We start from the raw sequence: 56,819 nt of genomic DNA, 5'->3' as shown, positions 1-56,819 counted from the left end.
GCCCGGGCCGCCGCCGGGCCGCTGGCAGGTCCCGTGCCAGCGGCCCGGCCACCTCCCGGCCTGGTCGTCGCGGTGACGCGGAGTGACGTGCGGCGGGTCAGGCGCCGACGATCTCGCGGAGCGCCTTCACGTGGTCGGCGTACGCGCTCGCGCCCTCGGGGGTGAGGGAGAGCCACAGCCTGCTGTGCGCGTCCCGTGCGGCGCGGTCCTGCCGGACGTAGCCGGCGTCCACGAGCTGCGTCAGGTGCTTGCTGAGGGCGGATTTGGAGAGCCCGAGATGATCCTGCAGGCGCTGGAACTCGACCCGGTGCGCGGCGCTGAGCATGGCGCAGATTCGCAACCGGTGCGGTGCGTGGATCTTCTCGTTGAACATCGGTGTCTCAGGCATCGCCGAATTCCCGCCGGTACGCCCGGCCGGTGCGTAGCACGATGCCCGCCGACACGGCGGCGCCGACGATCCAGACCCAGCGGGCGTCGGTGAGTGCCGACAGCGCCCAGGTCAGGGCGAAGCAACCGAAGACGGCGGCCAGGAACGGGGCGATGTCGCCCGGCTTGACCGCCGCCCAGGAGACCCCGTCCTGGTTGAGCCAGTACCGACAGCCGAGCACGATGGCCGCGATGCTCACGGCGAGGCTCGCCTTGCCCACGTGGGCGGGGGGCAGGAGATGCGCCAGGTGCAGGGCGGCCATGGCTGCCGACATCGCGACGAAGAACCATCGCGGGAACGGGGGGTAGCGGACCGCGTTCTCGTCGTCGGTGAGCTGTCGAAGCGTCTCCCGGGCCTGATCGGGGGTGGGTCTTGTTTCCATAGGGGAAACTGTAGGGCCCAGTTTCTATATCGGCAACTCGTCGTGTGGGTCCGATCGTGGTCCGTCGCCGCCCGCCGCCACCGTTGATGACGGGGTGAGGACCCGGCGGCGTGATCGGTCATGACCCGACGGCGACCGCGATGGCGGCGGCGAGGAAGACGACCTGGAGTGCGGTACGGACGCCGAGCGGGGTGACCGGGCGCCCGCCCAGGGTGAGTTTCCGGCGCGCGGCCGAGACGTTCGCCGGGAACATCGCCAGCATCAGTACGGCCAGTCCGGCAGCGGCCCAGCGGGCGGTGGCCGGCACCAGCAGGCCGGCCGCGCCCGCGAGTTCCAGCACGCCGGTCACCGTGACCAGCAGGTCCGGTCGGGGCAGTCGGGGCGGGACCATCTCGATCAGGTCGCGTCGCCGGCCGGTGAAGTGTGCGATCCCGGTCAGCACGAACATCACGGCCAGCCCGACCCGCAGGGCCGGCTGCCAGCCGTCGAGCGCGGAAACCCCGACCAGGCCGGCCAGTCGGGCGAGCGCGGTGCCCGCCACCAGGGCGATCAGCGGAGCCATCGGTACCTCCTCGAAGACCAATCTTGTCGCCGACAAGATTGGCTCGTGATGGCCCATCTTGTCAATGACAAGATAGGATCGGGTGATGACCGGCACCCGCGGCTACCACCACGGCGACCTGCCTCGCGCCCTGCTCGCCGCAGCGGAGGAGGCGATCAGGGAGTCGGGTCCGGCGGCGCTGAGCCTGCGGGACCTGGCCCGACGCGCCGGCGTCTCGCACGCCGCCCCGGCCCACCACTTCGGCGACCGGGCCGGCCTCTTCACCGCGCTCGCGGTGCAGGGCTTCGACCTGCTCGCCGAGGCGCTGGAATCGGCCGGCGGCGAACTGCTGGACCTCGGCGTGGCGTACGTCGACTTCGCCGTGCGGCACCGCGCCCACTTCGAGGTGATGTTCCACCCCGATCTCTACCGATCCGATGCCGCCGAGGTCCGGGCCGCCCGGGAGCGTGCCGGTGCCGCCCTGCATGCCGGGGTCACGGCACTGCCCGCCGCTGCGACGGATGCCGGCGACGGGCGGGGCGGCGTGCACGGGCCGCTCGGTGACGCCTTGGCTGCATGGTCGATCGTGCATGGCTTCGCCACGCTCTGGCTGGCCGACGCGCTACCCCCCGGTGTGGGGGACGACCCGCGAGAGGTTGCCCGGACGGTGATCGGGCGCCTCTTCGCCCCGGCGGCGGACCCCGGCTGACCGAACCCCGGCCGTCACCAGCCGGTCGTCACCAGCTCGTCGGCAGCGGCATCCCCTCGGTGTAACCGGCGGTGCTCTGCACGCCGACCAGCACCCGCTCGTGGAACTCGTCCAGGTTCCGTGCCCCGGCGTAGGTGAAGGCGCTACGTACGCCGGAGATGATCTCGTCGATCAGGTCCTCCACCCCGGGCCGCGTCGGGTCCAGGTACATCCGGGCCGACGAGATGCCCTCCTCGAAGATCGCCTTCCGGGCCCGGTCGTAGGGGCTGTCCTCGGCGGTCCGGGCGCTGACCGCGCGCGCCGAGGCCATCCCGAAGCTCTCCTTGTACCGCCGGCCGTCCTCGTCGGTGTAGAGGTCACCGGGCGACTCGTAGGTGCCGGCGAACCAGGAGCCCACCATCACGTTCGACGCACCGGCGGCCAGCGCCAGCGCCACGTCACGCGGATGCCGTACCCCGCCGTCGGCCCAGACGTGCCGGCCCAGCTCGCGGGCGGCCGCCGCGCAGTCCAGCACCGCCGAGAACTGCGGGCGACCCACCCCGGTCATCATCCGGGTGGTGCACATCGCGCCGGGTCCGACGCCCACCTTGACGATGTCCGCGCCGGCCGCGACCAGGTCGCGTACGCCGTCGGCGGTGACCACGTTGCCGGCCGCCACCGGTACGCCCGGGTCGAGACCCCGGACGGTCCGCAACGCGCTGATCATCCGCTCCTGGTGGCCGTGCGCGGTGTCCACGACCAGGGTGTCCACCCCGGCTTCCAGCAGCGCCGACGCCTTGCCTGCCACGTCGCCGTTGATGCCCACCGCCGCCGCGATGCGCAGCCGGTCGAGGGCGTCCACCGCAGGCCGGTAGAGCGTCGCCCGCAGTGCGCCCGGCCGGGTGAGCACCCCGACCAGCCGTCCCTCGCCGTCCACCACCGGGGCCAACCGCCGCCGCGCGGTGCTGAGCCGGTCGAAGCCGGTACGCGGATCCGCGTCCACCGGCACCGTGTGCAGGTCGGCCGACATCACGTCGCGCAACTGGGCGAACCGGTCCACGCCGACGGTGTCCGCCTCGGTCACCACCCCCATCGGGCGGCCCTCCTCGTCGACCACGATCACCGCGCCGTACGCCCGCTTGGGCAACAGGTGGATCGCGTCACCGACGGTGTCGGTCGGACCGAGCGCGATGGCCGTGTCGTGCATCAGGTGCCGTTGCTTGACCCAGGCGACGACCTCGGCCACCACCTCGATCGGGATGTCCTGGGGGATCACCGCGATGCCGCCGCGTCGGGCCACCGTCTCGGCCATCCGCCGGCCGGCGACCGCCGTCATGTTCGCCACCACCAGCGGGATCGTGGTACCCGTCCCGTCGCCGGTGGACAGGTCGACGTCCAGCCGCGAGCCCACCTCCGATCGGGCCGGGGCCATGAAGACGTCGTTGTAGGTCAGGTCGTACCCGGGAGTCGCGTCATTGAGGAACCGCACCCGGCCATCATTCCCTCAGCTCAGCAGCAGCGCGACCGCTACCACCACCATCACCAGCGCGATCACGCCGTCGAGCACCTGCCAGACCCGGGCCCGGGCGAGCATCGGCGCGAGTCGGTACGCCCCCGCGCCGAGCGCGCTGAACCAGACGACGCTGGCCACCGCCGCGCCGAGACCGAACAGCCAGCGGTGCGGCTGCTGCTGCGCGATGCCACCGAGCAGCAGCACGGTGTCCAGGTAGACGTGCGGGTTGAGATAGGTGAAGGCGAGGCAGGCCAGCAGCGTCGCGCCGAGCCGTGCCGGGGGCCGCTGGGCCGGTGTGAGCGCACTCGGACGCCACGCGCGGCGGGCGGCCAGGGCCGCGTACCCGAGCAGGAAGGCCGCCCCGCCCCAGCGGATCGCGGTGAGCAGGTCGGGTCGGGCCGCCACCACCGACCCCACTCCGGCGATGCCGACGCCGATCAGCAGGGCGTCGGAGATCGCGCAGGTCAGGACGACCGGCACCACGTGTTCCCGGCGGAGGCCCTGGCGGAGCACGAAGGCGTTCTGCGCGCCGATGGCGACGATGAGGGCGATGGACAGGGAGAAACCGGCGACGACAGAGGTGAGCACGGTGCCGACGCTAGGAGTGCGAGGGTGGATGAGTCCAGCTAAAGGTTCTTCATCTGGTTAAGCTCAGCTTCATGAGCGGTCTGGACTCCACCCAGCTCCGTACGCTCGCCGCAGTGGTCGCCGAGGGCAGCTTCGAGGCGGCGGCGCGGCTGCTGCACGTCACCCCCTCGGCGGTCAGCCAGCGCATCAAGGCCCTGGAGGAGACCGTCGGGCAGGTGCTCGTCCGGCGGCACCGCCCCTGCGACGCCACCGAGGCCGGGCGACCGCTGCTGCGCCTGGCCGGGCAGCTCGCCCTGCTCGAACGCGAGGCGCTGGCCGACGCCCGAGGACCGCTCGGCGGCGACCGGGCCCGTACCCGGGTCGCCATCGTGGTCAACGCCGACTCGCTCGCCACCTGGTTCCCCGCCGCCCTGGCCCGGCTGCCCGACCAGCCGGAACTCTCCTTCGACATCCGGCAGGACGACCAGGACCACACCGCCGTCCTGCTCCGCGACGGGGTGGTGACCGCCGCGGTGACCGCTCAACGCGAGGCGGTGCAGGGCTGCCGGGTACGCCGTCTCGGCGCGATGCGCTATCGGGCGCTGGCCGCGCCGTCGCTGGCCCGACGCCGGTTCGCCGACGGTCTCACCAGGGCTGCGGCCGCCGCCGCACCCGTGGTGGTCTTCGACCGCAAGGACCGGATCCAACACCGTTTCCTGCGTACGGTGACCGGGCACGCGCTCGACCCACCGGTGCACTACGTGCCGTCGGTCCCGGCGTTCAACGAGTCGATCCGGCTCGGCCTCGGCTGGGGACTGGTCGCGGAACAGATCGCCGACGCCGACGTGGCCGCCGGGCGATGCGTGGACATCGCGCCCGGCCGGGTGCTGGACACCCCGCTCTACTGGCAGCACTGGCGACTCGACTCACCGGTGCTGACCGCGCTGACCTCCGCCGTCTGCACCGTCGCCGCCGAATCCCTGCACTGAGATGTAAGGAGGGGACCCCTGCTATACACGAGGCGTTAGTAGGGGACCCCTCCTTACACGCGGCAGTACCTCAGGCGATGGTGCAGACGGCGGCACCGGCGGTGATCACCGCGCCGACCTCGGCGGCGAGGCCGCTGACCGTGCCCGCCTTGTGCGCGTGCAACGGCTGCTCCATCTTCATCGCCTCCAGCACCACGACCAGGTCGCCCTCGGCCACGGTGTCGCCGTCGGCGACCGCGATCTTGACGATGGTGCCCTGCATCGGTGAGGTGAGCGCGTCCCCGCCCGCCGCCGCGCCGGCCGTGGCACCGCCGCCCCGACGGGTGGGCTTCTTCGCGGCCGGTGCGGCACCCGCCGCACCCGCGCCCAGCCCGGCGGGAAGGCTGACCTCCAGCCGCTTGCCACCCACCTCGACCACGATCGTCTCGCGCTCCGTCGGGGCGGCCGGGCCGTCGGCCACCGCGGTGAACGGCGGGACCGTGTTGTCGAACTCGGTCTCGATCCAACGGGTGTGCACCGCGAACGGCTCGGCGGTGAACGCCGGGTCGCGGACCACCAGGCGGTGGAACGGCAGCGCGGTGGCCATCCCCTCGATGACCATCTCGTCCAGGGCCCGCCGGGCCCGCTCCAGCGCCTCGGTGCGAGTCTCGCCGGTGATGATGACCTTGGCGAGCAGGCTGTCGAAGTTGCCGCCGATCACGTCGCCGGCCGAGATACCGGTGTCCACCCGTACGCCGGGACCGGTCGGCAGACGCAGGGCGGTCACCGTGCCGGGGGCGGGCAGGAAGCCCCGGCCCGGGTCCTCGCCGTTGATCCGGAACTCGATGGAGTGCCCGCGCGGCGTCGGGTCCTCGGTGAGCCGCAGCTTCTCCCCGTCGGCGATGCGGAACTGCTCGCGGACCAGGTCGATGCCGGCGGTCTCCTCGGTCACCGGATGCTCCACCTGCAGCCGGGTGTTGACCTCCAGGAAGGAAATGGTGCCGTCGTTGCCGACCAGGTACTCCACCGTCCCGGCACCGTGGTAACCGGCCTCCCGGCAGATCGCCTTCGCGCTCTGGTGGATCTGCGTCCGCTGCTCGGCGGTGAGGAAGGGCGCCGGTGCCTCCTCGACCAACTTCTGGTGCCGGCGCTGCAACGAGCAGTCCCGGGTGCCGGCGACGATCACGTTGCCGTGCTGGTCGGCCAGGACCTGCGCCTCCACGTGGCGCGGCTGGTCGAGGTAGCGCTCGACGAAGCACTCGCCCCGACCGAAGGCCGCGACCGCCTCGCGGGTGGCCGACTCGAACAGGTGCGGGATCTCCTCCATGGTGCGGGCGACCTTCAGGCCGCGCCCGCCGCCACCGAAGGCGGCCTTGATGGCCACCGGCAGGCCGTGGTCCACGGCGAAGGCCATCACCTCGTCCGGGCTGCCCACCGGGTCCGGGGTGCCGGGCACCAGGGGAGCGCCGGCCCGCTGGGCGATGTGCCGGGCGGTCACCTTGTCACCGAGGTCGCGGATCGCCTGTGGGGTGGGACCGATCCAGGTCAGGCCCGCGTCGATGACCGCCTGGGCGAAATCGGCGTTCTCGGAGAGGAAGCCGTACCCGGGGTGCACCGCGTCGACACCGGAACGGGCAGCGACGTCGATCAGTTTGTCGATACGGAGGTAAGTATTCGCAGCGGTGTCGCCGTCCAGGGCGTACGCTTCGTCGGCGAGCGTGGCGTGCAGGGCATCCCGGTCGGAGTCCGCGTACACCGCGACACTGCCCAGGCCGGCGTCCTGGCAGGCGCGGATGACCCGGACGGCGATCTCGCCCCGGTTGGCGATGAGTACCTTGCGCACCTTGGTGGCTCCTCCCGGCGGGTTACTGACCGGGAGTTTATAGCTCACCGTGGTGCCCCGAACGATCGCTCAGTGTGGGATGACGCACTGTCTGGCCAGGTCGTAGGCGGCGTGGTGTCGTACCCATGTGGTGGAGTGCCGTGACGATGGTGGCCGGAGTCCGGCCATGAGCGGGGAGTGGAAATGATCGAGACCAGAGGGCTGCGGAAGTCGTTCCGCAGCCGGGCCGGTCGGGAGACGAAGACCGTCGAGGCGGTACGCGGCGTCGACCTGGACGTCCCGGCCGGCGAGATCTTCGGGTTCCTAGGCCCGAACGGCGCCGGCAAGACCACCACGTTGCGGATGCTCGCGACGCTGATCGAGCCGGACGGCGGCCAGGCCACCATCGCCGGTGCCGATCTGCTCAAGAACCCGGGCGAGGTCCGCCGCCGGATCGGCTACGTCGCCCAGGGCGGCAGCACCTGGGACGAGTCGACCGCGCGTGAGGAACTGGTGCTCCAGGCCCGGATGTACGGCATCGGCAAGGCCGAGGCCCAGCGTCGGGCGGTACGCGCGCTGGAGGCGTTCCAGCTCACCGAGTTCGCCGACCGCAAGTGCAAGACGTACTCGGGCGGCCAGCGGCGGCGGGTCGAGATCGCGCTCGGCATCATCCACGAGCCGAAGATCGTCTTCCTGGACGAGCCCACCACCGGTCTCGACCCGCAGAGCCGGGCGCACATGTGGGACGAGATCCGCCGGTTGCGGACCGACGGGATGACCGTCTTCATCACCACCCACTACCTCGACGAGGCCGACGCGCTCTGCGACCGCATCGCGATCATGGATCACGGCGAGGTGGTCGCCGAGGGTACGCCGACCGCCCTCAAGCGGGAGATCTCCGGCGACATCGTCCTGGTCGGCCTCGACATCGTCGCCACCGGCGAGGCGGAGAAGCTGCTCGACGGCGAGGAGTACGTGAACCGGCTGGAGAGCCTGGAAGAGGGCGGCCTGCGCCTCTTCGTCGACGACGGCGCGACCGCCATCCCGCGGATCCTGCGCCGGGTCGACGGTGCCGGTCTCGACCTCAAGTCGATCGAGCTGCACCGCCCGAGCCTCGACGACGTCTTCCTCACCAAGACCGGCCGCTCGCTGCGCGAGTCCTGAACCGACCAGGAGAAAGTCCCATGAAGCTCGCCCGCGACACCTGGCTGATCTTCCAGCGGCAGTTCCACCTGCTGCTGCGCAACCCCGTGTGGGTTTTCGTCGGCGTCTTCCAGCCGGTGATGTATCTGCTCCTGTTCGCCCCGCTGCTCAAGCCCGCGCTGAACGCACCGACCCAGGCCGAGGCGTACAAGATCTTCGTACCCGGCCTGCTGGTGCTGCTGGCCATCTTCGGCGGCCTGTTCCAGGGCTTCGGCCTGATCGCCGAGCTGCGCGCCGGAGTGATCGAACGCTCCCGGGTCACCCCGGTCAGCCGGCTCGCCCTGCTGCTCGGTCGCTCGCTGCGCGACGTGGTGTCGCTGATGGTCCAGGCGGTCATCATCACCCTGCTGGCGCTCCTGTTCGACCTACGGGTCTTCATCGGCGACCTGCTGCTGGCATACCTGATGCTCGCCCTGATCGCGCTGATGACCTCGGCGGTCAGCTACGGCGTCGCGCTCAAGGTCAAGAGCGAGGACGCGCTGGCCCCGCTGATGAACACCGTCGCCCAGCCGGTGCTGCTGCTCTCCGGCATCCTGCTCCCGCTCGCCTTCGCGCCCGGCTGGTTGCAGGGCGTCGCCAAGTGGAACCCGTTCTCCTGGGCGGTGGACGGCACCCGCGCCCTGTTCAACGGCGACATCGGCAACGACCGGGTCTGGCAGGGGCTGACCATCATCGCGATCCTCGCCGCCGCCGGCGTCTACTGGGCGGCCCGCCAGTTCGCCCGCAGCGTCCGCTAACCGCTTCAGCGCCGAGCCCGGTGAAAGGAAGGGCCCCTTATTAACGCCTACGGTAGAGCAGGGGACCCTTGTTAACGCCCCGCATCCGGGACCCGGCCGACGCCGTCGAGCACCGGGCGCCGGCACCGGTCTGAGCAGCCTGACGACAGAGGCGGCGACCGGTGCCGGCGAGGCGGTCAGTGCACGTGGGCGAGGGTCAGTCCGTCGGCGATCGGCAACATCACCGCATCCACCCGCACATCGGCGAGGACGTCGTCGTTGAACGCCGCGATCGCCCGGTCGGCCTCGCTCTCCGGCGCCACCACCCGCCCGTGCCGCAGCACGTTGTCGACGGCGATCACGCCACCCGGCCGCATCCGGGGAACCAACTCGTCCCAGTACAGCGGATAGCTTGTCTTGTCGGCGTCGATGAAGGCGAAGTCCAGGTACCGCTCGTGCGGCAGCTCGCGCAGCGTCTCCCCGGCCGGGCCGATGCGTAGCTCGATCCGGTCGTCCACAGCGGCCCGCGCCCAGTACCGGCGCGCGATGCCGGTGTACTCCTCGGAGATGTCGAAGCAGGTCAGCCGCCCGCCGTCGGCCAGGCCCCGGGCGATCGCCAGCGAGGACAGGCCGGTGAAGGTGCCCACCTCCACCGCGTTGCGAACTCCGAGCAGCCGGGTCAGGAACGTCAGGAAGGCGGCCTGCTCCGGTGCCACCTGCATGGAGGCGTGCTCCGGCAGGACGGCGAGCGTCTCCTCGGCCAGGTCACGGACGATCTCGTCCGGCGGCGCGCCGTGCGCGACGAGGTACGCGTGCAGCTCGTCGGTGAGCGGAATCGACTTGAGCGTCATGCCCGGACGCTAGCCGAGCGGCTCGATGCTCTGGTTGCCCGGCGCGACTTTTGTCCACATATCAGTGATCCGCAGGTCCAAGTCGGCGAGCAGCCGCCGCAGCAACGGCATGGACAACCCGACGACCGTCCCCGGATCGCCCTCGATCCGCTCCACGAACGCCCCGCCCAACCCGTCGATCGTGAACGCGCCGGCCACCGCGAGCGGCTCGCCGGTGGCCACATACGTGGCGATCTCCTGGTCACTGATGGCGGCGAAGTGCACCACCGTCGAGGCCACCGCCTCGGCCCGACGCCCGCCCACGATGTCGATGAGACAGTGGCCGCTGTGCAGCACACCGCTGCGCCCCCGCATCCGCTCCCACCGCCGGGTAGCGTCGGCGGCGTCATCCGGCTTGCCGAAGATCTCACCGTCGAACGCGAGCACCGAGTCGCAGCCCAGCACCAGCGTCCGCTGGCCGTCGCCGGGCCGCAGGCGGGTCAGCACCGCCTCCGCCTTGAGCCGGGCCAACTCCAGGCAGAGATCCTCCGCCCGATCGGTCACCACCACACTCTCGTCGACACCACTGACCAGCACGTCCGGCTCGATGCCGGCGGCCTGCAGGGTCTTACGGCGGGCAGGGCTGGCCGAAGCGAGCACGAGGCGGAGCGGAAGCGCATCAGACACGCGCACGACGGTACCGGCAACCGCCCGCCGAGACCGCTCAGCGGCTGACGCGTGGCGGCGGGTCGTCCGAACGTCGTCGCCGCCGGGCCCACCACACCCCACCGGCACCGGCCGCGATCAGCACCGCCAGCGTCACCAGACCTCGCACCGCCGCACCGTCCTCATCGGCCTTCGGACTTGCGGCCCGCGTCGTTCCCGGCGAGGGCGTGGCCGACCCGCCAGGCCCGAAACCCCTCGGCGGTACGTCTGCCGTCAGTGCCGCAACCAGATCGATCACGCCATAGCCGTACTGGTCGTCCCGCCCGGGAGGCCCCTTGTCGATCGCGGTCGCCGTCAATCGATGCGCCACCTCGTCCGCCGGCAGATACGGATACTTGGCCCGAATCAACGCCGCCGCCCCGGCAACGATTGCAGTAGCGTTAGAAGTGCCCGTTCCCTTACGATATTTCTCATTTATGCTTGTGCTGTAGATATCGACGGCGGGAGCTACCAGATCCACAGCTCTTCCGTGCGCGGACGTGGAGGTGATTTCTCCCTTGCGGTCTACACCCCCCACCGCGATGACTCCGTCTGCAGCTGCCGGATATGGGATCGTAAAGTCCTGAGGGCGATCACCTGCGGCCGCAACTACGATTACGTCCGCCGCCTGTGCCGCTTCGAGGGCACGCATTAGTTCGGGGCTCGATCCTCCGCCTGCAGAAATGCTGATAACATCCGCACCTGCTGTGATGGCATATTCGATAGCCGAAGCGAGTCGATCAACTTCGCTTGCTAGCCGTCCATCAAAGCAGCGAACCGGAAGGATCTTCGATCTTGGTGCAACTCCTAGTGCCCCTGCTCCGGCAGATTGCCCATGAGCGGCGACAATCCCTGCCATTCCTGTCCCATGTCCTGTTTTATCCTTCTGGCCGGTGCTCGGCCTCTCTGTGGTGAGGTCCGCTCCGGGGAGGAGATTCGATCGTAGGTCGGGGTGCGAACTCACGCCGGTGTCTAGGATTGCCACTACGACGCCATCCCCCTGGCTGCTCTGGTGCGCTTCGGTGACTTTCAGGTAGGGGATGTGCCACTGGTCGTGGCGTACTCGCTCGACATCTTGAGAAGGGCGTTGAGGGTGCGCCTGCGTGGTTAGTCCGGACGTTAGTGCGCCTGCCAGTAGCATGAGGATCGACGTTCTAAGAACTTGTCTCACCTGGGTAAGCCGATTGCTGGCCCGGGGTCGATTGGGCCGTCCTCGTCCGGTGGACGGACTACGGGATCAATGCCCTGCTCCACTTTCCACGGATTATCCCGGTCCCATCGCTGCGGATCCTCGGGCTGATAGCTCCGAGGTCGTGCTGAGCCCACGGGGTTCGAGAAGCCGAAGGAAGAGAAGCCTCCGTTTGGTGGTTGACCCGCGCTGATTCCCTTTCCTCGGCCTGGCCGGGAGCCTGCTCCGCCCGTCGGGGATGTGCCCGCTGCCCCGCCGCCGATTACCCCGCCCACGGGATTGACTCGACTTACAGGTGATCCGCTCGATCCTGGCTGGTTAAGCCCTACACCGGCTGGCCCGCCGATAATCCCGCCCGGTGGCATGGCTCGTGGAGGGCCTGGTGGATTGCCGCTTGTGGTGCTGCCCCTGTTTCCGGGTCGACCATCTGGACGAGGAGGCGCATGGCCCGGCTGCGGATTTTTAGGTTCCGTCGCTGGGCGCGTGGGGTGCGGAAGCCCTGTCACGGTCGGTGAAGCTGTTGGTGCTGCAGGCACATTCGGGTGTGCGGAGGGTGTTGAGTTCGGTGGAACCTGTTGGCCTAGGCCGCTGAGCACGGGGCCAATGGTCGGCGTCGTGGATCTCGACAAAGGCTTATGTGAGGCGGTCGACCGGTTGATCGTCATGCCAGGGTGGGACACCGGGACGATCGGTGGAATGACGGGGGTCAGGCTGTCAGCGTAGGCGTCCATAGGTGCGCCATCCCGGACATTCGGTTTAGGGGCGGGAGGTTGGCGGAGCGTTACTTGGGCCTGTTGGAGGTCGCTGCTCAGGCCGTACATGATGCCGCGCGCCTTGACGTTCAACTGCTCCAGGTCGGCGTCGGTCACCGGCGGTTGACTGTTCCGGCTACCGGCTACTGCCTTGGGGTCGGCGGCGGTCTCTTCCCATCCGCGCTTCTGTCGGAGCTTGTCCGCGTACTCGTCGTGGATCTTCTTGAGTTCGGTGCGGGTGCTGCTGAGGGCCTGGGTGGCGGCGGCGAGTGCGCTCTGGTTGGCGCTGGCCGCGTCGTGCGTGCGTTGCACCTGCGCGATCAGGTCGTCCAGTTCGGCGAGGTAGGCCCGGGCGGCCTCGTTGGTGTCGGGCGGCCATGCCTGGGCGAGGCGTCTGCGGTACGTCCGGAGGCGGTGCAGGTGCTGGTCGGCCAGCTCGGAGATCTTGCGCCAACCGGCGACGTGCCGCCAGTGGCTGTCGGGATCGTGATCCTGGAGGCAGGCCCACATGTCGGCCACGCTCATCAGGTACCAGTCGGTGAGGCCGCCGCTGCGGCCGACTCCCGGTTCCCTCACGGCAGCATCACCGACCCGTCGTTGTCGGGGCCGGTCGGATTGGTCAGCGACGGTGAGGGTGTGGGCTGGGCGGGTACGTCTCCCGGCCGCCCGAGCGCCTGCTGGACGTCGGCGACGCGGGCTGCGGAGAAGGCGTCGGTGTCGGCGTACCGGTCGGCCACCTGTCTGGCGGCGTGCGCCAGGTGTCCGGTGCTGTGGCCGAGGCCCCAGACGGCGTTCGTCGTGGCCTGCTGTGTCTCCCAGTGTGCCCGCATGAACTGCACCAGCTCGATGAAGGCGTCCGCCGGATTCGGCACCCGGGCGAGCATGTCGTCCGCGATGCGCGGCAGGTGTGGCGCGTAGTTGCCGTCCACCTCGGCACGGAGCATGTCGGCGAATTCCCGCATCTGGCGGATGTCCGCCTCGACGCCACGGTGACCGCGTGACCAGGACGCTTGTCGATCATCCTCAGGGATCATCGGCCCTCCAAACTGTAACGGCCCGGTTCCCCTCAGTGAGGCTAATCCTTGGACGCCTCCCCGGCAGCCCCGGTCACCATCAGCAGCCGCGCCGATCCGTGTCAGCGGGGCAGACCGGAGGCGCGCCAGGCACCACTGCCCGGCAGCAGTGCGGCACCCACCGGTCGGCCGCTGCGGGCCCAGGCCGAGACCGGGGCGGCAGCGGGCGTGGGCACCGGGCGGGAGCGTACGACCATCGCGCCCACCAGCGCGGCAAGTTCCTCGGCGGTCGGCACGCCGCGGACGACCCGGAACAGCGGCTCCTCGACAGACATGGGCCCCAGCGTACGCGCTTGTGAGCTCGACCTCCGGCACACAGTGGCGTGCCGACGGTGTGAGCGTCAGAGCTGCCGGGTACCGTCTCAGCGATGTCTGAGCCTTCCCCCCAACTCGTCGCCGACCGGTACCGGCTCCTCTCGCCGCTCGGTCAGGGCGGCATGGGCCGGGTATGGAAGGCGCGCGACGAGGTGCTGCACCGCGACGTGGCCATCAAGGAGTTGGTCCCGCCGCCGGGCCTGACCAACGACGAGCGCCGCGAGATGCGCGAACGCTCGCTGCGGGAGGCGCGGGCCATCGCCCGCCTCAACAACATCAACGTGGTACGCATCTTCGACGTGCTCCGCACCGACGGTGACCCGTGGATCGTGATGGAGTACGTCGCGTCCCGCTCGTTGCAGGACACCCTCGCCGAGGACGGGCCGGTGCCGGCGGCCCAGGCGGTGCAGATCGGGCTGGGCGTGCTCAACGCCCTGAAGGCGGCGCACAAGGCCGGCATCATGCACCGCGACGTCAAGCCCGGCAACGTGCTGCTCGGCACCGACGGTCGGGTGGTGCTGACCGACTTCGGCCTGGCCACGATCCCCGGCGACCCGAACGTCACGCGCACCGGCATGGTGCTCGGCTCTCCGGCGTACATCTCTCCCGAGCGCGCCCGGGACGGCACCACCGGCCCGGAGGCGGACCTGTGGTCGCTGGGTGCCACGCTCTACGCCGCCGTGGAGGGCAAGTCCCCGTTCGCGCGCCCGTCGGCGATCAGCACCCTGGCCGCGCTCGCCACCGAACCGGTGCCGCCGGCCCGTAACGCCGGACCGCTCAAGCAGGTGCTCGCCGGGCTGCTCCGCAAGGACCCCGAGGAGCGGATCACCGCCGAGTCGGCCGAGCGGATGCTGCGGCGGGCCAGCGGTAAGCGGAGTCGGGGCATCTCACTGCTCGACGGCGTACGCCGGCCGGGGCCGAACGGGCCGCGTGAACCGCGTCAGCCGCTGGTGCCCGCGCCTCGCCCGTCGGGGGAGCGGCCGACGCCGCCGGTCACCCCACCCGTGCCCCGTACGCCACCGGCCGTGGGTCCGCTCGCGGCGGGCGCTGCCGCAGCCGGCGCGGCCACCTCCGGTCCGTCGGGCTCCGGTGCGACGGCCGGAAAGCCGCCGGTCTCCGACGCCGCGCCGACGGCGAAGGTCGCGGCCCCCACCGGCGCGGACGCCGACCTGACCGCGAAGGTCGATGCTGGTCAGGACGCGGACCCGACGACGAAGGTGGACGCGGCGTCGATCGCTGCCGGGGCCGCCGGTGCGGAGTCGAAGTCGCGTACGGACGCAGCGTCGTCCGCGTCGGACACCGACCCGGCTGCCGGGTCCGACACGTCCGCCACGGACACCGCGACTGGCGACGACGACTCGACCGGCCAGGTCGACGAGGGCACCGCCCCGGCCGGTACGCCGACGACGCCGGACGGCTCCGACGCGACGGTGCTGTCCGCCACGAACAGCGGGGCAACCGCTGCCTCGGCCGACGTCACCAAGGTCGACGGTCCCGCCGTGGAGGCGAACGCGCAGGCCGACGCGAGCGCGACGACCGACCGGTCCGACTCGGGCGAGCCGACCCGGCGGGTCGACCCACCGGCTCCCGCGAAGGCCGCCACCCCCGTCGCGTCGGCCTCGACCTCGCTGATGCCGTCGGCGCCGGTGAGCCCGGCGGCACCGGCTCGCGGCTCCGTCTTCAAGGCCGGCCAACTGCGATCCGAGCGCACCCGTCGTGCCGTGCTGGTCGGCGCGCTGGTCGCGCTGCTGCTCGTCGGCCTGGTGGTGGCGGTTCCGCTGCTCACCAGCGGTGACGACGACGGGAACACCCCGCAGGACGCGGCGGGCACGTCCGAGTCGTCCGCGCCGCCGACCTCGGAGCCGGCCGCGCCACCACCGACCTCTGCCGCACCGCCCAGCGCCTCCCCGTCGGCGTCCCCGTCGCCCACCCCGTCCGAGAGCGCTGCGGGCGGCCTGCCCGAGGGCTGGACGTTGCAGAACGACCCGGTGGGCTTCAAGGTCGCGGTGCCGAACGGTTGGCGGCGCAGTTCCGGCTCCACCTGGGTCAAGTACCGCGACCCGAACGGCGTCAGCGAGCTGACCATCGACCGCACCTCGTCGCCGCAGCGGGACGCGGCGGCCACCTGGCGGGGGCTCGAATCGGGCCGGAAGAACGTCCGTGGCGTGCAGAACTACCGGTACATCAGGATCAACACGATCGACTGCAAGTGGCGGACCTGCGCCGACTGGGACTGGTACCAGACCCGCAACGGGGTCGAGCTGCGGGTACGCAACCGGGGCTTCGTCACCGCCAGCAACCGGGGCTTCGCCCTGCGCTGGGAGGTGCCGAACAGCGAGTGGGACGCGCAGTTGCCGAACTTCGAGACGGCGTTCCGCGAGTTCGTGCCGGACCGCCAGGACTGAGGGCGGCCGACAGCAGGGCGGTCGGGACGAGGCATGACCGTCCGTCGTTCGGGGTACCTGATCTCGAAGGACGGAAGGAGGCCCGAGATGGGTTACCGACCAAAGGATGCCCGAACCCGACTGACACTGTGGACGAGCGCGGTGGTGGGTGTCGGCGTGCTGCTGTTCGTCACCTTCGGAATCGCACTGCTGGCCACGTTGCTGAGCGTCGTGACGCTCGCCGGGGCCGCGTACGTGGGATGGGCCGTCACCCGTCGGGGCACGGTGGCCCGGCACGGCGGTGTCGGCGTACCCGTGGCACTCGCCGCGCGACGGCGGGCCTGAACCGGCGGTAGTCGCGCGACGGCGGCGGGCCGACGTCCCGACACTCGGTGGACGTCGACCCGCCGTCGTGACGTGTCTCAGGCGGTGTTGTTGGCCAGGGCGATCAGCCGGTTACGGTCGCCGTTCCAGTAGTTGCGGTCGACCGCGCCGCTGATGCCGGCGACGCTGCCCGAGTCGGTGTACTGCCAGAAGCTCCACACCGGTGCGCCGGCCGGCAGCGCGCCGACCGAGGAGGACCAACGGGCGACCCAGACCGGGTGGTTGGCCCACGGACCGGTCCAACTGCCGGTGCACTGGTTCCAAAAGCTGGTGGTGGTGTAGATGACCGCGTACCGGCCGGTGCGCGAGCGATAGGTGTTCAGGAAGTCCTGCACCCAGTTGCGCATGCCGGTGGTGCTCAGGCCGTAGCAGTAGCCGCCGCTGTACGGGTTCGCCTCCAGGTCCAACGCGGCGGGAAGCGTACGGCTGTCGGCCGACCACGCGCCGCCGTTGGAGGCCAGGTAGTTCGCCTGAACGGCGCCGGAGGAGATGTTCGGCCGGGCGAAGTGGTACGCACCCCGGATCACCCCGGCGTTGTACGCGTTGACGTAGTTCGTGTTGAAGTTCGGGTCCTTGTAGCTCGTACCCTCGGTGGCCTTGATGAAGGCGAACTGGATGCCCGCGTTGCGGACGCTCGTCCAGTTGATGGTGCCCTGGTAGCGCGAGACGTCGATGCCGGGCACGGTGGCCGCCGCAGCGGGGGTCGCGGTGGCGACGAGCCCGGCGGCAGCGGTCGCGAGCACGGTGAGCGCGGCGGCGGTCAGCCGGCGCAGCGTTGGTCTGGTCCGACCCATGGCGTCCTCCTGAGACGACTGTCGATAGACAGACATCTTTGAAGGTGAATGCCCGCCAGGGCAAGAGATACTAAGAAAACTTTCAATGCGGGGCGGCTCGACCACGGACGGGCACCCCGGCCGGCACCGGAACGAGACAGCCCGCCCTAGGGCCGCCCCGGCCTGCGGGCGTAGGCTGCCGCCCCATGGTGTCGATCGAGGGCATGACCGCGTTCTGGGACCGTCTGCTCGGCGCGCAGCCCGACCCGCCCCCGCTGCTGGTGCTGCTGACCGGCCTGGTCGCGCTGGTGGTGGTCTCCACCCGGCTGCCCTGGCGGATCGCCCGCAACGCGATCACGATCGCGCACGAGGGCGGTCACGCGCTGGCCGCCGTACTCACCGGACGCAAGCTGCATGGCATCCGGCTGCACTCGGACACCTCGGGCCTCACGCTCTCGGCCGGGCGTCCCACCGGACCGGGCATGGTGCTCACCCTGCTCGCCGGATACCTCGCCCCGCCGCTGGTCGGCCTGGGCGGGGCGTGGCTGCTCGCCGGAAACCGGATCACGCTGCTGCTCTGGCTCGCGGTGGTCCTGCTACTGGCGATGCTGATCATGATCCGCAACGTGTACGGGGCGCTGACGCTGGTGGTCACCTGTGGTGCGGTGCTCGCGATCTCCTGGTACGCCAGCCCGCAGGTGCAGGCCGCCTTCGCCTGGACCGGCGTGTGGTTCCTGCTGCTCGGCGGCGTACGCCCGGTGGTGGAGTTGCAGCGGCTGCGGACCCGGCGCGGGATGCCGGCCTCCGACGCCGACCAGTTGGCGGGCATCACGCCGCTGCCGCCGTTCTTCTGGGTCGTCCTCTTCGGCATCGTCAACGTCGTCGTGCTGGTGGTGGGCGGCCGGATGCTGGCCGGGCCGCTGCTCACCGATGCCGGCATCGTCCCCTGGTGAGCTGCGGATGTTAGGAGGGGTCCCCTGCTATGCACGAGGCGTTAGCAGGGGACCCCTCCTTACACGTCACCCCTACAGGGGGATGTTGCCGTGTTTCTTGGGCGGGAGCGTCTCGCGCTTGGTGCGCAGCACCCGCAGGGCGCGGACGATCTGGACCCGCGTCTCGTGCGGCGGGATCACCGCGTCGACGTACCCGCGCTCGGCCGCCACGTACGGATTGGCCAGGGTGTCCTCGTACTCGGCGATCTTCTCGGCCCGGACCGCGGCCGGGTCCTCGGCGGCGGCCAACTCCTGCCGGTAGAGGATGTTCACCGCGCCCTGGGCGCCCATCACCGCGATCTGCGCGGTCGGCCAGGCGAAGTTGAGGTCCGCCCCCAGGTGCTTGGAACCCATCACGTCGTACGCCCCGCCGTACGCCTTGCGGGTGATCACGGTTACCTTCGGCACGGTGGCCTCGGCGTACGCGTAGATGAGCTTGGCGCCCCGACGGATGATGCCGTCCCACTCCTGGCCGGTGCCGGGCAGGAACCCGGGTACGTCCACGAAGGTCAGCACCGGGATGTTGAAGGCGTCGCAGGTACGCACGAACCGGGCCGCCTTCTCACTGGCCGCGATGTCCAGCGTGCCGGCGAAGTGCATCGGCTGGTTGGCGACCACACCCACCGGACGTCCCTCGACCCGACCGAAGCCGACCACCATGTTCTGCGCGTAGAGCGGCTGGACCTCCAGGAACTCCCCGTCGTCGAGGACGTGTTCGAGCACCCGGTGCATGTCGTACGGCTGGTTGGCCGAGTCCGGGACGAGGGTGTCCAGCTCCCGGTCGGCTTCGGTGACGGTCAGCTCCGCCGGGGCGTCGAAGACCGGCGGCTCGTCCAGGTTGTTGGCGGGCAGGTGGGACAGCAGCGCCTTGACGTAGTCGACCGCGTCGGACTCGTCGGAGGCGAGGTAGTGCGCGTTCCCGCTGCGGGTGTTGTGGGTGCGGGCCCCGCCGAGGTCCTCCATGCCCACGTCCTCGCCGGTGACCGTCTTGATCACGTCTGGGCCGGTGATGAACATGTGCGAGGTCTGGTCGACCATCACGGTGAAGTCGGTGACCGCCGGGGAGTAGACCGCACCGCCGGCGCACGGGCCCATGATGAGCGAGATCTGCGGGATGACGCCGCTGGCGCGTACGTTGCGGAAGAAGATCTCGCCGTAGAGGCCGAGCGACACCACACCCTCCTGGATGCGGGCGCCGCCGGAGTCGTTGATGCCGACGACCGGGCAGCCGATCTTCATGGCCAGGTCCATCACCTTGACGATCTTCTGCCCGAAGACCTCGCCGAGGGAGCCGCCGAAGACCGTGAAGTCCTGGGCGAAGACACAGATCTGCCGGCCGTCGACGGTGCCGTAGCCGGTGATCACGCCGTCGCCGTACGGGCGGGAGCGGTCCAGGCCGAAGTTGGTGGACCGGTGCCGGGCGAACTCGTCCAGCTCGACGAAGGAGCCCTCGTCGAGCAGCATCTCGATCCGCTCCCGGGCGGTCTTCTTGCCCCGGGCGTGCTGCTTCTCGACCGCGCGGGCCGACCCGGCGTTCACCGCCTCGTCGACCCGTCGTGCCAGGTCCGCCAGCTTGCCCGCGGTGCTGTGGATGTTGGTCCCGGTCTCGGTAGTCACCCTGGGAATATAACGATGGTTCAGGTCGCCGCCGCTGTGCAGTTCGCCTCATCCGTGGGCCGTAGGCTGGCCGGATGCCGGATTCGCCGTACACCGACCTCGATCGTCCGCCGCTGTCGGCGGCCCGGCTGCGCCGGGCGCTGGTCGCGCCGTACGGCCCGTGGACGCGGCTGGAACTGAAGGTCGAGACCGGTTCCACGAACGCCGACGTCGCCGAGGCGGCCCGGACGGGGGAGCCGGAGGGTCTCGTCGTCGTCGCCGAGCGGCAGAGCGCCGGGCGGGGGCGGCGCGGGCGCGCCTGGCAGTCACCGCCGCGCGCCGGCATCGCGACCAGCGTGCTGCTGCGGCCCGGCCAGGCCGTGCCGGACCGCGCCTGGTCGCCGGCGCCACCGGCCGGGTACGGCTGGCTGCCGCTGCTGGCCGGTGTCGCGCTGGTCGAGGCGGTGACCCTGTTGGCGGAACTCGACGCCACCCTCAAGTGGCCCAACGACCTGCTGCTCGGGGACGCCAAGTGCGCCGGGATCCTCGCCGAGGCGGTGCCCGGCCCCGGTCTCGACGATCCGCCCGCGATCGTGCTCGGTGTCGGGCTGAACGTCACGCTGCGCGCCGACGAACTGCCGGAGCATCCGACCGGGCTGCCGGCCACCTCGCTGCAACTGGCCGGTGCGGCGGCCACCGACCGGGACCCGCTGCTGCGGGCCCTGCTGCGCTCGGTCGCCGACTGGTACGCCCGCTGGCGGGCCGCCGACGGGGACGCGGTCGCCTGCGGCCTGCAAGACGCGTACCTGGCGGTCTGCGGCACCGTGGGCCGCGAGGTGCGGGCCTTCCTGCCCGACGGCACGGAACTCACCGGCACCGCCACCGGGGTCGACCTCGACGGTCGGCTTCTGGTCACCACCGCCACCGGGGAACGCGCCCTGGCCGCCGCCGACGTCCTCCACCTGCGCTGATTCCGGCCGAGCCGGATCGACGGCGGGGTGCGCCGCCGAGGTCGGCCGCGTGGCGGATGTGAGCCGGTGGCACCGGGGGGTTACGGTCTGCGCGTCCGTTCTGCGAGGAGGTTTCCGTGGCGTTCCCCGAGGACGTGCTCACCGAAGACGAGCACGTCGTGTTGCACCTGCATCCGCACTGGAAGACGATGGTCCGTCCGGTGGTGGTGCTGGTGCTCGCCATCGCCGCGGTGGCGGCCGGTGTGCTGTTCCTGCCCGCCGGTGGGGGCGGCTCGATCACGCTCGCCGTGATCGGTGGCCTGGCGCTGCTGGCCGTCCTGGTGCTGACCGTCTGGCCCTGGATCGGTTGGCGCACCACGCACTTCCTGTTCACCAACGAGCGGGTGGTGCTGCAGCACGGTGTCTTCTCCCGCGAGCGGCGGGACATTCCGCTCAGCCGGGTCAACGACCACTCGATGAACCAGCAGTTCGTCGGGCGGCTGCTCGGCTACGGCACGCTCACCATCGAGTCGGCCGGCGAACGCGGACAGTCCGTGCTTCCGGACGTGCCGAAGGTGGACCGGGTGCAGACGAAGCTCTACGAGCTGGTCGAGGCGTTCCACGACAAGCACTCGCTGGGCGACGGCGAACTGCGCGAGATCCTCGCCGAGCGGGACAACAAGGGCGGCGGCCTCTGAGGCCGGCTCACCCGCCCCCTGGACATGCGAAACGCCCGTCGGCGAGTGCCGGCGGGCGTTTTCGTGGCCCGGCTCAGCGACGCCGGAACCGGCGTGGTGCGGGAGCCGGTTGGAGCTGGGCGGCCAACTCGTCCTCCAACTCCCTGTCCAGCGCCGCCAGCTCGGCCTCCCGGGCCATCGGCGTCGGCCGGGGCTGCACCGCCAGAGGCGGTGCGGGTGGCGGAGTGGCCGGTGGTTCCTCCTCCTCCAGCTCCGTCATGGCCTCGGCGAGTTCGGCCACCGGGTCCATCTCGGCCATCGTGTCCCACTCGTCGCGCGGCAGCCCGGACCACGTCTGGGTGGGCTCGACCGCCGGCGCGGGCTGGAAGACGAAGGTGCGGTACGACCAGAAGCGGAACAGCGTCGCCAGCACCACACCGACCGTCTTGGCCACGTTCAGCGCCAGCAGGCCGGTGACGCCCAGCCCGTACTTGGCGGCGGCCAGCACACCCAGCTCGATCAGCAGGCCCACGCCGTTGAAGAGGAAGAACAGGGCGTACTCGCGCTGCATGGCCGATTTCGGCCGATCGCGATACGTCCAGTGTCGATTCATCAGGTATGACGTGATCGTGGCCACCAGGGTGGCGACGACCGTCGCCTTCAACTGTCCATCGACGAAGACGGTGAGTGCGAGCGCGTTGAACACGGCGTAATTGATGACCGTGTTGACGCCGCCGACCAGGCCGAATTTGAGCGCCTCGTGGATGAACTTCTGCCAACGCTCAGGCAGCAGACGGACGAGAGGCATGGGCAACACCTTAGGGCAGTGGGCTGGGTACGGCGGGCTCGGACGGATCGACTGACCTTGACGGGCCAGCATGCTCTGACGGGACCGGTGGGCGGCAGGTCACGCGTCCCGGTCCGGGTTCGCTTCCGTACCGGTCGGGGTTCCCGCTTCGACGAAGACGAACCGTCGGTACGACCAGAAACGGAACAGCGTCCCGAGCCCGGTGCCGACGACGAAGCTGGCGATGTTGTCGGCCAGGCGGGTCTGGAAGATCTCCGGCCAGATGCTGCCCAGCCCGTACCTGCTGATGGCCAGGCACCCCACCGCGATGCCCAGGCCCACCGCGTTGAAGAAGAAGAACAGCGCGTACTCGCGGGCCGGGTTGGAGCGCTTGCGGTGCCGCCAGGTCCAGAACCGGTTGCCCAGGAAGGCGAAGGTCGCCGCGACGACAGTGGCGATGGTCTTGGCGGTGACCTGCTCGACGCTCTGCGGGCCGATCAGGTAGTTGAACAGGGCGAAGTCCATGACGAAGGCGATGCCGCCCACGGTCGCGAACTTGCTCATCTCCCGTACGAGGTGACCGAACCGGTCGACCAGGGAGTGGACCAGACCCGTACGGGTCTGCGGGGAGCCGGGCTCCCCGGTCATTGTGGCGGCCACCGTGCGAGCGTACCGGTTGCCGGGGTCGCGATCGGGGAGCGACGGCCATCGGGGCCCACCGGGGTGACGGTGCAGACAGGCACGAACGGAGCGTAACCGGGCGGCTGCGATTCGGTGTTGTTTTCCTCTTCCGCTCACGAAGTCGAAAAGTGACCTGTGACTCTTTGGCGAGGCACCGCTGACCTCAGGTCGGCCGCAGGATTTGCGTGAAACTGCGCGTGAAAGCGGGTAAAGGCTCGTGATGCCGCAGCGTGGCCGCACCTTGTGCAGTTCTTCACAACCAGTCCCACTGACTGGGGCTGTACATCGGTTTACGCTGAGCCCAATCCCATGTTTCCACGAAGGCGACGCATCGCGGCGCCGAGACTCGTGCACTCCATAGACCGGTCAGCGTCGACCACAAGGAGATGTGTCATGGTTGCTCCGGCCACCGTCAGGGGAATCGATCAGGCCCCGACGTCCCACCCCAAACTTCTCGCCTGGGTCCGTGAGGTCGCTGAACTGACCACCCCTGAGCAGGTCGTCTGGGTGGACGGCTCCGATCAGGAATGGCGTCGCCTCACCGACGAACTCGTCGATGCGGGCACGCTCATCCGGTTGAACCCCGAGAAGAAGCCCAACTCGTTCTACGCCCGCACCGACCCGACGGATGTCGCACGGGTCGAGGAGCGCACCTTCATCTGCTCCGTGGACGAAGCGGATGCCGGGCCCACCAACAACTGGATGGCCCCCGCCGAGATGAAGCGGACCATGACCCCCCTCTACCGCGGTTCGATGCGCGGACGGACGATGTACGTCATCCCGTTCGTCATGGGCCCGGTCGAGGCCGAGAAGCCCATGTTCGGTGTCGAGATCACCGACAGCCCGTACGTGGTCGCGTCCATGCGGATCATGACCCGGATGGGCGCCAAGATCCTGGAGGCGATGGGCGACGACGCGGACTTCGTCCGCGCGCTGCACTCGATCGGCGCGCCGCTCGCCCCGGGCCAGCAGGACGTCGCCTGGCCGTGCAACGAGACCAAGTACATCTCGCACTTCCCGGAGAGCCGGGAAATCTGGTCCTACGGCTCCGGGTACGGCGGCAACTCGCTGCTCGGCAAGAAGTGCTACTCGCTGCGGATCGCCAGCGTGATGGGGCGGGACGAGGGCTGGCTCGCCGAGCACATGCTGATCCTCAAGATCACCTCGCCGGAGGGTCGGGTCTACCACATCGCCGGCGCGTTTCCGTCCGCCTGCGGCAAGACCAACCTGGCCATGCTGGAGCCGACCATCCCGGGTTGGAAGGTCGAGACGATCGGCGACGACATCGCCTGGATGCGCTTCGGCCCGGACGGCCGGCTCTACGCGGTCAACCCGGAGTACGGGCTGTTCGGCGTCGCGCCCGGCACCGACTGGAAGACCAACGCCAACGCGATGCGGACGCTGGAGCAGGGCAACTCGGTCTTCACCAACGTCGCCCTGACCGACGACGGCGACATCTGGTGGGAGGGCCTCGGCGAGCCGCCGGCGCACCTGATCGACTGGAAGGGCAACGACTGGACGCCGGAGAGCGAGAACCTCTCCTCGCACGCGAACAGCCGGTTCTGCACCCCGATCACCCAGTGCCCGATCCTCGCCGACGACTACTTCGACCCGAATGGCGTCCCGATCGACGCGATCCTGTTCGGTGGGCGGCGGCGGGACACCGTCCCGCTGGTGACCGAGGCGCGGGACTGGGTGCACGGCGTCTACATGGGGGCCACGCTCTCCTCGGAGACCACCGCCGCCGCCTCCGGCGCGGTCGGCGTGGTGCGGCGTGACCCGATGGCGATGCTGCCGTTCATCGGCTACCACGCCGGTGACTACTTCCGGCACTGGATCGAGATGGGCAAGGGCGCCGACGGCGACGAGTCGAAGCTGCCCCGCGTCTACTACGTCAACTGGTTCCGCAAGGACCCGGAGGGCAACTTCCTCTGGCCCGGCTTCGGCGAGAACTCGCGGGTCCTCAAGTGGGTCATCGAGCGGATCGAGGGTCGGGCCGAGGCCGTGGAGACCCCGATCGGCATGGTCCCGACGCCGGACGCGCTCGACGTCGACGGTCTGGACATGACGCCGGAGGACGTCCGGATCGCGCTGAAGGTGGACCCGGCGGAGTGGCGCGACGAGCTGCCGCTGGTCACCGAGTGGTTCGAGAAGTTCGGCGACAAGCTGCCCGGTGTTCTCTGGGCCGAGTTGGACGCCCTACGCGCCCGACTCGACGCGGAGCAGCCGCAGCGCGGGGTGTGATCGACGCCGGATCCGGGCATCATCGGATCCCATGAGGACGGCCGCCGAGACCGAGGTCCGGCGGCCGTCCGCCGTCCGGGCACTGACCGCACTGCTCGCCGTGACCGCCGCGGCCACCGTCGTGGTCGAGGTGCTCAACTGGTGGTACGCGCCGGAGCAGGGCTTCGGCCTGGCGGTGCGGACCGGTTGGGCGATGCTGCGCTCGTTCGGCTTCCTGCTGCTGATCGGCCACGTACGGCGGGGCCGGACGGTGGCCCGCCCGCTCGGCCTGATCCTGGCGATCACCACGGTCTTCGCGGTGGGTCGGTTGATCGTGCCCCGGCAGGGCGTGCCACCGCTGCCCGGCCTGCTCGGTTTCGCCCTGCTCACCGCGCTCTGCGCCACCGTGGTCTGGCTGCTGTACCGGTCCCCGGCGGTCGCCGGGCACCTGGTCCGGCACCGTTCTCGACTGGTGATCGACCGCTCCGGCATCTCCTGGCGCGAGACGCCGCCGCGCCGCCCCGAGGCGAACGCCTGGCTGCTGACCAGCCGGGTCGCCGCGTTCACCTACAGTCCGCTGATGCTGGTGCCCGCCCTGGTCGCCACCGCCGGGATCCTCGACGGCCAACTGTTGGCCGTGCCGGCGGTGCTGTTCTGGCTGGGCGCCGGCATCGCGACCAGCTATCTGGTGCTGTTCTGCACCGCCTTCCTGCTGCGCGGCAAACGCTGGGCGGGCACCCTGCTGGTGGTGGTCAGCGTCGCCGTACTCGCGGTCGATCTGCCGCTGTGCTGGTGGCTGCTCGGCGTCGACGGTCTGGTCCGGGACGGCGCCCCACTGGTCGCCGCCGCCGTCCTCGCCGTCTACGGAGTACGCCGGGCCGCCCGGGTCCCCGCCCCGACAACCCCGACCTGATCCCCGCCGTGTCCGCCCGGTCCGCCGTGTCCGTCGCGTCACCGGTGTCCGACCTGCTACCGGGTCGGACGTCTCGTCGGGTGTCCGTAGCGCGCCGGCGCGGCGGCCACGAGGGCGGCGCGGCGGACCCGGCGGTGGTGTGGTCGGCGCAGGTGGTGGGCGGGGTACGGCGCGGGCGAGGGATGGGTGCGGGGCGATGCGAACGGACTGCGGCGTGGTGTCGGCCACCGGCACTCCGATCCGGGTGGGGGCTCGCTACCCTGCATGGTGATGACTCTGCGGAAAATTCTCTACTCCGTCTACGAGCGGCGGCTGACCGCCAGGCTTGCGGGCCTTCAGGTGCCGCAGCACGTGGGCGTGATGTGCGACGGCAACCGTAGGTGGGCCCGGGAGATGGGGTTGGTGGACCCCAACGACGGGCACCGGATGGGTGCGGAGCGCATCAAGGAACTGCTGCGCTGGTGCGACGCCGCCGGTGTCGGGCACGTGACGCTCTGGCTGCTCTCCACCGACAACCTGTCGCGGCCGGCGGAGCAGCTCGACCCGCTGCTCCAGATCATCGAGGACCTGACCACCGAGCTGGCCGAGCAGGGTAACCCGTGGCGGCTGCGGATGGTCGGCGCGCTGGACGTGCTGCCCGCGCAGCACGCCGCCGCGCTCAAGGCCGCCGAGGAGCGCACCCGGGACCGCAGCGGCGGCGCCCAGGTCAACATCGCGGTCGGGTACGGCGGCCGGCGGGAGATCACCGACGCGGTGCGCTCGCTGCTGCTGGAGCACGCGGCGAACGGCGGCACGCTGGAGGATCTGGCCGGCTCGCTCGACGTCGACGACATCTCCGAGCACCTCTACACCCGAGGGCTGCCGGACCCGGATCTGATCATCCGGACCAGCGGCGAGCAGCGCATGTCGGGCTTCATGCTCTGGCAGTCGGCGCACTCGGAGTTCTATTTCTGCGAACTCAACTGGCCGGACTTCCGCCGCGTCGACTTCCTCCGCGCCCTGCGCTCGTACGCCACCCGCCAGCGCCGGTACGGCGTCTGACCGCCGTACCGGAGCACGCCTCAGGTGAGGTGGTGGGTGGCCTGGGTGAGGAAGTCGCCCAGCGCGGCGGGGGAGTCGATGGTGAGGTCGGCGGCCTCGGCGACCTCGTCACCGGTCTCCGGGTTGGCCACTGCGACGCAGACGCCCAGGAAGTCGGGGTCGTCGGCGGCGCGGGCCCGCAGCGCGGCGAAGGCCTTGATGTCGGAGACGTCGTCGCCGAAATACCAGGCGCCGCCGACGCCCTGCACCAGCTCGCCGATCACCATGCCCTTGTCCCGGTCGACCGGCGGTTTGATCTCCAGCACCATCCGCCCCACCTGCAACCGCAGGCCGAGGCGCTCGGCCTGGGCACGACCCCACTCCTGGACGGTGGCGGCCAACTGCGGGGCGGTACGCCAGTGCAGCGCCACGGAGAGCCGCTTGTACTCGACGAGGGCACCCGGCGGCAGCTCGGCCCGGGCCAGGTCGGCGAGTTCGGCCATGGTCGGCACCCAGGGCAGCGCGGCCGGCTCGGTGACAGTCTCGCCGCCCGAGTGGCTGTGCTCCAGGCCGTAGAGCCCATAGAGGTCGACGCCGGTCAGACCGCCGAAGTGCTCGCGCAGGAACTCCACCGGACGTGCGGAGACGATCGCGATCCGCCGTACGACCGGGGCGAGTGTCTCGATCGCGGCAAGCACCTTCGGCGCGGGTTGCACCTGCGTGGGGTCGTCGGCCACTGGCGCGAGTGTGCCGTCGAAGTCGAAGAAGAGGATGGTCTCGGCTGCCCGGTCGGCGGTCGTCTGCCAGGCCTGGTCGGCGTTCAACGGGGTCTTCGGCGTCTGGTTGCCCAGATTCAACGGTGGCACGCGCGTCAGCGTACCCCGGGTTCGGCCGGTCATTCCTGGCGTGGATCCGGCGCGGTCGCCGGGCGGGGTCAGCGTTCGGCGGCTCCCCGTCCCCGACGTACGAAGGGCACGACGGCGGCTTCCTGGCCATGGCTGAGCAGGTAGCCCTCCACGAAACCGGAGTTCCGGTCGCCGGTGTGGGCCTCGATCTCCCGGAGCCGCTCCACCAGGAACTCGGTGAGCGCGGTGAGCCGGTCGTCGAGCCGGTCGTGCAGCTCGGCGAGGACGGCCAGGACGATCGCGGTGGCCGCGGTGGCGAGTGCGAAGAGGTTCACGAGCAGGGGAAGCTGCCCGCCGTTCAGGGCCAGGGTGACCGCGTTCCCGGTGACGCACAGCGTCAACGAGACCGCCGCGACCACGACCGTCATCCATTTCAGGGTCATGACAGACCCCCTTCTGTCCCGCAGGGCTGGGTTCGGCCTTGTCCCGTCCCCCCGCCGACGACGAGCCCAAGCAGTACGAATACGGACGCTAGCGCGCCCGTTCCGACCCCGTAGCGAAACGAATGAGGCTGACCTGCCGTTCTTTCGCCATCTGAGGAACTAGCTGGCGGCGTCGCCTCGTTTTCGGACAGCGGCCGGCAGAGTCGGGCGATATGCGAGATAACGAATGGTTTCTCTAATGTGGAACTTCTCCGCGTCGGAGACCTCCGGGTCGACCAGTCGGCGCAGGAGCGCCTCGACGTCCGGGTCCATCGGCGGTGGTGGCGGGGCGGACCGGCGCGACGCGGTGCGGTCCCAGCCGAGCGCCGCGAAGGCGGCGGCCGGGTCGAGCCCGAGCCCCTCGCAGAACGCCACCACCCGTTCCGCCTCCGGGTCGCTTGCCCAGTCGCCGCGGACCCAGCGGTTGATGGTCTGGCGCGAGACGCCGGTGCGCCGGGAGACCTCGGTGCCGCTCCACGCTCGGGTGGCCCGGGCCTCCTCGATGGCTCGTCGGACGAAGGTGGCAAAGGCGATCTTCCGCGCGTTGGCCGTCTCGGTCACCTGGTGACCGTACGGCGAATGGGCCCGGAGAGAAGTCCCGGGCACGCCTTTGTCACGCTTGCGTGACGCGGATACTGACCTGACAATTCGGGATGAAGCACTGTTCCTGAGGGGTGTCACCTGGGCAGGATAGATGTCCGTGGGTGTGGAGGCAAACGAACGAAAAGCTGATACTGTCACGCTCATGGGACAACCTACGGTGTGTCACGTGAATGAGACGATAGGTGCTCAGCTGCGTCACGCGCTCGGTGCAAGGGGGGAGTGGTGACCGAACTCGCGACCCGTGCCCAGGCATTCGGTCTGATCGCGGAGGGGGTCGCCGCCGGCCTGATCGCTCCGTGGCGGCTCTATCTCGCCCGGGGCTGTCGCTACCTGTCGCTGTCCGTCGGCGACCGGGCCGAGTGGAACGCCTGGCGTACCCACCTCGGCTGCCCGGAACTCAGCGTCCGGGTCTACGACGCCGGTGGGGAGATCCGCCGGTCCTCGGTGGCCGAGGTGGTGCTGGACGGCTGCCGGATCAGCGTCGAGCTGGTCGAGGAGATCGGCACCGACGATCTCGACCGGTTGCTGATCGCCGACCCCACCACCGTCGAACCGGAGGAGAAATGACGGGCGGGCGAGGGACCGGAGCCGCCGGATGAGCCCGTTCCTCGCGATCTTCCTCGTCCTGGTGCTGGCCGCCACCAGCTACGCCGCCGGCCGCCTGCACGGGCAGCTCAGCTATCGGATCGGCTACCGCTTCGGCTACCGGCAGGGGTACTTCGACGGTGACCGGGGAGCATGGAACCGGCGCCGCCGGGACGCGCAGGCGGCGATCGCCACCGCCCTTGCGGTCACCGCGCCCGCCAAGCGGGTGTCCGCCGGTGCGGTCCGACCCGGCACCACGTACACCGGATCGTCGTTCACGGAGCCGGCCGCCTCGGTCGTCGGGCGGCACCCGACCACCACCCTGGTCCGGCGAAGCGGCTGAGAACCGGTCGACGGCCCGGTCCGGCGCGCCGCGCTCGGACCACACCCGACCGGTGGTGGTGATCCACCGGCCGGGATGCGCGCAGGGGGCATGCATCCCGGCCGGTCCGCCACCCGAGCTGTGCCCACGGCACCAGCAGTTAACGAAAGGCCACTAGCCGGGACGGGTGCGGGCGGCTAGCGTCTAGGCATGGCGCGGGATTGTCCCGAGCCAGCCGGCCCGCCCGGCCTGCGACCTCGCACACGGGGCCCGCATCCGACCCCGTGTCAGTCGGGCACCGGAGGAGGCGGACCGCGGGTGGCCGGGTGCCCATCCGCCGGAGCAGGCCTGTGACGACTCGCCGTACTACCCCCGGTGCCGACCAGAGCCCGGCCTCGACTGCCACGACTCGCCGCACCACCCGTAGCCGCCGGACCGCGGCCGCCGGGTCGGCGGACACCAGGGAGCCCCGACCAGCGGGCCAATCCTTCGTCCTGGACACCTCTGTGCTCCTCAGCGACCCGGCGGCGTTCCACCGCTTCGCCGAGCACGAGGTGGTGTTGCCGCTGGTGGTGATCTCGGAGCTGGAGGGCAAACGACACCATCCCGAGCTGGGCTGGTTCGCTCGACAGTCACTGCGCATGCTGGACGAGTTGCGGGTACGCCACGGCCGGTTGGACCGGCCGGTGCCCGCCAACGACGTCGGCGGCACGCTGCGGGTGGAGCTGAACCACACCGACGACGGGGTGTTGCCGCCCGGATTCCGCAACGAGTCCAACGACGCCCGGATCCTCTCCGTCGCGTTGAACCTCGCCGCCGAGGGGCGTGAGGTGACGCTGGTCAGCAAGGACATGCCGTTGCGGGTCAAGGCCGCCTCGGTCGGGCTACGGGCCGACGAGTACCGGCACGGTCAGGCGAGCGACCCGACCTGGACCGGGATGGCGGAGCTGGACCTGGGCGAGGAGGACATCTCCCGGCTCTACGGCGGCGAGGCCATCGACGTGGACGACGCGGCCGGCCTGCCCTGCCACACCGGTCTGGTGCTGCACTCCGCCCGGGGTTCGGCGCTCGCCCGGGTGCTGCCGGACAAGACCGTACGGCTGGTGCGCGGCGACCGTGAGGCGTTCGGGGTGCACGGGCGCTCGGCGGAGCAGCGGATCGCCCTCGACCTGTTGCTCGACGAGTCGATCGGCATCGTCTCGCTCGGTGGCCGGGCCGGCACCGGCAAGTCCGCCCTGGCGCTCTGCGCGGGGCTGGAGGCGGTGATGGAGCGTCGCCGACACAAGAAGGTGGTCGTCTTCCGCCCGCTGTACGCCGTCGGCGGCCAGGAACTGGGCTACCTGCCCGGTTCGGAGTCGGAGAAGATGTCGCCCTGGGCGCAGGCGGTCTTCGACACGCTCGGCGCGGTGATCCACGAGAACGTCCTGGAGGAGGTCACCTCCCGAGGGCTGCTCGAGGTGCTGCCGTTGACCCATATCCGGGGCCGGAGCCTGCACGACGCGTTCGTCATCGTGGACGAGGCGCAGTCGTTGGAGCGGGGTGTCCTGTTGACCGTCCTGTCCCGGATCGGCCAGGGCTCGCGGGTGGTGCTGACCCACGACGTCGCGCAGCGGGACAACCTGCGCGTCGGCCGTCACGACGGCGTCACCGCCGTCATTGAGGCACTCAAGGGCCATCACCTGTTCGCGCACGTCACGCTCAGCCGTTCGGAGCGATCTCCGATCGCCGCGATGGTGACCGACCTACTGGAGGATGTCCCCCAATGACGCCCGTTTAGGGTGTTTTAAGGCTGTTATTTCCCGTGACCCATGTCACAATCGAGGCTGGCGGTTTCCCATCAGCCTCACCGTGCGCGATCGTGTCCAGCGGGCGCCCACGCACCAGACGCATCGTTGGTGATCGTTCGTCACCCCACGAGGGGGTCGACCGATTCGCCGGGAAGCGGACGGGGTGCGTCTTCGGCCACCGGCCTCACCGGTGGCGGGCGCTCGCGGCACGCCTCGGCCCGGAACGGCCGTGGTCATGCCGCGTCCCTGACCCCGACGAAGGGATCACCACGTGAGTCGGCCATGGAGCCGGTTCACCGCCCGCGCCACAGCCGTCGCGCTGCTGAGCATGGGCGTGGCCGGCGGTTTCTACCTCAGTGAGGACCGCCAGTCTCAGCGCCAGGGCCCAGGCGCGCAGGTAGCCGGGAGCGTCACCGAGATCGACGTCGAGTACCGGCAGGAGCCGCAGCAGGTCTCCCGCCAGGTACGCGCCGCTCGGGAGCAGGCCACCGAGACCAGGAAGCGGGCCCGTGCCGCCGCCGAGAAGGCCCGCAAGGCCGAAGAGGCGGCGCGCAAGAAGGCCGAGGAGGAGCGGAAGGCCCGAGAAGAGGCCGCCGCGGCGCGTGCCGCCCGGCCGTACGACGGCCCGATCCCCGCCTCCTGCGCGGAGTACGGCGGCAACCGCAAGATCGGTTGCGCCATGATGATCGACGCAGGCTTCAAGATCGACCAGTTCCCCTGCCTCGACAAGCTGTGGAACAAGGAGAGCGGCTGGAACCACAAGGCCCGCAACCCCTCCTCCGGCGCCTACGGCATCCCGCAGGCGTACCCGGGCAACAAGATGGCCTCGGTCGGCGCTGACTGGCAGACCAACCCGGCCACCCAGATCACCTGGGGGCTCGGCTACATCAAGGGTCGGTACAGCAACCCCTGCGGCGCGTGGGCGAAGTCGCAGAGTTCGGGCTACTACTGAGTCCCGCCTGAGCACGTCGACGGCGGCGGTACGCGGCACTCGCGTACCGCCGCCGTCGTCTCGGTGGTCGGCGAAAAGTGGCGGCTGTCCGCGATTGCTGATAGCTCTTGACGGGTGACCCTGCAGCCCGGAAGCGGCGACCCCCACCGGTTCGGCACCGATGCGTTCTACGCCTCCATCGGCCGAGCCTTCGTCGCCATGTGCGCGGTGGTGCCGGTCCTCTTCCTGATCGAGGGCCTCGACCAGTGGCTGGGCGCCGGCTTCGACGCCGCCGCCGGCATCATCCCGCAGCGCATCGACGGGCTGGACGGCGTCTTCTTCTCACCATTCCTGCACCACGGCTTCGATCACCTCTACAGCAACAGCATCCCGCTGATCCTGCTCGGCACCTTCGTACTGGCCGCGGGCGCCCGGCGGTTCCTCTGGTCGACCCTGGTGATCGTGCTGGTCAGTGGATTGGGTGTGTGGTTCACCGGCTCGCCCAACACGATCGTGGTCGGTGCCAGCGGCGTCATCTTCGGCTACCTCGGCATCCTGCTGACCCGGGGCATCTTCGAGCGGAGCTGGTGGAACTTCGCCGTCTTCCTGCTGGTCGGTCTGCTCTACGGCGGTCAGTTGGTCGGCGTCCTGCCCACCGACGAGCGGATCTCGTGGCAGGGGCACCTGTTCGGGCTGCTCGGAGGCATCGTGGCCGCGATCATCTTCCGACGCCGTCGGACCGACCTCGACGGGCCGTACCGCTCCGAGTCCCCGATGACGATGCCCTGACCTCGGTGTCCCCGCGCCGCCGGGCTCGGGCGGTGGCGCCGATCCGCCCACCGAGCGCGGCGATCACCACCGCGACCAGGGTGAGCGCCGCGCCGAGCACCGTGTTCGCGGTCGGGCGGGTGTCGGCGGACGGCAGCAGCACGTCCAGCAGCACCGCGCCGACGATCTGGCCGGCGACGGTGGCCAGGCCGAGCAGTAGCACGCCGGTGAAGCGGACCACCGCCGCAGCCACCGCGATGAAGGTAACCCCGATCGGCCCGCCCAGATAGAGCCACGGCTCGGCGGGGAGGCCACCGTCGGGTACGCCGCGCACGACGAGGCTGACCGCGAAGACGACCGACAGGGCCGCCGTGCCGACGACGAAGTTGACCAGCGTGGCCGTCACCGTGCTCCCGGTGGCCTCGCGGACCCGTCCGTTCACCGCCTGCTGCCAGGCCACCCCGAAGCCGGCCAGCAGCGGCAGCAGGGCCAGACCGAGAGCGGCCGGCTCGGCCAGCCGGTCCCCGACGGCCAGCAGCACCGCCGCCACGGTGAGTACCGCACCGGCGAGCCGGGGGAGCGTCACCGGCTGCGGCCCGCTCGGACCGACCCCGGCCCGGTCCACGGCCAGACTGCTGCCGGACTGGCCGGCCACCACCGCCACGGTGAACACGGCGACGCCGAGCGCACCGACTGTGGCGCCCTGGGTGAAGACGAGGAAGGCCCCGCAGACGCCGCCGAGGCACTGCCAGACCCGTAGCCTGCCGGTGCCGAGCGCGGCGCGCAGCGCGGCCAGGCCCCGGCGTCCGTTCGCGGTCGCGAACCCGAGGACCACCAGCACCACCAGCCCCACGCCGAACGAGACCAGCGCGGCAGCGATCCCGTCGTCGAGGCGTACGCCCAGCTCGCCGTTGATCCGCGACTGGACGGCGACGGCGACCCCGGCGACGGCACCCAGCGCCACGGCACCGGCCCGCCGACCGGCCGACACCGTCGGCCCGGTCGCCGTCGCGCCCTGACTCAATCCTGCTCGTCCAGCGGGCGACCGTCGAAGTCCACCGCCGAGTAGAGCGCCAGCTTCTCCAACTTGTGGAACGAGTCGATCACCCGGATCGTGCCGCTCTTGGACCGCATCACGATCGACTGCGTGTACGCCCCACCCGAGCGGTAGCGCACACCCTTCAGCAGGTCACCGGAGGTGACACCGGTCGCCACGAAGAAGCAGTTGTCCCCGGTGACCAGGTCGTCGGTGGTGAGCACCCGGTCCAGGTCGTGCCCGGCGGCGAGCGCCTTCTCCCGCTCGGCGTCGTCCCGTGGCCAGAGCTTGGCCTGCATCATCCCGCCCATGCACTTGAGCGCGCAGGCGGCGGTGATCCCCTCCGGGGTGCCGCCGATGCCCATCAGCACGTCGACGTCGGACTCGCCCCGGGCGGCGGCGATGACACCGGCGATGTCGCCGTCGGAGATGAACCGGATGCCCGCGCCGGTACGCCGGATCTCCTCCACCAGCCCGTCGTGCCGGGACCGGTCGAGCAGACAGACCGTCACCTCGTCCACCCCGGTGCCCTTGACCTTGGCGATGCGGCGCAGGTTGTCGGCGACCCCGGCGTTGATGTCGACCACGTCCGCGTACGCCGGGCCGACCGCGAGCTTCTCCATGTAGAACACGGCGCTCGGGTCGAACATCGCACCCCGTTCGGCGACCGCCAACACCGCGAGCGCGTTCGGCATGCCCTTGCTCATCAGCGTGGTGCCGTCGATCGGGTCGACCGCGACGTCCACCTCCGGGCCGGTGCCGTCGCCGACCTCCTCGCCGTTGAAGAGCATCGGGGCGTTGTCCTTCTCGCCCTCGCCGATCACCACGACACCCTTCATCGGGATCGAGTTGATCAGCTTGCGCATGGCGTCGACGGCGGCGCCGTCGCCGCCCTCCTTGTCGCCCCGACCGACCCAGCGACCGGCGGCCATCGCCGCGGCCTCGGTCACCCGGACCAGGTCGAGGGCGATGTTGCGGTCGAGGTTCTGTGGGGTACGCGTCCTGGCGGTCGTCATGAACGGCTCCTCCTCGCGGCGGTGCGGGGTTGACCGGGCCGGGTGCTGCCGGCTTCGTTCCTGATCCTCACACGATGGCGGACCCGCGACCGGGTCGGGGCGGTGATGGGCCGGATACCGCCGGTCGGGCGGCTGCGAGAATGGCCGGGTGGAACCCGCACAGCCTGCCGACCGCGTACCCGCAGACCAGCCGTCGACGGCCGAGCAGCCGACCGTCGACCGGGTCGCCGGACCGGACGTACCCGAGGAGCGGCCGGAGTCGGCGCGGACCGCCGGGGAACCCCCGGCGGCCGAGGCCGCCCCGGGACGCTCCGAGCGCAGACCCCGCGACATGGCCATCTCGCTGCTGGTGCTGCTGGTCCCGATCGCCCTGCTGATCGCCTTCTCCCGGGGCTTCCTCGGCGGGGACGAGCCGAGCACGGTCGACCCGACGCCCACCTTCGAGCAGGCGCGCTCGGCCGCCGTCTTCCCGGTGACCCAGCCGGCCGGGCTGCCCGACGGCTGGAAGACGGTCCGCGCGACCTACCGGACCACCGAGGAGGGGGCGACCCTGCGGGTGGGCTATCTCACTCCCGAGGGTCGGGGTCTGCAACTCGTGCAGAGCAACGTGCCGCCGGAGCGGCTGCTGCCCACCGAGCTGACCGAGGAGGGCCGGCCGCAGGGACAGGCCGACCTCGGCTCCGGCACCTGGCAGCGGTACACCGGGCGGGGCAACGAGCAGGCGTTGGTGCTGCTGGAACCGGAGCGGACCGTGATCGTGGTCGGTGACGCCCGGGACAACGAACTGCGGGAGATGGCCACCGCCGTCGATTGAGCGGGCTTCGTGGTGATTGCGAGTGGCGTCGGCAGGGAACAGGAAAGGGGAGCCACCGGCGCGGGAAGCGTCGGGTGACCCGCTGGGAGACACCGATGACCATTCGCAGACTGAGCGCCGGTCTCATGGCCGCCGCCTTGCTCACGCCTGGAGTCGCCGCCTGCACCACCTCCGGTGACACCGCACCCGCCACCGGTGCCGCCACACCGTCCGCCACCGGCTCCGGCGCGCCCGCCGCCGACTCCGAGGCCAAGCAGGCGCTGCTGGACTCGACCAAGGAGATCAGCAACGGCAACTTCCGGTTCACCATGTCCGGCGTCGGCTCGATCGCCGAGGGACAGGTGCACCAGCCGAGCCAGAGCGCCGAGATCCGGGTACGCCTCGGCGAGCCGACCGACGACCTGGCGATCAGCCTCGACCTGATCCACGCCAAGCCGGACAGCTGGGTCAAGGTGGACCTGAAGGGCGCCGCCGCGACCAGCGTGCCCGGCCTCGACCGGCTGAACCTCGGCAAGTTCCAGCACCTCGACCAGAGCCGGATCCAGGGTGACCGCAACCTCGGCTTCGACTTCGACAAGGTCGACCCGGCCGGGAGCGCCGCGCTCACCCAGGCGGTCACCGAGGTACAGCGCACCGGTGACGGCAACTTCTCCGGCACCATCGACGTCTCCAAGGCCGCCGAGGCCGGCTCGCTGGACCAGGGCGTGGTCACCGCGCTCGGCCCGGAGGCCAACGCGGTGCCCTTCACCGCCACCACCGACGCGCAGGGCCGCCTCACCGAACTGGTGCTGCGGATGCCGCCGACGGGGGCAGCCGCCGGCCAGGAGATCAAGATGACGTACAGCGACTACGGCAACGCGACCGCCGCGCAGAAGCCCCCGGCCGACCAGGTCGTCGAGGCGCCGCCGGAGTTGTACAACCTGTTCAGGTAAGCGGTCTCTTCATCACCGACGACACGACGCGGCGGGAGCCTTCCGGCTCCCGCCGCGTCGTGTCCGGGATACTTCCAGGCGTCAGGTCGTCGACTCCTGGCGGGCGGCGTCGATCCGGGCCCGTGCGCCGTCGAGTCGACGCTGGCAGATCACCGCCAACGCCTCGCCGCGCTCCCACAGGGCCAGCGACTCCTCCAACGACGTCCCGCCGGCCTCCAGCCGCTCCACCACCGACGCCAGCTCGGCGCGAGCCTGTTCGTAGCTGAGCCGCTCGTCCGACCCGTCGGTCTTCTCGTCAGTCATGCTTGCCTCTCCACAGGGCCGACACGGTCAGGGGTTCACGGTGGCCGACAGTTCGCCGTCGGCGACGCGTACGCGCAGCGGGTCACCGGGCGTCACCTCGGCGGCGGCGCGCACCACGTGGCCGTCGGCGCGCTGCACGATGGCGTACCCCCGGTCCAGGGTGGCGGCCGGTGAGAGGGCGCGCAGCCGGGCCAGGGTGTGCCGCAGGTCGTCCTCGGCGGCGGCGATGCGGTGGTCCAGGCAGCGCGTGGCCCGCTGCCGCAGGGCGGCCAGGTCACCGGCCCGCTGCTCCACCATCACCTGCGGGCGGGCCAGCGCCGGCCGGGAGCGCAGGGCCTCGATCCGGTGCGACTCGCGGTCGACCAGGTGGTGCACCGCGCGCCGTAGCCGGTGCCGGGCCTGGCCGATCAGGCGTACCTCCTCGGCCAGGTCGGGCACCACCCGCTTGGCCGCGTCGGTGGGGGTCGACGCGCGGACGTCGGCCACGTAGTCGACCAGCGGCGCGTCCGTCTCGTGGCCGATCGCGCTGACCACCGGCGTACGGCAGGCGAACACCGCCCGGCACAGGGCCTCGTCGGAGAAGGGCAACAGGTCCTCGATGCCGCCACCGCCCCGGGCCAGGATGATCACGTCGATGCTCGGGTCACCGTCCAGCACCTTGAGCGCGTCGACGATCTGCGGCACGGCACCGGCACCCTGCACGGCCACGTTGACCGTCCGGAACTCCACCGCCGGCCAGCGGCGACGGGCGTTGGTCAGCACGTCCCGCTCGGCGGCGCTGGCCCGGCCGGTGATCAGCCCGATCCGCTGCGGCAGGAACGGCGGGCGGCGCTTGCGGGCCCGGTCGAACAGCCCCTCGGCGGCGAGCAGCTTCTTGAGCTTCTCCAGCCGCGCCAGCAGCTCGCCGAGACCGACCTGTCGGATCTCGTCGGCCCGCAGGCTCAGCGTGCCCCGGGCGGCGTAGAACTCCGGCTTGGCGTGCAGCACGACGCGGGCGCCCTCACGCAGCTCCGGCGCGCCGGTGTCCAGCACGTCGCGGTTGGTGGTGACGGTCAGGCTCAGGTCGGCCGACGGGTCACGCAGCGTGAGGAACACCGTGCTGGCGCCGGGTCGCCGGCTGATCTGCGCCACCTGCCCGTCCACCCAGACCCAGCCCAGGCGTGCCACCCAGGCGCCGATCTTCTGACTGACCACCCGCACCGGCCACGGCTCCTCCGCCGTGCTGGCCCCTGTGCCGGCAGCCGTCCCGCTCCCGGTCGCCGTCCCACCCGTACTCACCCGCCCACCCTAAGCCCACCCACCGACCGCCTCGCTGATCATGGCCGGGGCGGCGGCCGACGGGGTCGGGGGCGGGGCGCGCGCGGTGCCGGGTGCGCGGGCGGCACGTACGATGGGGGTGTGACTGAGGGCGAGAGGACTTCCGGGACCGGTAAGCGCGTGCTGCTCGCGAAGCCCCGTGGATACTGCGCGGGCGTCGACCGGGCGGTGCAGACCGTCGAGGAGGCGCTCAAGCTCTACGGTGCCCCGATCTACGTCCGCAAGGAGATCGTGCACAACAAGCACGTGGTGCGGACGCTGGAGGCACAGGGCGCGATCTTCGTCGAGGAGAACGAGGAGGTCCCCGAGGGGTCCACCGTCATCTTCTCGGCGCACGGCGTGGCGCCCGAGGTCTACGAGCAGGCGAAGGAGCGGTCGCTCAAGGCGATCGACGCGACCTGCCCGCTGGTGACCAAGGTGCACCACGAGGCCAAGCGGTTCGCCGCCGAGGACTACGACATCCTGCTCATCGGCCACGAGGGCCACGAGGAGGTCATCGGCACCTCCGGCGAGGCCCCCGACCACATCCAGTTGGTCGACGGCCCCGAGGACGCCGACCGGGTCACCGTGCGCGACCCGAGCAAGGTCGTCTGGCTGTCGCAGACCACGCTCTCGGTCGACGAGACCCTGGAGACCGTGGCCCGGCTCAAGAAGCGGCTGCCGCTGCTCCAGTCCCCGCCCAGCGACGACATCTGCTACGCCACCAGCAACCGGCAGCACGTGGTCAAGGAGATCGCGGCTGAGTGTGACGTGGTGCTCGTGGTCGGGTCGCGCAACTCCTCCAACTCCGTACGGCTGGTCGAGGTGGCCCTGGACGCCGGTGCCCGCGCCGGACACCTGGTCGACTTCGCCCACGAGATCGACGACGCCTGGCTGGCCGACGCCCGGACGGTGGGCCTCACCTCCGGCGCGAGCGTGCCGGAGGAACTGGTCCAGCAGGTGCTGACGCACCTCGCCGAGCGCGGCTTCGCCGACGTCGAGGAGGTGGTGACCGCCAACGAGCGCCTCACCTTCTCGCTCCCGCAGGAACTCAAGCGCGACATGAAGGCCGCCGCTGCGGCGGCCCAGAGTTGATCCGTCGGCCCGCGCCGATGGAACGGTTGACCTTCCGGACACGTCAGACCGGCATGAGGACCCTTCGGATCGCCGTCACCGCGCTGATCGTCTGCACGGCGCTCGTCGCCTGCGGTGGACAGGACGCCGGGGACGGCCCCGCCGCCCCGACCCCGACGGGAGCGTCACCCGTGACCGAGCTGCCGACCCCGGATCCGACCGGCCCCCCGCCCTCCGACCCGGTGGACCCGACGGCACCGGCCAGTCCGCCGCCGGCCGGCAAGACCCGGGGCGTGCCGACCTCGCCGCCGGTCACCGGTGAGATGACGCTCACCGGTCGGGTCGAGGCCGGCGTCGAGCCCGGCTGCCTGCTGCTCGACGGCTACCTGCTGCTGGGCGGGCCACGTGACGTGCTCACCTCCGGTGCCGCGGTGACGGTGACCGGCCGACCCAACCCGGGTCTGATGACGACGTGTCAGCAGGGCACCCCGTTCCAGGTCGCCAGCGCCAAACGCGCCTGACCTCACCCCTCTCGCGCTGCGGTACGCGCCCCCGGGCGCGCACCGCCCCCCATCGAGGGGCCACGGGGAAGATCGATTGCTGGCAGGATTCGGCGGTGCGTCCTCGATGGATACTTCTCGCCGGCACGGCCGTGCTCGTCGTACTCCACGTTCTCGGTCTGCTCACCGGAGTGCCGATCTTCCGGCCCGCCGAACTCGTGGCGTTGTCGGTGCTGGCGACGTACGCCCTGCTGGTGGGCGCGCCCGAGCCCCGCTGGGTGGTGCCGCTGGCGTTCGTCGCGCCAGTCGTCGACGCGTACCGCACGATGCCCGCCGACCCTTCCGACGGGCGGCAGTGGCAGGTGTTCCGCCCCGGACCACTGGACCTGGACATCGCCTTCGACACGGGCCTCCGCGCGACCTGGGCGTCGCTCGTCGTCGTCCTGGTGCTGACGCTGGTCGCGCTGCGCGGGCGCGAGCGTCCGGAGCGGCGGGTGGTGGCCGGTGCGGCGTTGGCCGCGGTGGTGGTGACCGGATACGTGATCGTGCTGGTGGTGCGGGTGCACCTTGCCGGGCGGGACACCGAGTCGCGGCGGACCGGGGACGACGTGTGGGCCGGCACGGAGATCAGCGCCGCGTCGGCCCCGTTCCTGCTCGCTCTGGCGGCGATCGGGTTGGCCGCGTTGCTTATCGGTCGTGGCAGGTCCAGCCCGGCCGGGCGGGCCGGTCGTCGGCTTGCCGTGGCCGGTGCCGTACTGCTGGTGCCGGCTGCCCTGCTGCACCTGGACGCGACCCTCGGCATGCTGCCGTTGCCCTATCCGTCTGGCGAGGGGATCTTCGTCACCGCCGGAATCACCGCCGGCCCGACGCTGGCGGCTCCGGTTCCGGCGCTCACCGCCGCCGTGGAGCTGACCGCCTACCTCCTGCTCTCGGCCGGTCTGACCACCCCCCACCCGCCCTCCTCCACCTAACCGCACCCCCCGACCTCACTGCCCGGCATCGTCTGTCGATCATGGAGTCGTGGCTGTGGCAAAGGGTGTGTATCGCATCGAAACCCTCGCCATAAGTTCATGATCGGCGGGCGAGCCCGGCGGTGGTGGAGAGGGCAGCGGAAAGGCGGAAGCCCGCCTCCGGATGGACCGGAGACGGGCTTCCTGATGGTGCGATGGTGGTGGTGTCAGTTCACCGCGCCGACGGAGACCGCGCCGCGGCCGACGATCGCGCCTTCGGTGGTCACCACGGCCAGCTCACCGTAGAGCGCCCGACCCGCGGACGGGGCGGACTGGGCGGTCACCGAGCCCGAGAGGCTGCCGGTGGCGCCGTTGGCCAGGGTGAGCGTGCCGCCCGACGCGGTCAGCGTGCCGAGCGACGGGGACGAGAACGAGTCCCGGTAGTCGTACTCGGTGCTGCCACCGGCGCCGTCCACCGCGTACGCGTCCACGACGACCCGGTAGGTGCCCGCGACCGGGTTGGTCAGGGTCACCGCCTCCTCCGAGTCGCCGTCGGCCTGCTGCCCGACCAGGGTGGTGCCCCGGTAGACGAACAGGTCCAGGTCGGCACTGGCGTTGGACGGGTTGCCGATGCGGGCGGTGAAGCTGGTGACGCCCGCCGGCACCTCGACGGTGAACTCCTGCTTGGCCAGCTCGGCGATGGTCGGCCGCTCGGTGTGCACGCTGGACAGCGGGCCACCCTGGCCGGTCACCGAGACCGGGCCGAAGGTGTTCTTCAGCGACCAGGTCACCGGGGTCGGGACACCGGCGGTGACCGCCGGCAGCTCGACCACGGCCGGCTCGACGGCGACGCCCTGCACCCGCGCCTGGAGCTGGTACGGGTTGTTCAGCGCCGGCGAGGTCCGCCGCGACTCCACCTCGATCTCCCAGACACCCGGCAGCGGGTTCTGGTAGTCACGCTCGAACGCGTTGCAGACGACCGTGCTGACGAAGTTGGTGTAGCAGGCCAGGCTGGAGGTGCTCTCCACCGGGACGCCGTACGGGTTGAAGGCGATGAAGCGGGTCTGCGACCCGGTGGCGATGCCGGAGAGGTTCACCTGCAACGCCCCGGCACCCGGCGGCACCGTCACGAAGTACGACGTGGTGCTGTTGCGCTCCACGGTGCCCCGCGCCGAGTAGGCGAAGGCGGGCTTGCTGACGTCGTTCGAGGCCACCACGACGGCGGAGAACTCGAAGTCGATCGTGTTGGTGCGCGGGTCGTCGACCGTGACGATCGTGCCGTGCGCCCCGGCGGTCTTCGGCTTCGCGGTGACCGTGATGGTGACGGTCTTGTTCAGCGGCAGCGAGACGTTCTTCGGCGCCGAGAAGGTGCCGTTGTTGCCGCGCAGGCCGATGTTGTGCTTCACGTTGCCGGTCGGGCCGCTGGTCCGGGTCAGCTTGACCTGGTACGACTTCGACTGGTTGACCTTGTGCCCGCCGTTGGCGGAATCACACCGGTTGTAGACGCCGGTGCCGCTGTTCGGCGTGGCGAGCTGGCCGGCGAGCACCGTGCAGACCGGAGCCTCGGCGGTGTAGTCGTTCGGCTCGCTGCTCTTGCGCAGCAGCTTCCAGGCGCCCGGCACGTCGAACATGCCGTAGCCCTGACCGAAGGTGGCGGTGTTCGCGATCGGCTTGGCCGAGCTGTAGATCGCCCGGCGCAGCGCGGCCGGGGTCACGCCCTGGTCGGTGGCCTTGGCCGCCGAGAGCAGCAGCGCGGCACCACCGGCGGCCTGCGGGGACGCCATCGACGTACCGTTGGACATGCCGTAGCCCGACGGGAGCGGGTAGCCGGCCTCGGCGACCGGGTTGCCGGCCTGCCAGACCGGGGTGGTGGAGATGGCCGAGCCCGGAGCGGCGATGTTCGGCTTGGCGCCACCGTCCTCACGCGGGCCGCGCGAGGAGAAGTTGAACAGCGCGTTCTTCTGCTTGACCACCGAGCCGTAGTTGGCCAGCCAGGTGTCCTTGCTGATGCTGGCCGCGACGCTGACCACGTTGGTGGAGGCGGACGGGTCACCGATGGTGTTCACACCCGGGCCGGAGTTGCCGGCGGAGATGAACATCTGCACACCGTAGGTGGTGATCAGGTTGTTGTAGAGGACGGCGCGGGCGTTGTTGCCGTCGTTGAGCGCCGGCAGGCCACCGATCGACATGTTGATGACGTCGACGCCCCGGTTGATCACCAGGTCGGCCATACCGGTGGTGAGCGCCGCGTACGTGCAGCCGCCGCCCCAGGAGCAGGCGCGCGAGGAGACGATCTTGGCGCCGGGGGCGGCGCCGTTGAACGCCTTGTTGCCCAGCATGCCGTACGCGGCGGTGATGCCGGCGACGTGCGTGCCGTGCGAGCCCTCGATGATGCCGATGTTGACGTAGTCGACCAGGCCGGGGCCGCCGAGCGGGGTGGTGTCGACGTTCTTGCGGTACTCGACCACGAACGACATCCGCTCGGTGATCGGAGTCGCCGGGTTGTCGGTGCCGAAGTGGTTGACGTCGAACTTCTCCTTGTACGGCCGCATCAGGGCCTCGTCGGTGAAGTCGCCGTCCTGGTCGGTGTCCACCCAGATGTTGTTGGTCACCGGGTCGAAGAGGATGCCGAACTGGTCGTTGGTGTCGCCGTCGCGGTTGACGTCACCGGCCGGCTCGCTGTTCGCGGTGATGTTCTCGCTGAACAGGTTGAACCGGTAGGTCCCGGCCGGCGCGGTCCAGGTGCGACCGGCGACGGTGAACGTCGGCCCGGTGACCTGCGTGATCATCGGCCGCCAGGTGGGGTCCTCGAACGGGTCGGTGGCGGTGACCCAGTCGACGATCTTGCGCTCGCCGGTCGTGGTCTTCTGCAGCGCCGGGTGGTCCAGGTCCACACCGGAGTCCATCACGCCGATGGTGACGCCGCGCCCGTCCCACTTGGGGTTCTGCTTGACGAACTTGGCCGCACCGATCTCGCCGGTCGGCATGTAGGGGTTGTCGGCGGGCGTCTTGGCGCCGGGGCCGCTGAGCGTGGTGCCCTGCTTCTCGGCCTTCTTGGCGCCCGGGACGACCTCCGGCTTCGGGTCGGGGAGCTGGATCTTCTCGTCCAGGTCGACCGCGGCGACGCCGGGCAGCGTGGCGGCCGTGACCGCCTTGCCGGTCGGCACCTTCGCCAGTACGTAGCCGATGGTGTCGTAGCGCTCGGTGACCGCAGCGCCGAGGTCCTTGAGGTCGTCCGCGACGTCCTTCGCCTTGCCCTTCTCGGTGGCGACGATCATCGTGACGGTGGGGGCTTTCTTGGCCTCTGCCTCGGAGAGCAGCTTGGCGTCGTGCTCGCCGAGCGCCTCGGCGGGGGTGGCCTGCGCGGCGTCGGGACCGGCAGGGGCGGCGCTCGCGGTGGCGGTACCGCCCACCACGGTCACGGCGCCCGCCGCCATGACCGAGGCGAAGAGCGCGGCGGAGGTACGCCGGCTCAGGATTCGGGGTTTACTCACGTTCTCTTTCCTCCAGAGAACAGGGCGCCCTCAGATGCAGGGCACGCGTGAGGCGAATCCTTCGTGGTGCCGACCATCGATGTCACTACCGGCAGGTACGTTGTGACCATCTCGTGATACGCGAGACGCGCAATGTCACATCGAAGGTGGTAAGGGTCTGATTAGTCCGGCCGAATTCGACCATCCGTTGTGGAAACGCCATCGACCAGTTCCGGCGCCTGCGGCTGGCGGGGCGCGATCTCGACCTGGTTCGGCACCGCCAGCTCCTGGTCGGAAACGCCCAGTTCGGCCAGCTTGCGCGCGCTGACCAGCACCCGCGCCTCAAGCGAACCCACCGCCCGGTTGTACGCGGTCACCGCGCCGCCCAGCGACGCGCCGAGCTTGCCGACGTGGTCGCCGAGCGTGGACAACCGTCCGTACAACTCCCGCGCCAGCGTGTGGACCGCCAGGGCGTTGCGGGCGAGCTGCTCCTGCCGCCACGACCAGGCCACCGTACGCAGCAGTGCGACCAGGGTGGCCGGCGTGGCCAACACGACGTTGCGGGTGAACGCGTGCTCCAGCAGCGTCGGATCACGCTGCAACGCCACGTCCAGGAACGGGTCGGCCGGTACGAAGAGGACCACGAACTCCGGGGTGGACTCGAAGGCCGCCCAGTACGACTTGGCGGCCAGCGCGTCCACGTGCCCCCGCAGGTGCTTGGCGTGCAGGTCGAGGTGGGTGTCCCGCCCCCGCTCGTCGCGCGCCTCCATCGCGGTCAGGTACGCGTCGAACGGCGCCTTCGCGTCCACCACCACACTCCGGCCCCCGTGCAGCCGGACCACCAGGTCGGGGCGGACCGTCTGCTGGTCGGTGGCGGCGGTGACCTGCTCGGAGAAGTCGCAGTGCTCCAACATCCCGGCGGCCTCCACGATTCGCCGCAACTGGTGCTCGCCCCACCGGCCGCGTACCTGGGGCGCGCGCAGTGCCGCCACCAACTGCTTGGTCTCGGTACGCAGCTCACCCGAGACAGTGCTCATCGAGCGCACCTGTTCGCGCAGCTCCGCGTACGCGTCGACGCGGTCCCGCTCCAACTCGGCCACCCGCTGCTCGTAGCGGCGCAACGTGTCGTGCAGCGGCGCCACCGCCCGGGCCACCGCCTCCTGGGACTGGGCCGTCGCCTCGTAGCTCAACGCCCGCATCGACTGCTCCAGCCGGCCCTCGCCCTCACGGGTGGCGCGCAGGGTGGCGTCCAGCCGGGCGATCTCGGTCGCCGCGCGGGCCCGCGCGGCGAACCAGCCCACCGCACCCCCGGCACCGAGACACACGACGACGACCGCCAGAGTCGAGAGCTCCATCCTGACGAGCTTGCCAAAGATGAGCGCTTCGCGCCTCGACCGGTGCCGCGTGCCGCGTCCGACCTCGTCAGGAGGTGGGTCGCTGGCGGATGGTGGGTACGTTGGAGTGGTGGAACTTCTGCTGGTCGTACTCCTCTTCGCGGGTCTCGTCGGCGCGTTCGTCTGGTGGCGGCGGGAACGCGCCGCGCGCGACGCCCGGAGCCTCGCCGATGTCCAAGCCGACGCCCGACGCTGGTACGAACGTCTCGGTGGGCAGGTGATGACGCTCAGTGGCGACGATCCGGCGGTCCGTCAGGCGCTGGCCGACGCCGCCGAGCGGTACCACGCGGCCGGTTCGCAGCTGGAGCAGGCCAGGAGCATCACGCAGTACCGGCTCGCCCGGGAGACCGCGGTGGAGGGGCTGACCTACATCCGGGCGGCCCGGACGGCGCTCGGCATCGACCCCGGGCCACCCCTGCCGGCGCTGGCCGCCGCGAGTGGCGCCGGTGAGCTGACCGTGCCGCGCCAGGTCCAGGTGCAGGGCCAGACGTTCAAGGCCGGTCCGCAGCCGGGCCGGGACACGCCGTACTACTACCCGGGCGGGCGGATGCAGGGGCGGCCGGTGCCGGCAGGCTGGTACTCCACCCCCTGGTGGAAGACGGCGCTGGGCGCCGGGGTCGGCGTTCTCGGCGGCATGCTGATCGCCGACGCGCTCTTCTCGCCCTCGTTCGGCGACCCCGGCTACGACGCCGGTGCGGCAGCGGGCCTGGACGACCGGGGCGGCGACTTCGGCGGCGACGGCGACCTGGGCGGCGGTGACTACGGCGGTGGCGACTTCGGCGGTGGCGACTTCGGTGGTGGTGATTTCGGTGGTGGTGATTTCGGAGGCGGCGACTTCTGACGTCGCGTTCTGACGTCCCGGCAGCGCCCGCAGATGTGTCCCGGCAGCGCCCGCAGATGTGTCGCGGCAGCGGCCGTAGATGTTAGGAAGGGTCCCCTCCTATACGCCAGGCGTTAGGAGGGGACCCTTCCTTCAGTGCTTCCCAAACCTCGCCGCGATCAGCCGGTGTTGCGCATGCCTGCGGCGATGCCGTTGACGGTGGTGAGCAGCGCGCGCTCCAGAGCCGTACCGTCGCTCGGGGCCCGTCGGCCGCCCGGTGCGGTGGCCACCGCCCGACCGGCGGCACCGGAGTCGCGGTACTGCCGCAGCAGCGCCACCTGGAGGTGGTGCAACGGTTCCAGGTAGGTGTCGCGGACCGCCAGGGTGCGTTGCAGCACGGGGGAGTTCTCCAGCAGGTCCGGCGAGTCGGTGACCGCCAGCACCTCCCGCCGGGTCAACTCGTACTCCTCCTCGATCGTGGCGAAGATCGGGTGCAGCTTCTTCGGCACGAGGGTCTCCACGTACCGACGGGCGATGCCGAGGTCGGTCTTGGTCAGCATCATCTCCACGTTCGACAGGAACGTGCGGAAGAAGTGCCAGTTGCGGTTCATCTCGGACAGCACGTCGGCCAGCCCGGCCTCGCGGGCGGCGGCCAGGCCGGACCCCACGCCGAACCAGCCGGGCACGATCTGCCGCGTCTGGGTCCAGCCGAACACCCACGGGATGGCCCGCAGCCCGCTGAGGCCGGCACCGGTGTTCGGGCGCTTCGCCGGTCGGGAGCCGATGTTCAACGCGCCGAGCAGTTCGGTCGGGGTGGACGCCCAGAAGTACTCCGGCAGGTCCGGGTTCTCCACCAGCGACCGGTACGACCGGAACGCCGACTCGGACACCACGTCCATCGCCGCGTCCCAGCGCTCCAGCATCTCGGCCGGCTGCCGGGGCGCGGTGTGCAGCAGGGTCGCCTGGAGCACCGCGGCCACGGTCAGCTCCAGGTTCTCCCGGGCCAGCGCGGGCAGCGTGTACTTGTCGGAGATGACCTCGCCCTGCTCGGTCACCTTGATCGCGCCGTCGAGCGTGCCGTACGGCTGGGCCAGGACCGCGTCGTGCGTCGGCCCGCCGCCGCGCCCCACCGTGCCACCCCGGCCGTGGAACAGCCGCAGGTGCACCCCGTGCCGGGCGGCCACGTCCCGCAGCGCCCGCTGCGCCCGGTGGATCGACCACTGGCTGGTGGTGATGCCGGCCTCCTTGTTGGAGTCGGAGTAGCCCAGCATCACCTCCTGCACGTCGCCCCGAGCGGCCACCAGCGCCCGGTACGCGGGCAGCGACAGCAACTCGTCGAGGAGCTCGCCGCCGGAGTTCAGCTCGGCCGGGGTCTCCAACAGCGGCACGAACCCGATCCGCGCCCGTCCGCTGTGCACGTCCACCAGACCGGCCTCGCGGGCGAGGACCACCGCGGCGAGTACGTCGTCCACGCCGAGCGTCATCGAGATGATGTACGACTCGATGACCTCGTTGCCGAACCGGTCCTGCGCCTCGCGGATGGCGCCGAACACATCGAACGTCTTGCGCGCCGAATCGGTCAACGGGGTGTCGGCGGCGGAGAGCGGCCGACGACCGGTCAACTCGTCGGCGAGCAGCTTGGTGCGCTCCAGCCGGGTCAGCGCCGGGTAGTCCTCGACCTCGCCGACCGCCCGATAGAGCTGGATCAGCACCTCGTGGTGCTTCTCGGCGTGCTCCCGGACGTCCATCGTCGCCAGGTGCAGGCCGAACGCGGAGACGGTACGGATGGTCGAGGCGAGCCGGCCCACGGCGGTGAGCTGCCCGGAGTTGCGGGCCAGCGAGGCGCGCAGCAGCTCCAGGTCGGCGATCAGCTCGGCGGAGCCCCGGTAGTCGCGACCCGGCACGTGCGGCGTGCCCTGGCGCAACCGGGCCCGCGTGTTGGCCAGCTTGGCGCGGACGCAACGGGCCTTTAGACGGTACGGCTCCTCGGCGTTGACCCGACGGAAGCGGGGTGCCACCTCGGGCAGCGCGTCCAGGTCGGCGGCGAGGCTGGCGGAGAGATCCAGCGACACGTTGCGCAGCCGGCGGGAGACGGAGACCTCGTTGATCAGCTCATCCATCGCCGCCTCGGTGGCGGTCAGCCCGTGCTCGTGCTGGATGGCCAGCACCTCACGGGTCACCGTCGGGGTGACGAAGGGGTTGCCGTCGCGGTCGCCGCCGATCCAGGTGCCGAAGGTCAGCGGTCGGGCGGTCGGCGAGGTCTCCACACCGAGGGTGCGCAGCGTCTCGGCGAGGTCGTCGAGCACCTGCGGGGCGGCCTCGGCGTACAGGTCGCGCAGGTAGTAGATGGCGTTGCGGGCCTCGTCGGTCGGGTCCGGCCGGTCCAGCCGCAGCTCGTCGGTCTGCCACATCAGGTCGAGCAGCTCGGCCAGCCGACGGTTGGCGGGACCCTCGTCACTGGCCCCGTAGAGGATCGCGTTGGCGGTCTCGGTGTCCAACTCGTCGGCGATGGCGCGCAGCTTGGACAGGATCGAGCGGCGGGCCGCCTCGGTCGGGTGGGCGGTGAAGACCGGGCGTACCGCCAGCCGACGGGCAACCGACGCGATCTCCTCGGCGGGTACCCCGCGCTCGGCGATCATCTTGGCCGCCTGGTCCAGCCAGCCGCCCTGCACGGCGCGGCGACGCCGCAGGTCCCGGGCCCGGTGCACCTGCTCGGTGATGTTGGCCAGGTGGAAGTAGGTGGAGAAGGCGCGGGCCAGTTTGGTGCCGGTGGTCACGTCGAGCCCGCCCAGCCGCCGGGCGGCGGCGGGGGCGTCGGTACGTACCTGGGCGCGGATCTCCTCGACGAGGTCGAGCAGGGGGCGGCCCTCCTGGCGGGCCAGGGTCTGCCCGAGCAGGGTGCCCAGCCGGCGGATGTCGGCGCGTAGGGCGGCGTCGGGCCCGTCGTGATCGTGCTGGTCGGTCACCGTGCGCTCCTTACGTGAGTACGAAGGACAGCGCTGTCCGACTTCCCCGATCGTATCCGCGCGCACCCGGTTGTAAGGAGGGGCCCCTTGTTATCGCCTTTTGTATAGGAGGGGTCCCCTCCTTTCACCCGGGCGCCGGGGTGAGGGACGTCCGCGCTGGTAGCGGCCCATGTATCGGGCAGATCCGGGGCTGAGCGTGCCCACCCGCGGTGATCAAGGCCACGCCGGTCGCGGGGCGGTACCGTCGGCCCATGCCGCCGTTGCGCTACCCACCGAAGCCCCGCCCGGGGGACCGGGTCGCGGTCGTCTCGCCCTCCGCCGGGCTGCCGGGCCTCTTCCCGCAGGTGTACGAGTTGGGCCTGCGCCGACTGCGCGAGGAGTACGGCCTGGAGCCGGTGGAGTACCCGACCACCCGCGTGATGGGTGCCGACCCGCGCGACCGGGCCCGCGACCTGACCGACGCCTTCGCCGACCCGACGATCACCGCCGTGCTGGCCACCATCGGCGGCGACGACCAGATCACCGTCACCCCGCACCTCGACGACGACGTGCTGCGTGCCAACCCGAAGCCCTACTTCGGCTACTCGGACAACACCAACCTCCTCAACCACCTGCACCGGTTGGGGATCGTGAGCTATCACGGCGGGTCGGTGCTGGTGCACCTCGGTCGCCCCGGCGCGCTGCACCCGATGACCGCCGACTCGCTGCGCGCGGCGTTGTTCGACTCCGACTGGTACGACCTGGCCCCGGCGTCGGAGTGGGGCGACGAGCCCGCCGACTGGAACGACCCGGACTGCCTGGTGGCGGCGCCGGTGATGTTCTCCGGTGCGGGCTGGCGCTGGCAGGGGCCGGCGACGGTGGTGACCGGCCGCACCTGGGGCGGCAACCTGGAGGTGCTGCAGTGGCTGCTCGCCGCCGACCGGGTCGCCCCGGTGGAGGCGTTGCGCGGGTCGGTCCTGCTGATCGAGACCTCGGAGGAGTTGCCGCCCGCCGTCGAGGTCTACCGCATGCTGCGCAGCCTCGGCGAGCGCGGCCTGCTTGCCGGTCTTCCCGCCGCGCTGGTCGGCCGCGCCAAGGCGTGGAACTTCGACCGCCGGCTCACCCCCGACGAGAAGGCCGGCTACGCCCGGGACCAGCGGGCCGCGGTGACCCGGGCGTTCGCCGAGTACGCCCCCGACGCGGTGCTGGTCTTCGACGTCGACTTCGGTCACACCGACCCGCAGTTGATCGTCCCGTACGGCGGGGAGGTCCGGGTCGACGCGGTCGACCGCCGCGTCTCGGTGCGCTATTGACGGTCCCTGCCCGGGGTGGCGGCCGAACCGCCACCCCGGGAGCGCTCAGGTGAGCTGGCAGCGACCGGCGCTGTAGTGGGCGACGGCCGCCAGGATCTCCGCCTCCGGCTTGTCCGCGAAGTTGAGGGTGGCGACCAGGCCGGAGCCGTACAGGACGTTCAGCGGTGCGCTGTCGAACGCCGTGTAGCCGCCGAGGTTCGGCATCGTCGCCGGGTTGTGCGGCTTGACCACCAGCATCTTCTCCAGGCTCCACCGGCGGCGGGAGATCTGCGCGACGGCCTCCCACGGCAACCAGATCGCCTGACCACGGGTGGGTCGGCTGCGGATCCAGAGCCCTTCGTGGCTCAGCGCGAGCACCGGCCCGCCGGAGCCGATCAGCCAGAGCTGGAGGCCGACCAGCAGGGCGACCAGAAGGATCAGACAGCCCAGCAGCCCCGCCATGCCGAGTCCGCCGGCGCGGCGCCCCTCCGTCTCCATGGAGCCGAGGACGAGGAAGCCGAGGCAGCAGATGATCGGGCCGAGAGCGGCCAGCAGGACGCCGCCGATGACCAGACCACGCTTGACCAGGTTGGGGCGTACGACGAAGGGCTGGTCGTCGGGGATCCGCTTGACCACGGGGGTCGGGTGCGGACCCGACGGCCAACCGCCGTAGGGCGGCTGACCGGGTTGTCCGCCGTGCGGCGGCTGCGCGGGTGGGCCGCCGTAGGGCGGTTGTCCGGGGGGCGGGTAGGTCACGGTTCTCCGGTCTCAGTCGATTTGGGCGTAGGCGCGGACGGGGAACGTACCCATCCCGGCGACCTTCGGCGGGGCGGCGGTGAATCGGAAGCCGTCGGGCGGGAGCTGGTCCAGCCCGGTCAGATGCTCCACGATCGGGACACCGGCGGCCAGCAGGGTGCTGTGCGCGGGACGCGTACCGCCCGCCGCCGGGCTCATGTCGTCGATGTTGATCGAGTCGATGCCGACCAGGGCGACACCGGCGTCGACGAGCCCCTGTGCGCCGTCACCGGTCAGATAGGGCGCCTCCGGTGCGGCGTACCGGTCGGTGCCGAAGTGCGCGTCCCAGCCGGTGTGCAGCAGTACGGCCTTCCCGGCGACGTCGTACGGCGCCAGCAGCAGGCGGTCCACCGCACGGGTGCCGGCGGGCAGGCGCACCACGAGCGCGGGCAGGTCGGCCAGGCGGTCCAGGCCGACGCCGGTGAGGTCGCTGCCGTCGGCGTACCGGTGCGCGGGGGTGTCCAGGTACGTCCCGGTGTTGGCGATCATGTCGATCCGCCCGACCTGGAACTCGGTGCCCGGTGCGTAGTTCCTCCGGGACTCCTCCCGGGTCAGCCACTCGGTGATGCGGGGCACCGGCCAGCCGGGCAGCGTGGTCATCCCGTCGGTGACGACGTGACTCAGCTCGACGAACCGGCGACCGGTGCTGGGGGCGGTGGCCGCGACGCCGCGCCCGCCCTTGTGCGGCTCCTCGACGATCGTCGTGGCGGTGATCCGTACCTCGGCCACCATCAGCAGCCCGAGGTGTCGGACGAACAGCGCCGCCAGGTCCTCGTCGGTGATGCTCCGGCCAGGGATGTCCAGCCGGAAGCCCTCGGTGCGCAGACCGCCGCCGTTGGCGAAGGTGACGTCCGCGTCGAACTGTGCGCGAAACTCCCCGTTCATGCCGGGCAGCCGACCACAGCGCTCGGCGGGCGTCAAGATCCTGCTGGCGGCCCCGACCGCACGCGCGGCTCGGCAGGTCGCAAGCAGGCCCGGAACGCGGACGTCGTGGACGGCGCTGGATCGTCCGACCGGAGAGATAGTGTCGACCGGTGGAACCCCCCGTCCGGACGGACGCGGGGTGATCGTCGTGTCCTCACCCGCGGAAGTGATCATGACTGCGCTCACCGGACTGTTCGCCGCCGCCCTGGCCGACCCGGGGCTGGCCCGTGTGCGTGACCTGGCGCGCTCCGGTGCGGCCCAGGTCGACGGCCTCGACCTGACCGCGCCACCGGCGCTGCGCCCGTTCGCGGTCGCCGCCGTCGCCGCGGACGCCACCGACCAGGGGCGGAACGCCGCCGTCGGCGGTGCCGGGCGGCCGGTGCTGGCGGTCACCGCCACCAGCCGCGAGGCAGAGGACCTGGTGGCGGCGCTGGGTGGCCTGCTGCCCGCCGAGCAGGTGGCGATCTTCCCGAGCTGGGAGACGCTGCCGCACGAGCGGCTCTCGCCGCGCTCCGACACGGTCGGCCGGCGGCTGGCCGTGCTGCGCCGGCTGGCCCACCCGGACTCGGCCGACGCGCACGGGCGCACCGGGCCGCTGCGGGTGGTCGTGGCGCCGGTCCGGTCGATGCTGCAACCGCAGCTCAAGGGGCTCGGCGACCTGGAGCCGGTGCGGTTGTCCGCCGGGGACGAGGCCGACCTGGAGCAGGTGGCACGCCGGTTGACCGACATGGCGTACGCGCGGGTCGACCTGGTCACCAAGCGGGGCGAGTTCGCCGTACGCGGCGGCATCCTGGACGTCTTCCCGCCCACCGACGAGCACCCGTCCCGGGTGGAGTTCTGGGGCGACGAGGTGGAGGAGATCCGCACCTTCGCCGTGGCCGACCAGCGCACCATCGACCAGGTGCCGCAACTCTGGGCACCGCCCTGCCGGGAACTGCTGCTCACCCCGGCCGTCCGGGAGCGGGCCGCCACGCTGGCCGGGCAGCATCCGGAGCTGGCCGAGATCCTGGACAAGCTGGCCGGCGGCGTACCGGTGGAGGGCATGGAGTCCCTCGCCCCGGCGCTGATCGGCGACGACTCGATGGAGTTGCTGCTGGACTGCATGCCCGAGGGCACGTACGTCCTGCTCTGCGACCCGGAGCGGATCCGCACCCGGGCGCACGACCTGGTGCGTACCTCGGAGGAGTTCCTCCAGGCGAGCTGGGCCGCCGCGGCCGTCGGCGGCCAGGCCCCGATCGACCTCGGCGCGGCCGCCTTCCGCACCCTGGCCGACGTCCGCGCGACCGCCGCCACGCTGCGTCGGCCCTGGTGGACGCTGTCCCCGTTCGGGTTGGCTGAGCCGGACGCCGCCCCGGAGCGGCAGCCGTGGGAGGATGCGCCGGAGGCGGTCGACGTCACCCCCGACGACGCCATCGCGGTCAGCCTGAGCGCCCAGCCCGCGCCGCTCTACCACGGCGAGACCGACCGGGTGGTGGCCGACCTGACGCGCTGGGCCGGTGAGGGCTGGTCGGTCGCGCTGGTCTTCGAGGGGCACGGCCCCGCCCACCGGGCCGTCGAGGTGCTCCGCGACGGAGGCCTGGGCGCCCGGATGACCGAGCAGGTCCCGGACGCGCCCGCGCCGGGCGAGGTGCTGGTCACCTGCGGCAGCCTCACCGGCGGCTTCGTCGACGAGGCGGCCCGGTTCGTGCTGCTCACCGGTAGTGACGTCACCGGTGGCCGGGGCGTCTCCACCCGGGACATGCGCAAGATGCCGAGCCGGCGGCGCAACACCATCGACCCGCTGGAGCTGCGGGCCGGCGACCACGTGGTGCACGAGCAGCACGGCATCGGCCGGTACGTGGAGCTGGTGCAGCGGACGGTCAACGGCGCGTCCCGGGAATACCTGGTCATCGAGTACGCCGCGAGCAAGCGCGGCCAGCCGGGAGACCGTCTCTTCGTCCCCACCGACCAGCTCGACCAGCTCAGCCGGTACGTCGGTGGCGAGCAGCCGACGCTGCACAAGATGGGCGGCTCGGACTGGCAGAAGTCCAAGGCACGGGCCCGCAAGGCGGTCCGGGAGATCGCCGCCCAGCTGATCCAGCTCTACGCCGCCCGCAAGGCGTCCAAGGGGCACACCTTCGGCCCGGACACCCCGTGGCAGCGGGAACTGGAGGACGCCTTTCCCTGGCAGGAGACGCCCGACCAGCTCGCCGCCATCGAGGAGGTCAAGCGGGACATGGAGCAGAGCGTCCCGATGGACCGGCTGATCTGCGGCGACGTCGGCTACGGCAAGACCGAGATCGCGGTACGCGCGGCGTTCAAGGCGGTCCAGGACGGCAAGCAGGTGGCCGTGCTGGTGCCCACCACCCTGCTGGTGCAGCAGCACTACAACACCTTCGCCGAGCGGATGAGCCAGTTCCCGATCACGATCCGGCAGCTCTCCCGGTTCCAGACGCCGAAGGAGGCCGAGCAGACCCTGGAGATGGTGGCCAACGGCACCGCCGACATCGTCATCGGCACCCACCGGCTGCTGGCGGCGGCCACCCGATTCAAGTCGCTCGGGCTGGTCATCGTCGACGAGGAGCAGCGCTTCGGCGTCGAGCACAAGGAGCACCTGAAGTCGATGCGGGCCGCCGTCGACGTGCTGAGCATGTCGGCGACCCCGATCCCGCGCACCCTGGAGATGGCGATCACCGGCATCCGGGAGATGTCCACCATCGCCACCCCGCCGGAGGAACGACACCCGGTGCTCACCGCCGTCGGGGCGCAGGACGACCGGCAGGTGGCCGCCGCCATCCACCGCGAGCTGCTGCGCGACGGACAGGTCTTCTACCTGCACAACCGGGTCGAGTCGATCGAGCGGGCGGCTCGCCGGCTGCGCGAGCTGGTGCCCGAGGCCCGGGTCGCGGTGGCGCACGGCCAGATGGGCGAGGACGCCCTGGAGAAGGTCATGGTCGGCTTCTGGGAGAAGGAGTTCGACGTCCTGGTCTGCACCACGATCGTGGAGTCCGGCATCGACATCCCGAACGCCAACACGCTGATCGTGGAGCGGGCCGACCTGCTCGGCCTGGCCCAGTTGCACCAGATCCGGGGCCGGGTGGGCCGGGGCCGGGAGCGGGCGTACGCGTACTTCCTCTATCCGCCGGAGAAGCCGCTCACCGAGCACGCGCACGAGCGGCTGGCCACCATCGCCCAGCACACCGAGTTGGGCGCCGGCATGTACGTGGCGATGAAGGACCTGGAGATCCGGGGTGCCGGCAACCTGCTCGGCGGCGAGCAGTCCGGCCACATCGAGGGCGTCGGGTTCGACCTCTACGTCCGGATGGTCGGCGAGGCGGTGCAGGCGTTCAAGGGCGAACGTCCCGAGGAGGAGACGGACGTCAAGATCGACCTTCCGGTGGACGCGCACCTGCCGCACGACTACGTCGGCGTGGAGCGGCTGCGCCTGGAGATGTACCGCAAGCTCGCCGAGGCGCGCGACTCCGAGCGGCTGCGCGAGGTGGCGGCCGAGATGACCGACCGCTACGGCGAGCCGCCCGCGCCGGTGCAGAACCTGATCGCGGTGGCGCGGTTCCGGCTGCTGGCCCGGCAGTACGGCCTCACCGACGTCAGCATGCAGGGCAAGCACCTGCGCTTCGGGCCGCTGCCGCTGCCCGACTCGAAGCAGATGCGACTCAAGCGCTACCACCCGGACTCGGTCTACAAGGCCGCGCTCGACCAGGTCAGCGTGCCCCGGCCGACGACCCGTCGGATCGGTGGCGAGCCGCTGCGCGACCAGGCGCTGCTGGAGTGGTGCGCGCAGTTGCTCTCCGACGTCCTCGGTGCCCCCGCGGTGGCCGTGGGTGCTGGTGGCACCGGTGGGTAGGGGGCATGAGAGAGTGA

At 71.0% G+C, this 56,819-nt stretch carries 51 protein-coding genes and 1 pseudogene; 25 read left to right on the top strand and 27 right to left on the bottom strand.

What is annotated here, in order from left to right; all coding sequences use genetic code 11:
• Positions 1-97 precede the first annotated feature (97 nt).
• From ACZ31C_RS00515 to ACZ31C_RS00505, 3 genes are all read right to left on the bottom strand, one after another.
• Positions 98-388 (bottom strand): transcriptional regulator, encoded by a 291-nt coding sequence (locus ACZ31C_RS00515; RefSeq protein WP_465793593.1) that lies wholly within the window; start codon positions 386-388, stop codon positions 98-100.
• Positions 381-809, bottom strand: coding sequence for a hypothetical protein (locus ACZ31C_RS00510; RefSeq protein ID WP_465793592.1), 429 nt, complete (start codon positions 807-809; stop codon positions 381-383). The genes ACZ31C_RS00515 and ACZ31C_RS00510 overlap by 8 nt, the downstream gene beginning before the upstream one ends.
• A gap of 118 nt (positions 810-927) precedes the next feature.
• Positions 928-1,371, bottom strand: a complete 444-nt coding sequence (locus tag ACZ31C_RS00505) for a DoxX family protein (RefSeq protein ID WP_465793591.1) — start codon at positions 1,369-1,371, stop codon at positions 928-930.
• A gap of 85 nt (positions 1,372-1,456) precedes the next feature.
• Between ACZ31C_RS00505 and ACZ31C_RS00500 the strand changes: the two genes are divergently transcribed.
• The gene (locus ACZ31C_RS00500) at positions 1,457-2,059 is read left to right on the top strand and encodes a TetR/AcrR family transcriptional regulator (protein ID WP_465793590.1); all 603 of its coding nucleotides are present in this window, start codon (positions 1,457-1,459) and stop codon (positions 2,057-2,059) included.
• Between the two features lie 28 nt (positions 2,060-2,087).
• Here the strand turns inward: ACZ31C_RS00500 and ACZ31C_RS00495 are convergent, their stop codons facing one another.
• Together ACZ31C_RS00495 and ACZ31C_RS00490 are read right to left on the bottom strand one after the other, a co-directional pair.
• Positions 2,088-3,527 (bottom strand): GuaB1 family IMP dehydrogenase-related protein, encoded by a 1,440-nt coding sequence (locus tag ACZ31C_RS00495; protein ID WP_465793589.1) that lies wholly within the window; start codon positions 3,525-3,527, stop codon positions 2,088-2,090.
• 15 nt (positions 3,528-3,542) lie between these two features.
• Positions 3,543-4,139, bottom strand: coding sequence for a LysE/ArgO family amino acid transporter (locus tag ACZ31C_RS00490; RefSeq protein WP_396740686.1), 597 nt, complete (start codon positions 4,137-4,139; stop codon positions 3,543-3,545).
• Between the two features lie 71 nt (positions 4,140-4,210).
• Here ACZ31C_RS00490 and ACZ31C_RS00485 point away from each other — a divergent pair, with 71 nt between their 5' ends.
• The gene (locus tag ACZ31C_RS00485) at positions 4,211-5,107 is read left to right on the top strand and encodes a LysR family transcriptional regulator ArgP (RefSeq protein WP_465793588.1); all 897 of its coding nucleotides are present in this window, start codon (positions 4,211-4,213) and stop codon (positions 5,105-5,107) included.
• 70 nt (positions 5,108-5,177) lie between these two features.
• On the opposite strand, the gene ACZ31C_RS00480 is transcribed toward ACZ31C_RS00485, so the two are convergent.
• A complete protein-coding gene (locus tag ACZ31C_RS00480) occupies positions 5,178-6,929 on the bottom strand; it encodes an acetyl/propionyl/methylcrotonyl-CoA carboxylase subunit alpha (RefSeq protein WP_465793587.1) in 1,752 nt (583 codons plus the stop codon).
• Between the two features lie 183 nt (positions 6,930-7,112).
• On the opposite strand from ACZ31C_RS00480, the gene ACZ31C_RS00475 reads away from it, so the two are divergent.
• Together ACZ31C_RS00475 and ACZ31C_RS00470 are read left to right on the top strand one after the other, a co-directional pair.
• Entirely contained in the window at positions 7,113-8,072 is a 960-nt protein-coding gene (locus ACZ31C_RS00475; protein ID WP_396740681.1) for an ATP-binding cassette domain-containing protein, read from the top strand.
• A gap of 20 nt (positions 8,073-8,092) precedes the next feature.
• On the top strand, positions 8,093-8,848 hold the full coding sequence (locus ACZ31C_RS00470; RefSeq protein ID WP_176092558.1) for an ABC transporter permease: 756 nt from the start codon (positions 8,093-8,095) through the stop codon (positions 8,846-8,848).
• A 176-nt stretch (positions 8,849-9,024) separates the two neighbouring features.
• On the opposite strand, the gene ACZ31C_RS00465 is transcribed toward ACZ31C_RS00470, so the two are convergent.
• The 5 genes from ACZ31C_RS00465 to ACZ31C_RS00445 form a co-directional block, all read right to left on the bottom strand.
• On the bottom strand, positions 9,025-9,678 hold the full coding sequence (locus ACZ31C_RS00465; RefSeq protein ID WP_465793586.1) for an O-methyltransferase: 654 nt from the start codon (positions 9,676-9,678) through the stop codon (positions 9,025-9,027).
• A 9-nt stretch (positions 9,679-9,687) separates the two neighbouring features.
• Complete coding sequence (locus ACZ31C_RS00460) at positions 9,688-10,344, bottom strand: Maf family protein (RefSeq protein ID WP_465793585.1); 657 nt, start codon at positions 10,342-10,344, stop codon at positions 9,688-9,690.
• 37 nt (positions 10,345-10,381) lie between these two features.
• A complete protein-coding gene (locus tag ACZ31C_RS00455; protein ID WP_465793584.1) occupies positions 10,382-11,503 on the bottom strand; it encodes a S8 family serine peptidase in 1,122 nt (373 codons plus the stop codon).
• Positions 11,504-12,875: 1,372 nt separating this feature from the next.
• On the bottom strand, positions 12,876-13,337 hold the full coding sequence (locus ACZ31C_RS00450; RefSeq protein WP_465793583.1) for a hypothetical protein: 462 nt from the start codon (positions 13,335-13,337) through the stop codon (positions 12,876-12,878).
• Between the two features lie 101 nt (positions 13,338-13,438).
• Positions 13,439-13,651 carry an acyl-CoA carboxylase subunit epsilon gene (locus ACZ31C_RS00445; protein WP_465793582.1) on the bottom strand — a complete coding sequence of 71 codons (213 nt, stop codon included), beginning with the start codon at positions 13,649-13,651 and terminating at the stop codon, positions 13,439-13,441.
• 93 nt (positions 13,652-13,744) lie between these two features.
• Here ACZ31C_RS00445 and ACZ31C_RS00440 point away from each other — a divergent pair, with 93 nt between their 5' ends.
• Together ACZ31C_RS00440 and ACZ31C_RS00435 are read left to right on the top strand one after the other, a co-directional pair.
• Positions 13,745-16,096 (top strand): serine/threonine-protein kinase, encoded by a 2,352-nt coding sequence (locus ACZ31C_RS00440; protein WP_465793581.1) that lies wholly within the window; start codon positions 13,745-13,747, stop codon positions 16,094-16,096.
• An 87-nt stretch (positions 16,097-16,183) separates the two neighbouring features.
• Positions 16,184-16,420, top strand: a complete 237-nt coding sequence (locus ACZ31C_RS00435; protein WP_465793580.1) for a hypothetical protein — start codon at positions 16,184-16,186, stop codon at positions 16,418-16,420.
• Positions 16,421-16,497: 77 nt separating this feature from the next.
• Here ACZ31C_RS00435 and ACZ31C_RS00430 read toward each other — a convergent pair whose 3' ends face one another.
• On the bottom strand, positions 16,498-17,253 hold the full coding sequence (locus ACZ31C_RS00430; RefSeq protein ID WP_465793579.1) for a GH25 family lysozyme: 756 nt from the start codon (positions 17,251-17,253) through the stop codon (positions 16,498-16,500).
• A gap of 185 nt (positions 17,254-17,438) precedes the next feature.
• Here ACZ31C_RS00430 and ACZ31C_RS00425 point away from each other — a divergent pair, with 185 nt between their 5' ends.
• Complete coding sequence (locus tag ACZ31C_RS00425; protein WP_465793578.1) at positions 17,439-18,185, top strand: M50 family metallopeptidase; 747 nt, start codon at positions 17,439-17,441, stop codon at positions 18,183-18,185.
• A 72-nt stretch (positions 18,186-18,257) separates the two neighbouring features.
• Here ACZ31C_RS00425 and ACZ31C_RS00420 read toward each other — a convergent pair whose 3' ends face one another.
• Positions 18,258-19,841 (bottom strand): acyl-CoA carboxylase subunit beta, encoded by a 1,584-nt coding sequence (locus ACZ31C_RS00420; protein WP_465793577.1) that lies wholly within the window; start codon positions 19,839-19,841, stop codon positions 18,258-18,260.
• 74 nt (positions 19,842-19,915) lie between these two features.
• Between ACZ31C_RS00420 and ACZ31C_RS00415 the strand changes: the two genes are divergently transcribed.
• Positions 19,916-20,791 carry a biotin--[acetyl-CoA-carboxylase] ligase gene (locus ACZ31C_RS00415; RefSeq protein WP_465793576.1) on the top strand — a complete coding sequence of 292 codons (876 nt, stop codon included), beginning with the start codon at positions 19,916-19,918 and terminating at the stop codon, positions 20,789-20,791.
• Positions 20,792-20,907: 116 nt separating this feature from the next.
• Entirely contained in the window at positions 20,908-21,468 is a 561-nt protein-coding gene (locus ACZ31C_RS00410; protein ID WP_396740656.1) for a PH domain-containing protein, read from the top strand.
• Positions 21,469-21,541: 73 nt separating this feature from the next.
• Here the strand turns inward: ACZ31C_RS00410 and ACZ31C_RS00405 are convergent, their stop codons facing one another.
• Entirely contained in the window at positions 21,542-22,255 is a 714-nt protein-coding gene (locus ACZ31C_RS00405) for a GtrA family protein (RefSeq protein ID WP_465793575.1), read from the bottom strand.
• 99 nt (positions 22,256-22,354) lie between these two features.
• A pseudogene (locus ACZ31C_RS00400) lies at positions 22,355-23,172 on the bottom strand (GtrA family protein).
• 136 nt (positions 23,173-23,308) lie between these two features.
• Between ACZ31C_RS00400 and ACZ31C_RS00395 the strand changes: the two are divergent.
• The 3 genes from ACZ31C_RS00395 to ACZ31C_RS00385 all read left to right on the top strand — a co-directional run bounded on the left by ACZ31C_RS00395 (position 23,309) and on the right by ACZ31C_RS00385 (position 27,092).
• Positions 23,309-25,159 carry a phosphoenolpyruvate carboxykinase (GTP) gene (locus ACZ31C_RS00395; RefSeq protein ID WP_350695744.1) on the top strand — a complete coding sequence of 617 codons (1,851 nt, stop codon included), beginning with the start codon at positions 23,309-23,311 and terminating at the stop codon, positions 25,157-25,159.
• A gap of 31 nt (positions 25,160-25,190) precedes the next feature.
• A complete protein-coding gene (locus ACZ31C_RS00390; RefSeq protein WP_465793574.1) occupies positions 25,191-26,051 on the top strand; it encodes a hypothetical protein in 861 nt (286 codons plus the stop codon).
• 270 nt (positions 26,052-26,321) lie between these two features.
• Entirely contained in the window at positions 26,322-27,092 is a 771-nt protein-coding gene (locus tag ACZ31C_RS00385; protein ID WP_449951225.1) for an isoprenyl transferase, read from the top strand.
• Positions 27,093-27,112: 20 nt separating this feature from the next.
• On the opposite strand, the gene otsB is transcribed toward ACZ31C_RS00385, so the two are convergent.
• The 3 genes from otsB to ACZ31C_RS00370 all read right to left on the bottom strand — a co-directional run bounded on the left by otsB (position 27,113) and on the right by ACZ31C_RS00370 (position 28,959).
• On the bottom strand, positions 27,113-27,937 hold the full coding sequence (gene otsB, locus ACZ31C_RS00380) for a trehalose-phosphatase (RefSeq protein WP_465793573.1): 825 nt from the start codon (positions 27,935-27,937) through the stop codon (positions 27,113-27,115).
• Positions 27,938-28,005: 68 nt separating this feature from the next.
• Positions 28,006-28,359, bottom strand: coding sequence for a hypothetical protein (locus ACZ31C_RS00375; protein WP_350695737.1), 354 nt, complete (start codon positions 28,357-28,359; stop codon positions 28,006-28,008).
• A gap of 159 nt (positions 28,360-28,518) precedes the next feature.
• Positions 28,519-28,959: a helix-turn-helix domain-containing protein gene (locus ACZ31C_RS00370; RefSeq protein WP_396740646.1), complete on the bottom strand. Its 441-nt coding sequence runs from the start codon at positions 28,957-28,959 to the stop codon at positions 28,519-28,521.
• A gap of 264 nt (positions 28,960-29,223) precedes the next feature.
• Here ACZ31C_RS00370 and ACZ31C_RS00365 point away from each other — a divergent pair, with 264 nt between their 5' ends.
• From ACZ31C_RS00365 to ACZ31C_RS00345, 5 genes are all read left to right on the top strand, one after another.
• Positions 29,224-29,568, top strand: a complete 345-nt coding sequence (locus ACZ31C_RS00365) for a hypothetical protein (protein WP_350695735.1) — start codon at positions 29,224-29,226, stop codon at positions 29,566-29,568.
• Between the two features lie 28 nt (positions 29,569-29,596).
• On the top strand, positions 29,597-29,929 hold the full coding sequence (locus tag ACZ31C_RS00360) for a hypothetical protein (RefSeq protein WP_396740645.1): 333 nt from the start codon (positions 29,597-29,599) through the stop codon (positions 29,927-29,929).
• Positions 29,930-30,258: 329 nt separating this feature from the next.
• Complete coding sequence (locus tag ACZ31C_RS00355; RefSeq protein ID WP_465793572.1) at positions 30,259-31,674, top strand: PhoH family protein; 1,416 nt, start codon at positions 30,259-30,261, stop codon at positions 31,672-31,674.
• A 292-nt stretch (positions 31,675-31,966) separates the two neighbouring features.
• The gene (locus ACZ31C_RS00350) at positions 31,967-32,647 is read left to right on the top strand and encodes an aggregation-promoting factor C-terminal-like domain-containing protein (RefSeq protein ID WP_396740641.1); all 681 of its coding nucleotides are present in this window, start codon (positions 31,967-31,969) and stop codon (positions 32,645-32,647) included.
• A gap of 114 nt (positions 32,648-32,761) precedes the next feature.
• Positions 32,762-33,415 (top strand): rhomboid family intramembrane serine protease, encoded by a 654-nt coding sequence (locus ACZ31C_RS00345; protein ID WP_131053575.1) that lies wholly within the window; start codon positions 32,762-32,764, stop codon positions 33,413-33,415.
• On the opposite strand, the gene ACZ31C_RS00340 is transcribed toward ACZ31C_RS00345, so the two are convergent.
• A complete protein-coding gene (locus ACZ31C_RS00340; protein ID WP_465794330.1) occupies positions 33,345-34,385 on the bottom strand; it encodes a DMT family transporter in 1,041 nt (346 codons plus the stop codon). The two genes, ACZ31C_RS00345 and ACZ31C_RS00340, sit on opposite strands and share 71 nt — an antisense overlap.
• Before the next feature lie 29 nt (positions 34,386-34,414).
• The gene (gene glpX, locus ACZ31C_RS00335; protein WP_465793571.1) at positions 34,415-35,446 is read right to left on the bottom strand and encodes a class II fructose-bisphosphatase; all 1,032 of its coding nucleotides are present in this window, start codon (positions 35,444-35,446) and stop codon (positions 34,415-34,417) included.
• Between the two features lie 148 nt (positions 35,447-35,594).
• Here glpX and ACZ31C_RS00330 point away from each other — a divergent pair, with 148 nt between their 5' ends.
• Positions 35,595-36,260, top strand: coding sequence for a DUF4245 domain-containing protein (locus ACZ31C_RS00330; RefSeq protein WP_465793570.1), 666 nt, complete (start codon positions 35,595-35,597; stop codon positions 36,258-36,260).
• Positions 36,261-36,355: 95 nt separating this feature from the next.
• Positions 36,356-37,192, top strand: coding sequence for a hypothetical protein (locus tag ACZ31C_RS00325; RefSeq protein WP_465793569.1), 837 nt, complete (start codon positions 36,356-36,358; stop codon positions 37,190-37,192).
• A gap of 81 nt (positions 37,193-37,273) precedes the next feature.
• Here ACZ31C_RS00325 and ACZ31C_RS00320 read toward each other — a convergent pair whose 3' ends face one another.
• Together ACZ31C_RS00320 and xseA are read right to left on the bottom strand one after the other, a co-directional pair.
• A complete protein-coding gene (locus tag ACZ31C_RS00320; RefSeq protein WP_396740635.1) occupies positions 37,274-37,495 on the bottom strand; it encodes an exodeoxyribonuclease VII small subunit in 222 nt (73 codons plus the stop codon).
• 27 nt (positions 37,496-37,522) lie between these two features.
• Positions 37,523-38,773: an exodeoxyribonuclease VII large subunit gene (xseA, locus tag ACZ31C_RS00315; protein ID WP_465793568.1), complete on the bottom strand. Its 1,251-nt coding sequence runs from the start codon at positions 38,771-38,773 to the stop codon at positions 37,523-37,525.
• Between the two features lie 120 nt (positions 38,774-38,893).
• Between xseA and ACZ31C_RS00310 the strand changes: the two genes are divergently transcribed.
• From ACZ31C_RS00310 to ACZ31C_RS00300, 3 genes are all read left to right on the top strand, one after another.
• Positions 38,894-39,886: a 4-hydroxy-3-methylbut-2-enyl diphosphate reductase gene (locus ACZ31C_RS00310; protein WP_465793567.1), complete on the top strand. Its 993-nt coding sequence runs from the start codon at positions 38,894-38,896 to the stop codon at positions 39,884-39,886.
• Between the two features lie 53 nt (positions 39,887-39,939).
• A complete protein-coding gene (locus ACZ31C_RS00305; RefSeq protein ID WP_465793566.1) occupies positions 39,940-40,386 on the top strand; it encodes a hypothetical protein in 447 nt (148 codons plus the stop codon).
• A 95-nt stretch (positions 40,387-40,481) separates the two neighbouring features.
• A complete protein-coding gene (locus ACZ31C_RS00300) occupies positions 40,482-41,336 on the top strand; it encodes a hypothetical protein (protein ID WP_465793565.1) in 855 nt (284 codons plus the stop codon).
• Between the two features lie 206 nt (positions 41,337-41,542).
• Here the strand turns inward: ACZ31C_RS00300 and ACZ31C_RS00295 are convergent, their stop codons facing one another.
• Both ACZ31C_RS00295 and ACZ31C_RS00290 read right to left on the bottom strand, forming a co-directional pair.
• Positions 41,543-44,809 carry a S8 family serine peptidase gene (locus tag ACZ31C_RS00295; RefSeq protein WP_465793564.1) on the bottom strand — a complete coding sequence of 1,089 codons (3,267 nt, stop codon included), beginning with the start codon at positions 44,807-44,809 and terminating at the stop codon, positions 41,543-41,545.
• Between the two features lie 161 nt (positions 44,810-44,970).
• A complete protein-coding gene (locus tag ACZ31C_RS00290) occupies positions 44,971-46,143 on the bottom strand; it encodes a DNA recombination protein RmuC (RefSeq protein ID WP_465793563.1) in 1,173 nt (390 codons plus the stop codon).
• Positions 46,144-46,252: 109 nt separating this feature from the next.
• On the opposite strand from ACZ31C_RS00290, the gene ACZ31C_RS00285 reads away from it, so the two are divergent.
• Positions 46,253-47,023: a hypothetical protein gene (locus tag ACZ31C_RS00285; protein ID WP_465793562.1), complete on the top strand. Its 771-nt coding sequence runs from the start codon at positions 46,253-46,255 to the stop codon at positions 47,021-47,023.
• A gap of 158 nt (positions 47,024-47,181) precedes the next feature.
• Here the strand turns inward: ACZ31C_RS00285 and ppc are convergent, their stop codons facing one another.
• The gene (ppc, locus tag ACZ31C_RS00280; protein WP_465793561.1) at positions 47,182-49,968 is read right to left on the bottom strand and encodes a phosphoenolpyruvate carboxylase; all 2,787 of its coding nucleotides are present in this window, start codon (positions 49,966-49,968) and stop codon (positions 47,182-47,184) included.
• Positions 49,969-50,219: 251 nt separating this feature from the next.
• Between ppc and ACZ31C_RS00275 the strand changes: the two genes are divergently transcribed.
• On the top strand, positions 50,220-51,260 hold the full coding sequence (locus ACZ31C_RS00275) for a S66 family peptidase (RefSeq protein WP_465793560.1): 1,041 nt from the start codon (positions 50,220-50,222) through the stop codon (positions 51,258-51,260).
• Positions 51,261-51,305: 45 nt separating this feature from the next.
• Here ACZ31C_RS00275 and ACZ31C_RS00270 read toward each other — a convergent pair whose 3' ends face one another.
• Together ACZ31C_RS00270 and ACZ31C_RS00265 are read right to left on the bottom strand one after the other, a co-directional pair.
• Complete coding sequence (locus ACZ31C_RS00270) at positions 51,306-51,995, bottom strand: hypothetical protein (protein ID WP_465793559.1); 690 nt, start codon at positions 51,993-51,995, stop codon at positions 51,306-51,308.
• A gap of 12 nt (positions 51,996-52,007) precedes the next feature.
• Positions 52,008-52,919, bottom strand: a complete 912-nt coding sequence (locus ACZ31C_RS00265) for a cyclase family protein (protein WP_465793558.1) — start codon at positions 52,917-52,919, stop codon at positions 52,008-52,010.
• 211 nt (positions 52,920-53,130) lie between these two features.
• Here ACZ31C_RS00265 and mfd point away from each other — a divergent pair, with 211 nt between their 5' ends.
• On the top strand, positions 53,131-56,802 hold the full coding sequence (gene mfd, locus ACZ31C_RS00260) for a transcription-repair coupling factor (protein ID WP_465793557.1): 3,672 nt from the start codon (positions 53,131-53,133) through the stop codon (positions 56,800-56,802).
• Positions 56,803-56,819: the final 17 nt, after the last annotated feature.

This window comes from Micromonospora sp. NPDC023869, assembly GCF_055559695.1.
The sequence above is the reverse complement of the archived record's forward strand: the minus strand, read 5'-3'. Positions and strand labels throughout refer to the sequence as shown.

What these genes read in the sequence shown, in the direction of transcription:
- ACZ31C_RS00515 (WP_465793593.1), bottom strand. Translation starts at nt 388, where the DNA reads ATGCCTGAGACACCGATGTTCAACGAGAAGATCCACGCACCGCACCGG.
- ACZ31C_RS00510 (WP_465793592.1), bottom strand. Translation starts at nt 809, where the DNA reads ATGGAAACAAGACCCACCCCCGATCAGGCCCGGGAGACGCTTCGACAG.
- ACZ31C_RS00505 (WP_465793591.1), bottom strand. Translation starts at nt 1,371, where the DNA reads ATGGCTCCGCTGATCGCCCTGGTGGCGGGCACCGCGCTCGCCCGACTG.
- ACZ31C_RS00500 (WP_465793590.1), top strand. Translation starts at nt 1,457, where the DNA reads ATGACCGGCACCCGCGGCTACCACCACGGCGACCTGCCTCGCGCCCTG.
- ACZ31C_RS00485 (WP_465793588.1), top strand. Translation starts at nt 4,211, where the DNA reads ATGAGCGGTCTGGACTCCACCCAGCTCCGTACGCTCGCCGCAGTGGTC.
- ACZ31C_RS00475 (WP_396740681.1), top strand. Translation starts at nt 7,113, where the DNA reads ATGATCGAGACCAGAGGGCTGCGGAAGTCGTTCCGCAGCCGGGCCGGT.
- ACZ31C_RS00470 (WP_176092558.1), top strand. Translation starts at nt 8,093, where the DNA reads ATGAAGCTCGCCCGCGACACCTGGCTGATCTTCCAGCGGCAGTTCCAC.
- ACZ31C_RS00465 (WP_465793586.1), bottom strand. Translation starts at nt 9,678, where the DNA reads ATGACGCTCAAGTCGATTCCGCTCACCGACGAGCTGCACGCGTACCTC.
- ACZ31C_RS00455 (WP_465793584.1), bottom strand. Translation starts at nt 11,503, where the DNA reads ATGCTACTGGCAGGCGCACTAACGTCCGGACTAACCACGCAGGCGCAC.
- ACZ31C_RS00450 (WP_465793583.1), bottom strand. Translation starts at nt 13,337, where the DNA reads ATGATCCCTGAGGATGATCGACAAGCGTCCTGGTCACGCGGTCACCGT.
- ACZ31C_RS00445 (WP_465793582.1), bottom strand. Translation starts at nt 13,651, where the DNA reads ATGTCTGTCGAGGAGCCGCTGTTCCGGGTCGTCCGCGGCGTGCCGACC.
- ACZ31C_RS00440 (WP_465793581.1), top strand. Translation starts at nt 13,745, where the DNA reads ATGTCTGAGCCTTCCCCCCAACTCGTCGCCGACCGGTACCGGCTCCTC.
- ACZ31C_RS00435 (WP_465793580.1), top strand. Translation starts at nt 16,184, where the DNA reads ATGGGTTACCGACCAAAGGATGCCCGAACCCGACTGACACTGTGGACG.
- ACZ31C_RS00430 (WP_465793579.1), bottom strand. Translation starts at nt 17,253, where the DNA reads ATGGGTCGGACCAGACCAACGCTGCGCCGGCTGACCGCCGCCGCGCTC.
- ACZ31C_RS00425 (WP_465793578.1), top strand. Translation starts at nt 17,439, where the DNA reads ATGGTGTCGATCGAGGGCATGACCGCGTTCTGGGACCGTCTGCTCGGC.
- ACZ31C_RS00415 (WP_465793576.1), top strand. Translation starts at nt 19,916, where the DNA reads ATGCCGGATTCGCCGTACACCGACCTCGATCGTCCGCCGCTGTCGGCG.
- ACZ31C_RS00405 (WP_465793575.1), bottom strand. Translation starts at nt 22,255, where the DNA reads ATGCCTCTCGTCCGTCTGCTGCCTGAGCGTTGGCAGAAGTTCATCCAC.
- ACZ31C_RS00395 (WP_350695744.1), top strand. Translation starts at nt 23,309, where the DNA reads ATGGTTGCTCCGGCCACCGTCAGGGGAATCGATCAGGCCCCGACGTCC.
- ACZ31C_RS00390 (WP_465793574.1), top strand. Translation starts at nt 25,191, where the DNA reads ATGAGGACGGCCGCCGAGACCGAGGTCCGGCGGCCGTCCGCCGTCCGG.
- ACZ31C_RS00385 (WP_449951225.1), top strand. Translation starts at nt 26,322, where the DNA reads ATGACTCTGCGGAAAATTCTCTACTCCGTCTACGAGCGGCGGCTGACC.
- ACZ31C_RS00375 (WP_350695737.1), bottom strand. Translation starts at nt 28,359, where the DNA reads ATGACCCTGAAATGGATGACGGTCGTGGTCGCGGCGGTCTCGTTGACG.
- ACZ31C_RS00360 (WP_396740645.1), top strand. Translation starts at nt 29,597, where the DNA reads ATGAGCCCGTTCCTCGCGATCTTCCTCGTCCTGGTGCTGGCCGCCACC.
- glpX (WP_465793571.1), bottom strand. Translation starts at nt 35,446, where the DNA reads ATGACGACCGCCAGGACGCGTACCCCACAGAACCTCGACCGCAACATC.
- ACZ31C_RS00325 (WP_465793569.1), top strand. Translation starts at nt 36,356, where the DNA reads ATGACCATTCGCAGACTGAGCGCCGGTCTCATGGCCGCCGCCTTGCTC.
- ACZ31C_RS00320 (WP_396740635.1), bottom strand. Translation starts at nt 37,495, where the DNA reads ATGACTGACGAGAAGACCGACGGGTCGGACGAGCGGCTCAGCTACGAA.
- ACZ31C_RS00305 (WP_465793566.1), top strand. Translation starts at nt 39,940, where the DNA reads ATGAGGACCCTTCGGATCGCCGTCACCGCGCTGATCGTCTGCACGGCG.
- ACZ31C_RS00290 (WP_465793563.1), bottom strand. Translation starts at nt 46,143, where the DNA reads ATGGAGCTCTCGACTCTGGCGGTCGTCGTCGTGTGTCTCGGTGCCGGG.
- ACZ31C_RS00275 (WP_465793560.1), top strand. Translation starts at nt 50,220, where the DNA reads ATGCCGCCGTTGCGCTACCCACCGAAGCCCCGCCCGGGGGACCGGGTC.
- ACZ31C_RS00265 (WP_465793558.1), bottom strand. Translation starts at nt 52,919, where the DNA reads ATGAACGGGGAGTTTCGCGCACAGTTCGACGCGGACGTCACCTTCGCC.
- mfd (WP_465793557.1), top strand. Translation starts at nt 53,131, where the DNA reads ATGACTGCGCTCACCGGACTGTTCGCCGCCGCCCTGGCCGACCCGGGG.